54 protein-coding genes, 3 tRNA genes and 2 pseudogenes (1 of these 59 running past the window's edge) are annotated in these 55,646 nt (G+C 72.0%); 26 read left to right on the plus strand and 33 right to left on the minus strand.

Annotated features, from left to right (window positions below; genetic code table 11):
- Positions 1-110 precede the first annotated feature (110 nt).
- From gap to ACFV5H_RS01985, 7 genes are all read right to left on the minus strand, one after another.
- Complete coding sequence (gene gap / locus ACFV5H_RS01955; protein WP_385057841.1) at positions 111-1,109, minus strand: type I glyceraldehyde-3-phosphate dehydrogenase; 999 nt, start codon at positions 1,107-1,109, stop codon at positions 111-113.
- A gap of 113 nt (positions 1,110-1,222) precedes the next feature.
- A complete protein-coding gene (locus tag ACFV5H_RS01960) occupies positions 1,223-2,179 on the minus strand; it encodes a GlxA family transcriptional regulator (RefSeq protein WP_385057840.1) in 957 nt (318 codons plus the stop codon).
- A gap of 263 nt (positions 2,180-2,442) precedes the next feature.
- Positions 2,443-4,188 (minus strand): copper resistance protein CopC, encoded by a 1,746-nt coding sequence (locus ACFV5H_RS01965; protein ID WP_385192263.1) that lies wholly within the window; start codon positions 4,186-4,188, stop codon positions 2,443-2,445.
- Between the two features lie 148 nt (positions 4,189-4,336).
- The gene (locus ACFV5H_RS01970; protein ID WP_385057836.1) at positions 4,337-5,107 is read right to left on the minus strand and encodes an SDR family NAD(P)-dependent oxidoreductase; all 771 of its coding nucleotides are present in this window, start codon (positions 5,105-5,107) and stop codon (positions 4,337-4,339) included.
- On the minus strand, positions 5,104-5,577 hold the full coding sequence (locus ACFV5H_RS01975; RefSeq protein WP_385057834.1) for a cupin domain-containing protein: 474 nt from the start codon (positions 5,575-5,577) through the stop codon (positions 5,104-5,106). Before ACFV5H_RS01975 ends, ACFV5H_RS01970 begins: the two co-directional genes overlap by 4 nt.
- Positions 5,574-6,185, minus strand: a complete 612-nt coding sequence (locus ACFV5H_RS01980) for a GNAT family N-acetyltransferase (RefSeq protein ID WP_385192265.1) — start codon at positions 6,183-6,185, stop codon at positions 5,574-5,576. The genes ACFV5H_RS01975 and ACFV5H_RS01980 overlap by 4 nt, the downstream gene beginning before the upstream one ends.
- Complete coding sequence (locus ACFV5H_RS01985; protein ID WP_385192268.1) at positions 6,178-8,628, minus strand: penicillin acylase family protein; 2,451 nt, start codon at positions 8,626-8,628, stop codon at positions 6,178-6,180. Before ACFV5H_RS01985 ends, ACFV5H_RS01980 begins: the two co-directional genes overlap by 8 nt.
- Before the next feature lie 76 nt (positions 8,629-8,704).
- On the opposite strand from ACFV5H_RS01985, the gene ACFV5H_RS01990 reads away from it, so the two are divergent.
- The 3 genes from ACFV5H_RS01990 to ACFV5H_RS02000 all read left to right on the plus strand — a co-directional run bounded on the left by ACFV5H_RS01990 (position 8,705) and on the right by ACFV5H_RS02000 (position 10,905).
- Positions 8,705-9,427, plus strand: coding sequence for a siderophore-interacting protein (locus tag ACFV5H_RS01990; protein WP_385057848.1), 723 nt, complete (start codon positions 8,705-8,707; stop codon positions 9,425-9,427).
- A gap of 434 nt (positions 9,428-9,861) precedes the next feature.
- A complete protein-coding gene (locus ACFV5H_RS01995) occupies positions 9,862-10,158 on the plus strand; it encodes a type II toxin-antitoxin system VapB family antitoxin (protein WP_004943146.1) in 297 nt (98 codons plus the stop codon).
- 135 nt (positions 10,159-10,293) lie between these two features.
- Complete coding sequence (locus ACFV5H_RS02000) at positions 10,294-10,905, plus strand: LytR C-terminal domain-containing protein (RefSeq protein WP_385057847.1); 612 nt, start codon at positions 10,294-10,296, stop codon at positions 10,903-10,905.
- Positions 10,906-10,932: 27 nt separating this feature from the next.
- On the opposite strand, the gene upp is transcribed toward ACFV5H_RS02000, so the two are convergent.
- On the minus strand, positions 10,933-11,568 hold the full coding sequence (gene upp / locus ACFV5H_RS02005; RefSeq protein WP_030850262.1) for a uracil phosphoribosyltransferase: 636 nt from the start codon (positions 11,566-11,568) through the stop codon (positions 10,933-10,935).
- Between the two features lie 137 nt (positions 11,569-11,705).
- On the opposite strand from upp, the gene ACFV5H_RS02010 reads away from it, so the two are divergent.
- From ACFV5H_RS02010 to ACFV5H_RS02030, 5 genes are all read left to right on the plus strand, one after another.
- Complete coding sequence (locus ACFV5H_RS02010; RefSeq protein WP_385192270.1) at positions 11,706-11,909, plus strand: hypothetical protein; 204 nt, start codon at positions 11,706-11,708, stop codon at positions 11,907-11,909.
- A gap of 385 nt (positions 11,910-12,294) precedes the next feature.
- Positions 12,295-12,840: a hypothetical protein gene (locus ACFV5H_RS02015; RefSeq protein ID WP_385057845.1), complete on the plus strand. Its 546-nt coding sequence runs from the start codon at positions 12,295-12,297 to the stop codon at positions 12,838-12,840.
- Positions 12,841-12,905: 65 nt separating this feature from the next.
- Positions 12,906-13,337: a tRNA adenosine(34) deaminase TadA gene (gene tadA, locus ACFV5H_RS02020; protein ID WP_385057843.1), complete on the plus strand. Its 432-nt coding sequence runs from the start codon at positions 12,906-12,908 to the stop codon at positions 13,335-13,337.
- 45 nt (positions 13,338-13,382) lie between these two features.
- Positions 13,383-13,467: transfer RNA gene (locus tag ACFV5H_RS02025), tRNA-Ser, on the plus strand.
- Positions 13,468-13,623: 156 nt separating this feature from the next.
- A complete protein-coding gene (locus tag ACFV5H_RS02030; protein WP_385192273.1) occupies positions 13,624-14,418 on the plus strand; it encodes a hypothetical protein in 795 nt (264 codons plus the stop codon).
- A 61-nt stretch (positions 14,419-14,479) separates the two neighbouring features.
- On the opposite strand, the gene ACFV5H_RS02035 is transcribed toward ACFV5H_RS02030, so the two are convergent.
- From ACFV5H_RS02035 to ACFV5H_RS02100, 14 genes are all read right to left on the minus strand, one after another.
- Complete coding sequence (locus ACFV5H_RS02035) at positions 14,480-15,754, minus strand: tyrosine-type recombinase/integrase (protein WP_385192275.1); 1,275 nt, start codon at positions 15,752-15,754, stop codon at positions 14,480-14,482.
- A 78-nt stretch (positions 15,755-15,832) separates the two neighbouring features.
- Entirely contained in the window at positions 15,833-16,066 is a 234-nt protein-coding gene (locus tag ACFV5H_RS02040) for a helix-turn-helix domain-containing protein (protein WP_385192277.1), read from the minus strand.
- A gap of 169 nt (positions 16,067-16,235) precedes the next feature.
- Positions 16,236-17,384, minus strand: a complete 1,149-nt coding sequence (locus ACFV5H_RS02045; protein ID WP_385192279.1) for a DUF3631 domain-containing protein — start codon at positions 17,382-17,384, stop codon at positions 16,236-16,238.
- Complete coding sequence (locus tag ACFV5H_RS02050; RefSeq protein ID WP_385192281.1) at positions 17,381-17,812, minus strand: hypothetical protein; 432 nt, start codon at positions 17,810-17,812, stop codon at positions 17,381-17,383. Before ACFV5H_RS02050 ends, ACFV5H_RS02045 begins: the two co-directional genes overlap by 4 nt.
- Positions 17,809-18,711, minus strand: coding sequence for a bifunctional DNA primase/polymerase (locus tag ACFV5H_RS02055; protein ID WP_385192283.1), 903 nt, complete (start codon positions 18,709-18,711; stop codon positions 17,809-17,811). Before ACFV5H_RS02055 ends, ACFV5H_RS02050 begins: the two co-directional genes overlap by 4 nt.
- A gap of 90 nt (positions 18,712-18,801) precedes the next feature.
- Entirely contained in the window at positions 18,802-18,948 is a 147-nt protein-coding gene (locus tag ACFV5H_RS02060) for a hypothetical protein (RefSeq protein ID WP_385192286.1), read from the minus strand.
- A gap of 386 nt (positions 18,949-19,334) precedes the next feature.
- The gene (locus tag ACFV5H_RS02065) at positions 19,335-19,643 is read right to left on the minus strand and encodes a hypothetical protein (protein WP_385192288.1); all 309 of its coding nucleotides are present in this window, start codon (positions 19,641-19,643) and stop codon (positions 19,335-19,337) included.
- Between the two features lie 156 nt (positions 19,644-19,799).
- Positions 19,800-21,851 carry a plasmid transfer protein TraB gene (traB, locus tag ACFV5H_RS02070; RefSeq protein WP_385192290.1) on the minus strand — a complete coding sequence of 684 codons (2,052 nt, stop codon included), beginning with the start codon at positions 21,849-21,851 and terminating at the stop codon, positions 19,800-19,802.
- 11 nt (positions 21,852-21,862) lie between these two features.
- Positions 21,863-22,399 carry a plasmid transfer protein TraA gene (gene traA / locus ACFV5H_RS02075; protein WP_385192293.1) on the minus strand — a complete coding sequence of 179 codons (537 nt, stop codon included), beginning with the start codon at positions 22,397-22,399 and terminating at the stop codon, positions 21,863-21,865.
- Between the two features lie 19 nt (positions 22,400-22,418).
- On the minus strand, positions 22,419-22,919 hold the full coding sequence (locus ACFV5H_RS02080) for a hypothetical protein (protein WP_385192296.1): 501 nt from the start codon (positions 22,917-22,919) through the stop codon (positions 22,419-22,421).
- A gap of 29 nt (positions 22,920-22,948) precedes the next feature.
- Positions 22,949-23,287 carry an RRQRL motif-containing zinc-binding protein gene (locus tag ACFV5H_RS02085; RefSeq protein ID WP_385192299.1) on the minus strand — a complete coding sequence of 113 codons (339 nt, stop codon included), beginning with the start codon at positions 23,285-23,287 and terminating at the stop codon, positions 22,949-22,951.
- Complete coding sequence (locus ACFV5H_RS02090; RefSeq protein WP_385192301.1) at positions 23,287-24,312, minus strand: DUF2637 domain-containing protein; 1,026 nt, start codon at positions 24,310-24,312, stop codon at positions 23,287-23,289. The genes ACFV5H_RS02085 and ACFV5H_RS02090 overlap by 1 nt, the downstream gene beginning before the upstream one ends.
- The gene (locus ACFV5H_RS02095) at positions 24,309-24,596 is read right to left on the minus strand and encodes a DUF6303 family protein (RefSeq protein WP_385192304.1); all 288 of its coding nucleotides are present in this window, start codon (positions 24,594-24,596) and stop codon (positions 24,309-24,311) included. The genes ACFV5H_RS02090 and ACFV5H_RS02095 overlap by 4 nt, the downstream gene beginning before the upstream one ends.
- Positions 24,596-24,859, minus strand: coding sequence for a DUF6284 family protein (locus ACFV5H_RS02100; protein ID WP_385192307.1), 264 nt, complete (start codon positions 24,857-24,859; stop codon positions 24,596-24,598). Before ACFV5H_RS02100 ends, ACFV5H_RS02095 begins: the two co-directional genes overlap by 1 nt.
- A gap of 460 nt (positions 24,860-25,319) precedes the next feature.
- Between ACFV5H_RS02100 and ACFV5H_RS02105 the strand changes: the two genes are divergently transcribed.
- From ACFV5H_RS02105 to ACFV5H_RS02135, 7 genes are all read left to right on the plus strand, one after another.
- Positions 25,320-26,078, plus strand: a complete 759-nt coding sequence (locus ACFV5H_RS02105) for a GntR family transcriptional regulator (protein ID WP_385192310.1) — start codon at positions 25,320-25,322, stop codon at positions 26,076-26,078.
- Positions 26,075-26,767, plus strand: a complete 693-nt coding sequence (locus tag ACFV5H_RS02110) for an AAA family ATPase (RefSeq protein ID WP_385192313.1) — start codon at positions 26,075-26,077, stop codon at positions 26,765-26,767. Before ACFV5H_RS02105 ends, ACFV5H_RS02110 begins: the two co-directional genes overlap by 4 nt.
- Before the next feature lie 519 nt (positions 26,768-27,286).
- The gene (locus ACFV5H_RS02115) at positions 27,287-28,060 is read left to right on the plus strand and encodes a DUF3800 domain-containing protein (protein ID WP_385192315.1); all 774 of its coding nucleotides are present in this window, start codon (positions 27,287-27,289) and stop codon (positions 28,058-28,060) included.
- A gap of 567 nt (positions 28,061-28,627) precedes the next feature.
- The gene (locus ACFV5H_RS02120) at positions 28,628-28,804 is read left to right on the plus strand and encodes a hypothetical protein (protein WP_385192317.1); all 177 of its coding nucleotides are present in this window, start codon (positions 28,628-28,630) and stop codon (positions 28,802-28,804) included.
- Positions 28,804-29,097 (plus strand): Dabb family protein, encoded by a 294-nt coding sequence (locus tag ACFV5H_RS02125; protein ID WP_385058750.1) that lies wholly within the window; start codon positions 28,804-28,806, stop codon positions 29,095-29,097. The genes ACFV5H_RS02120 and ACFV5H_RS02125 overlap by 1 nt, the downstream gene beginning before the upstream one ends.
- 177 nt (positions 29,098-29,274) lie before the next feature.
- Positions 29,275-30,231: a SigB/SigF/SigG family RNA polymerase sigma factor gene (locus ACFV5H_RS02130; protein ID WP_385058757.1), complete on the plus strand. Its 957-nt coding sequence runs from the start codon at positions 29,275-29,277 to the stop codon at positions 30,229-30,231.
- A 247-nt stretch (positions 30,232-30,478) separates the two neighbouring features.
- Positions 30,479-31,381, plus strand: a complete 903-nt coding sequence (locus ACFV5H_RS02135; RefSeq protein WP_073933416.1) for an RNA polymerase sigma factor SigF — start codon at positions 30,479-30,481, stop codon at positions 31,379-31,381.
- 401 nt (positions 31,382-31,782) lie between these two features.
- Here the strand turns inward: ACFV5H_RS02135 and ACFV5H_RS02140 are convergent, their stop codons facing one another.
- Positions 31,783-31,980: a hypothetical protein gene (locus ACFV5H_RS02140; RefSeq protein ID WP_385058752.1), complete on the minus strand. Its 198-nt coding sequence runs from the start codon at positions 31,978-31,980 to the stop codon at positions 31,783-31,785.
- Between the two features lie 264 nt (positions 31,981-32,244).
- Between ACFV5H_RS02140 and ACFV5H_RS02145 the strand changes: the two genes are divergently transcribed.
- The 3 genes from ACFV5H_RS02145 to ACFV5H_RS02155 all read left to right on the plus strand — a co-directional run bounded on the left by ACFV5H_RS02145 (position 32,245) and on the right by ACFV5H_RS02155 (position 36,213).
- On the plus strand, positions 32,245-32,736 hold the full coding sequence (locus ACFV5H_RS02145) for a MarR family winged helix-turn-helix transcriptional regulator (RefSeq protein WP_385058754.1): 492 nt from the start codon (positions 32,245-32,247) through the stop codon (positions 32,734-32,736).
- Positions 32,737-32,749: 13 nt separating this feature from the next.
- A complete protein-coding gene (locus ACFV5H_RS02150) occupies positions 32,750-35,284 on the plus strand; it encodes an MFS transporter (RefSeq protein WP_385192319.1) in 2,535 nt (844 codons plus the stop codon).
- A gap of 107 nt (positions 35,285-35,391) precedes the next feature.
- The gene (locus ACFV5H_RS02155) at positions 35,392-36,213 is read left to right on the plus strand and encodes a YceI family protein (protein ID WP_385047107.1); all 822 of its coding nucleotides are present in this window, start codon (positions 35,392-35,394) and stop codon (positions 36,211-36,213) included.
- A gap of 27 nt (positions 36,214-36,240) precedes the next feature.
- Here ACFV5H_RS02155 and ACFV5H_RS02160 read toward each other — a convergent pair whose 3' ends face one another.
- Positions 36,241-36,966: an ANTAR domain-containing protein gene (locus ACFV5H_RS02160; protein WP_385047105.1), complete on the minus strand. Its 726-nt coding sequence runs from the start codon at positions 36,964-36,966 to the stop codon at positions 36,241-36,243.
- Positions 36,967-37,210: 244 nt separating this feature from the next.
- On the opposite strand from ACFV5H_RS02160, the gene ACFV5H_RS02165 reads away from it, so the two are divergent.
- Positions 37,211-37,567, plus strand: coding sequence for an STAS domain-containing protein (locus tag ACFV5H_RS02165; RefSeq protein ID WP_385047102.1), 357 nt, complete (start codon positions 37,211-37,213; stop codon positions 37,565-37,567).
- 9 nt (positions 37,568-37,576) lie between these two features.
- The gene (locus ACFV5H_RS02170; RefSeq protein WP_385047100.1) at positions 37,577-38,047 is read left to right on the plus strand and encodes a PPOX class F420-dependent oxidoreductase; all 471 of its coding nucleotides are present in this window, start codon (positions 37,577-37,579) and stop codon (positions 38,045-38,047) included.
- A 56-nt stretch (positions 38,048-38,103) separates the two neighbouring features.
- On the opposite strand, the gene ACFV5H_RS02175 is transcribed toward ACFV5H_RS02170, so the two are convergent.
- The 5 genes and pseudogenes from ACFV5H_RS02175 to ACFV5H_RS02195 all read right to left on the minus strand — a co-directional run.
- The gene (locus tag ACFV5H_RS02175) at positions 38,104-40,335 is read right to left on the minus strand and encodes an ArnT family glycosyltransferase (RefSeq protein WP_385192321.1); all 2,232 of its coding nucleotides are present in this window, start codon (positions 40,333-40,335) and stop codon (positions 38,104-38,106) included.
- Complete coding sequence (locus ACFV5H_RS02180; RefSeq protein ID WP_385192323.1) at positions 40,332-41,732, minus strand: glycosyltransferase; 1,401 nt, start codon at positions 41,730-41,732, stop codon at positions 40,332-40,334. Before ACFV5H_RS02180 ends, ACFV5H_RS02175 begins: the two co-directional genes overlap by 4 nt.
- Before the next feature lie 14 nt (positions 41,733-41,746).
- A complete protein-coding gene (locus ACFV5H_RS02185; protein ID WP_385192326.1) occupies positions 41,747-43,318 on the minus strand; it encodes a sensor histidine kinase in 1,572 nt (523 codons plus the stop codon).
- On the minus strand, positions 43,315-44,055 hold the full coding sequence (locus ACFV5H_RS02190) for a response regulator transcription factor (RefSeq protein ID WP_385192328.1): 741 nt from the start codon (positions 44,053-44,055) through the stop codon (positions 43,315-43,317). Before ACFV5H_RS02190 ends, ACFV5H_RS02185 begins: the two co-directional genes overlap by 4 nt.
- 102 nt (positions 44,056-44,157) lie before the next feature.
- A pseudogene (locus ACFV5H_RS02195) lies at positions 44,158-44,274 on the minus strand (amidohydrolase); the annotation flags it as partial.
- Between the two features lie 185 nt (positions 44,275-44,459).
- On the opposite strand from ACFV5H_RS02195, the gene ACFV5H_RS02200 reads away from it, so the two are divergent.
- Positions 44,460-46,088, plus strand: a complete 1,629-nt coding sequence (locus ACFV5H_RS02200) for an IS200/IS605 family accessory protein TnpB-related protein (RefSeq protein WP_385192331.1) — start codon at positions 44,460-44,462, stop codon at positions 46,086-46,088.
- A 5-nt stretch (positions 46,089-46,093) separates the two neighbouring features.
- Here ACFV5H_RS02200 and ACFV5H_RS02205 read toward each other — a convergent pair.
- Positions 46,094-46,300 (minus strand): annotated as a pseudogene (locus ACFV5H_RS02205) (amidohydrolase family protein); the annotation flags it as partial.
- A 336-nt stretch (positions 46,301-46,636) separates the two neighbouring features.
- Here ACFV5H_RS02205 and ACFV5H_RS02210 point away from each other — a divergent pair.
- Both ACFV5H_RS02210 and ACFV5H_RS02215 read left to right on the plus strand, forming a co-directional pair.
- Positions 46,637-47,068, plus strand: a complete 432-nt coding sequence (locus ACFV5H_RS02210; RefSeq protein ID WP_385047080.1) for a hypothetical protein — start codon at positions 46,637-46,639, stop codon at positions 47,066-47,068.
- Positions 47,069-47,133: 65 nt separating this feature from the next.
- Complete coding sequence (locus ACFV5H_RS02215; RefSeq protein WP_385192601.1) at positions 47,134-47,628, plus strand: potassium channel family protein; 495 nt, start codon at positions 47,134-47,136, stop codon at positions 47,626-47,628.
- A gap of 57 nt (positions 47,629-47,685) precedes the next feature.
- Here the strand turns inward: ACFV5H_RS02215 and ACFV5H_RS02220 are convergent.
- Together ACFV5H_RS02220 and ACFV5H_RS02225 are read right to left on the minus strand one after the other, a co-directional pair.
- A tRNA-Arg gene (locus tag ACFV5H_RS02220) sits at positions 47,686-47,758 on the minus strand.
- A gap of 191 nt (positions 47,759-47,949) precedes the next feature.
- Positions 47,950-48,040: transfer RNA gene (locus ACFV5H_RS02225), tRNA-Ser, on the minus strand.
- 182 nt (positions 48,041-48,222) lie between these two features.
- Here ACFV5H_RS02225 and ACFV5H_RS02230 point away from each other — a divergent pair.
- Together ACFV5H_RS02230 and ACFV5H_RS02235 are read left to right on the plus strand one after the other, a co-directional pair.
- Positions 48,223-48,708, plus strand: coding sequence for an SSI family serine proteinase inhibitor (locus ACFV5H_RS02230; protein WP_385192335.1), 486 nt, complete (start codon positions 48,223-48,225; stop codon positions 48,706-48,708).
- Positions 48,709-48,993: 285 nt separating this feature from the next.
- Entirely contained in the window at positions 48,994-53,832 is a 4,839-nt protein-coding gene (locus ACFV5H_RS02235; RefSeq protein ID WP_385192337.1) for a PAS domain-containing protein, read from the plus strand.
- A 12-nt stretch (positions 53,833-53,844) separates the two neighbouring features.
- Here ACFV5H_RS02235 and ACFV5H_RS02240 read toward each other — a convergent pair whose 3' ends face one another.
- Positions 53,845-54,423 carry a TetR family transcriptional regulator gene (locus ACFV5H_RS02240; protein ID WP_385047072.1) on the minus strand — a complete coding sequence of 193 codons (579 nt, stop codon included), beginning with the start codon at positions 54,421-54,423 and terminating at the stop codon, positions 53,845-53,847.
- A 130-nt stretch (positions 54,424-54,553) separates the two neighbouring features.
- On the opposite strand from ACFV5H_RS02240, the gene ACFV5H_RS02245 reads away from it, so the two are divergent.
- Positions 54,554-55,646, plus strand: the 5' portion of a protein-coding gene (locus ACFV5H_RS02245; protein ID WP_385047070.1) for an MFS transporter. Its footprint extends 140 nt past the window's final position; only the first 1,093 of its 1,233 coding nucleotides appear in the window; it begins with the start codon at positions 54,554-54,556; its stop codon lies off the right edge, out of view.

Below are 55,646 nucleotides of genomic sequence, written 5' to 3' on the forward strand. Positions count from 1 at the left end.
GTCTCCCCCGCCGAGCCCGGTTTCCTGCCCGGGTCCCCCCCGCTGAGGACACCCTGGCCACCTGGTGTTGGGCCCCCCCCCCACCCGGTGGGGCCCTTCGACGTCGGGTGTCAGCGGGCGGCGAGGAGCCCGAGCGTGTCGATCACGCGGTTCGAGAAGCCCCACTCGTTGTCGTACCAGGCGACCACCTTGACGTGACGGCCGTCGACGCGGGTGAGGGCCGAGTCGAAGATCGACGAGGCCGGGTTGCCCGTAATGTCGGACGACACGAGCGGGTCCTCCGAGTACTCGAGGACGCCGGCGAGCGGGCCTTCCGCCGCCGCGCGGTACGCCGCCAGCACCTCGTCGCGCGTCACGTCGCGGGCGACGGTCGTGTTGAGTTCGACGATCGAGCCCACCGGAACCGGCACCCGGATCGAGTCGCCCGACAGCTTGCCGTCGAGGTTCGGCAGCACCAGGCCGATCGCCTTGGCGGCGCCCGTCGTGGTCGGCACGATGTTGACGGCGGCGGCGCGGGCGCGGCGGGCGTCGCGGTGCGGGCCGTCCTGCAGGTTCTGCTCCTGCGTGTAGGCGTGCACCGTCGTCATGAAGCCGTGCTCGATGCCGGCGAGCTCGTCGAGCACCGCGGCCAGCGGCGCGAGCGCGTTGGTCGTGCACGAGGCGTTCGAGACGATCGTGTGCACGTCCGGGTCGTACGCGTCGGTGTTGACGCCGAACGCGAGCGTGACGTCGGCGCCGTCCGACGGCGCGCCGACGAGCACCTTCTTCGCACCGGCGTCGAGGTGGGCACGGGCGGCCTTGGCCGACGTGAAGCGGCCGGTCGCCTCCAGCACGATGTCCACGCCGAGCTCGGCCCAGGGCAGGCGCGCCGGTTCGCGCTCGGCGAGCACCTTGATGCGACGGCCGTCGACGACGAGGGTGTCCCCGTCGGCGGTCACCGGGCGGCCGAGCCGGCCGGCCGTCGTGTCGTAGGCGAGCAGCCGGGCGAGGGTGGCGGGCTCCGTGAGGTCGTTCACGGCGACGACGTCGAGGTCGCTGTCACGTTCGAGCAGTGCGCGCAGCACATTGCGTCCGATGCGGCCGAATCCGTTGATCGCGATGCGCGTCATGAGTGGTGTCCCTTCGGTCCCTGCGGGTTCGCCACCAGCGTCGCGTGCGGTGTCCGCCCGTGACAGCGGCGCGATCGCCATGGTTCAAAAGGATCGCGCCACGTGCCGGCGGGCTACTCGCCCCGGGCGAAGGTGCGCCTGTACTCGCTCGGCGTGGTGCCGAGGATGTGCTGGAAGTGCAGCCGCAGATTCGCGCCGGTGCCGAGCCCGACGTCGGCGGCGATCTGCTCCACGCTCCGCTGCGAACGCTCGAGCAGTTCACGGGCCACGTCGACGCGGGCGCGCATGACCCACTGCATCGGCGTGTATCCCGTGTCCTCGACGAAGCGCCGCGACAACGTACGCGGCGAGACCCCCGCGTGCCGCGCGAGCACCTCCAGGGTGAGGGGCTCGCCGAGCCGGTGCAGCGCCCACTCGCGGGTGGCGGCGAACCGCTCGCCGAGCGGCTCGGGCACGCTGCGCGGCACGTACTGCGCCTGACCGCCGCTGCGGTAGGGGGCCGCGACCAGGCGCCGGGCCGCGTGGTTCGACGCGGCCACTCCGAGGTCGCCGCGCAGGATGTGCAGGCACAGGTCGATGCCCGAGGCGGCGCCCGCCGACGTCAGCACGCTGCCCTCGTCGACGAACAGGACGTTCTCGTCGACCCGGACGAGCGGATGCTTCGCCGCGAGCGCCCGCGTGTAGTGCCAGTGCGTCGTGGCGCGTCTGCCGTCGAGCAGGCCCGTGGCGGCGAGCGCGAAGGCGCCCGTCGAGATGGCGGCGAGCCGCGTGCCCCGGTCGTGGGCCGCGACCAGCGCGTCGACGACGGCCCCCGGCGGGTCGTCGCGGTCCGGGAACCGGTAGCCGGGGATGAAGACGATGTCGGCCCACGCGAGTGCGTCGAGACCGTGGGCGACGGAGTACGAAAGGCCGTCGCCGCCGGTCACGAGCCCGGGCACCGCCCCGCACACACGCACCTCGTACGGCATGCTCGCGCGGGTCGTGAACACCTGCGCGGGAATGCCGACGTCGAGCGGCTTCGCCCCCACGAGCACGAGAACGGCGACACGATGCAGGCGGGAGGACGGCACGGGGACAGGGTACGGGGGGCGCGGGCCCGGACCTTTCTTCCTGACCGCCGGCGCGGACGGCACGGTCCGCGCCTCCGCGTCTTCGGTGATGAACGCGGAGAACTCACGCTTGCCGACCCGTCGGCGGATCGTCTCCGCCGTCCCCTCGGGGAGGGAGAGGCTGACCCTGGTGGCCGGCCCATCGGCCTGGCCGCGCCCTACGGCCAGGAATGAACCGGCACGTTCCGGTGCCGGAACGGCGGGCCCCGCACTCCTCGGTCGCTTCAGCGGGCGATCTCCACCTGCCGCACCTCGCTCACCTGGTCCACCTCGGAGACCCGGATCGTCAGTTTCATCGTCCAGGTGCCTTCGAGGGGGAGGGTGAGGTCGTTGGTGGCCCAGTAGCCGCCGCGGTCGGTCAGTTTCGCGTCGATGGGGCCGATGTCCTTCGCCGCGAGGGTGAAGGAGGCGCGGAGTTCCGGTACGAAGGTCAGAGCGCCCTGGGGGCCGAAGACCACCGCCTGGAGGCCGTTCTCGCCCACTCGGCCCGGGTCCATCGTGAGCTGCACCGTGCCCCGGCCGCCGGGGGTGCCCGCGTCGTAGGGGACCGTGAACGCCTCCGCGCCGGGGAGGCCGGCCACCTGCGGCTCGGGCGCCTTGGCCGCCTCCGCCTCCGCGCGGGCGGGGAGGGTGCCGGTCAGCACCGTGGTGACCAGCAGGACGACCACCGCCACGACGACCTCGGCCAGTACGGAGCGGCGCAGGGCGCGGCGGTGGCGGTCCTCCGCTTCGTCCGCCGGTGAGATCACCGGCCTCGGCTCCGGAGGGACTCCGGACGCGCCCACCAGTTCCGGTACGCGTTCCTCCACCGTCGCCGGTGTCGCCAGGAGGGCCGTCCAGCGGCGGGACAGGGCCGCCGCCGACAGCAGGAAGAGCGTCGCGGCGAGTTTGACGGTCAGGGTCCGGCCGTACGCCGTCTCCGTGAGGGCGGACCAGGAGCCGAGGCCGCGCCAGGACTGGTAGACGCCGGTGACGACGAGGACGGTCACCGAGGCGAAGGCCAGGCGGGAGAAGCGCGTGACCGTGGCGGTCGGCGGCGGGGTCTTCGCGCGGTGGAGGGTGAGGAGGAGGGCCGTCAGGCCGCCGAGCCAGCACGCCGTCGCCAGCAGGTGGAGCACGGACGACGTCATGGCGAGGGGGACCTGGATGCCGGCGGAGGCGTGTTCGGCCGCCGCCCAGGTCAGGGCCAGGGCGAGGGAGAGTGCCGTGCCGGCCGCGAGGCGGGTCCGGGGGGCGCGGTGCCTCAGGAGCGGTACGAGAAGCGCTGCCGCCGGCAGCAGGGCCAAGCGGGCCAGGAGGGCGGTTCCCGGGCGGCCGGTGAGGGTGTCGGTGAACGCCGGGAGGTCGAGGGCGGTCGCCGGTGAGGTGCCGTTCTCGTACGGGGCGCGCAGGACGAGCAGGGCGGTCGTGGCCGTCAGCAGGGTCCACCAGCCGGTGAGCAGCGGCAGCCGCAGCGGGGCGGGGTCCGGTGGCCGGCACAGTGCCGCGAACGCCGCCGTGCCGATGAGCAGCGCGGCGGCGATGTACGCGAGGTAGCGGCCGGTGTCGTAGAGGCTCTTGGTGACCGGGTGCTCGGCGTGGTCCTCCGGTGCCACCGGTGCGGTGGGCGAGGGTTTGCCGATGGAGAAGGTGAAGGCGCCGGAGACCGGGTGGCTGTCGGCGGAGACCACCCGCCAGGCCACCGTGTACGTGCCGTCGGCGAGGCCCCCGGGCAGGTCCGCGCGGGCGGTGTCGGAGGCGCCGTCCGCGTGCTGCGGCTCGCCCAGGTGGACCCGGCGGTTGTCGGGGCCGTAGACGCGGAAGGAGTCGTCGAGCAGGCCGACGGACTCCGTGAAGGTCAGGGTGAGCCGGCGGGGCGCGGACTCGACGACGCTTCCGTCCTCGGGGTCGCTGCCGCGGAGGGCGGCGTGGGCGCTCGCCGGGGCCGCGCCGCCGAGGACGAGCAGGACCAGCAGGGCGCCCAGCAGCACCAGCCCTCGAAGCCGCCGGGTTCCGCGGCCGTTCGGGGTTCCGTCTCGTCCGCCATCGCCCGCCGCCCCGCTCCGCCGTCGCTCCACGTCGTATCCGCCTCCCGGCCGTCCCGCTCCGGGTTACGTACGGATGGCGGGCCCGGTGCGCTCACCAGGTCGGCCGGGCCGTGGCTCCTCCGTCCACCACCAGGTCGTGGCCGGTCACCCAGGACGCGAGCCGGGAGGCGAGGAACACGCAGGCGTCGCCGATGTCCTCCGGGCGCCCGAGCCGGCCCACGGCGGACGCCCGCCGCCAGCGTCGTACGCCCTCCGGCCAGGCGTCGGCCAGGCCCTCCCGGTCGATCAGGCCGGGCGAGACCGTGTTGACGCGCACGCCCCACGGGCCGTACTCCTGGGCCGCCGCGCGGGCGTGCGCCACCACCGCCGCCTTGGAGGCGGTGTAGTGGGCGTGGCCGGGCGCCGGGACGCGGGCCTCGACGGAGGCGATGTGGGTGATGGTGCCGCCGGCATCACCGCGCATCAGCTCCGCCGCCGCCTGGGTGCAGGCGAAGACGGTGGTCAGGTTGGTGTCCACGACCCCGCGCCATTCGGCCGCCGTCATTCCGGCGAGTTCCCGGACCGGCTGGACGCCGGCGTTGTTGACGAGCGCGGTCAGCCGGCCGCCGAACCGGTCGGCCGCCTCGGCCACCACGCGGTGGCAGGCGTCCTCGTCGGTGAGGTCCGCCCGGAGGACGACGGCCTCGCCGCCCGACTCCCGGATGCGGTCGGCGGTCTCCCGCGCGGAGTCCACCGCCGTACGGCAGTGCAGCGCGACGGCCGCGCCCTCCTCGGCGAACCGCCGGGCGATGCCCCGGCCGATGCCGCCGCCCGCGCCGGTGATCAGGGCGGTCTGGCCGTGCAGCAGACCCCGTTCGCTCATGGACGGCAGAGTTCCATGATGAGCGCCGCCTGATCCGGGTAGCGCCCCGTCAGTTCCGCCGCGTCGCCGTGCTCGTAGCCCTCGTAGGTGAAGCCGGGCGCCATCGTGCAGCCGAACAGCGTCCAGGCACCCGCCACGCGTGCGCCCATCCAGGTGCCGGCCGGGACGGTGAGCTGGACGTGCTGGCCGTCGAGGACGTCCGGACCGAGCACCGGTGTGCGGGCGGTGCCGTCGGGGGCGAGGAGGAGCAGGTGGAGCGGGTCGCCGAGGTAGTGGTGCCAGATCTCGTCGGCGGGCAGGCGGTGCAGGGCGGAGAAGTCGCCCGGGGCGTCGGTGAGCAGGGCGATGACGGCGGTGCCCTCGGGGCGGCCGTCGGGGCGTGCGGGACCGGCCCAGGTCTGCCGGAACCGGCCGCCCTCGCGGGGGATCGGTTCCAGTCCGTAGTGGGCGACGAGGTCGTCGGGGGTCACCCGCCGAAGGCTACCTCCCGGGTGAGGAAGGCGAGTTGTGCCTTCTTCTCGGGCAGGTACACGTCCGGGAGGTCGATCTCCGGGAGTACGACCACGGGACCGGCGGTGAAACCCTGCCGGAGGAAGCGGGCGACGGCCTTCTCGTTGGCCACGTCCGGGTCGACCACTATGCGCTTCCGTCCGAGTCCGAGCAGGACGTACGCGGCCAGGGCGCCCACCAGGGCGGCGGTCCAGCCGCGGCGCGGACTCCCGGTTCCGGCGGCGGGGGCGAGCAGCAGGTGGATGCCGACGTCGCCGGGTTCGACGGGGTAGCAGTCGCCCACGCGGTCGGCCTCCGGTTCGTACGTCTGGAGCAGCGCGGCGGGTTCGCCGTCCTTGAGGACGAGGTACGCGTGGTGGGTGTCGAGGGTGTCCATGTGGGCGTAGACCTCGGCGACCTGCTGTGCGGTCAGGCCGTTCATGCCCCAGAAGACGGCGCGTTCCTCGCTCACCCAGCGGTGCAGGAGGGGCGCGTCGGCGGCCGGGTCGAGCGGCAGGACGCGTACGGTGCCGAAGCCGTCGACCGCCTGCTCGTGGACGGCGGCGCGGGAGGCGTACGGGTCAGACATCGGTCTCCTTCTTCAGCTGTGCCCAGTCGGTGAGGACCGGGGCCAGGTCTCCGGCGAGCCACAGGGGCTGCTGGTCGCGGTGGTGGGGTGAGCCGGGTACGCCGGACGCGCCCAGCGGCACCACCCAGCGGCTGTTCTCCCGGTCGGCCAGGTCCCAGACGTAGCGGGCGGCCGGTCCGCGCGCGGCGAGGTCGGTGAGGCCGGGCACGGGGGAGGTGCACAGCACGCAGTCGTGGTCGCCGGAGAGGCCGGGTTCGTCGTACGGCGTGGCCGGCGGCAGCGCCCGCCAGGGGGCCAGCCGGTGGGTGTCGCCCCAGGTGCCGGCGGGCGGCCGGGCGGCCACCTCCTCCAGCGCCGCGCGGACCACCGCCGGGCGGTCGACGCCGAACAGTTCCTCGGCGGAGAGGAGGTGTTCGAGGGCGTGGCCGACGCGGGGGACGAGGGCGAGCCAGGGGCGGAAGACCTCGGGGTACGGGGGTGGCGTGGCCGCCGTGGCGAAGGCGGGGTGCGCGGCGAGCCGTCGTACGACGGCGCCCCGCACGGCCGCGAAGAGCGCCGCGTCGGCACTGTCCGCGTCCATGCGCCGGTCCCATCGGAGGAGACGGTCGCGCAGGGTGGCGGCGGGGGTGGAGAGGGGGCCACTGGTGGCCGGGGCGCCGAGCGCGCCGGCGGGGGTGCCCGGGCCGGCGGACGAACCACTCGACACCGGGTCGCCGAGCGCGGCGACAGGGGTGCCCACGCCCGAGTCGTCACTCCCGGCCACAGGGCCGCCCGAGCCGTCGGCCGCGGCGGCGGGGTCGCTCGGCGCGGGGCCGTCGAGGGTGGCGAGGAGGTTCAGGAGGGGGGTGGCGGAGGCGAGGTGGGTGTCCATGTGGATGGCGGACATGTCGGCGGCGGACCAGCGGGTCTGCCGCGCGAGCAGTGCGGTGATGCGGTCGGCGCGGTGCGGCGGGGCGAACTCGACGCCCAGCGGGGTCGCCGGGCCGCGCTGGTTCGCCATGACCGCGACACCGTCGGTCAGTCCGGCGCGCGGCGGCTCGTGCCAGCCCCGCCACTCGTGGCCGGGTTCCCACGCGGGCACCAGGCGGGTCCCGTTCGCCTCGGAGCGGACCGGGACCCGGCCGGCCACCCGGTGCAGGGTGCCGCCCTCGGTGTCGGCGGCCATGACCACGTTGACCGGCTCGGCCCACAGGTCGACGGCCCGGTCCACGTCGGCGGCCCGGCGGGCCCGCAGCAGCGGCAGCAGGGCGCCGAAGCCGAGGTCGCCGGTGACGCGGGGCGGGTAGCGCAGGGCGACGGCGAGCGGGGGCTCGCCGGGCTCGGGCACGCCGTCGTCGAGGCCCTCGGGGCCGCCGATGACGACGGGGCCGCGGTCGGTCTCGATGACCTCGACCTCGACCGGCTCCTCGCCCGCCACCTCGACGGTCTCGGTGTGCCGGGCGGCACGGCGCCACGTCCCGTCCGGTCCGAGCGCCTCCACGCCGGCGCCGGTGCGCCGCAGCCGCTCGCGGTAGAGGTCCTGGTAGTCGGCCATGGCGTTGGTGATGGCCCAGGCGACCGTGCCGGTGTGGCCGAAGTGGGCGATGCCGGGGACGCCGGGCACGGCGAGGCCGACGACGTCGAACTCCGGGCAGGACAGGCGGATCTGCTGGTAGACGCCGGGGTCCTCGATGAAGCGGTGCGGGTCCCCGGCGATGACCGCGTGCCCGGTGGTCGTACGGCCCCCGGTGACCATCCAGCCGTTGCTTCCGGCGGTGCCGGGACCGTCGGAGGCGAACAGGCCGACGGCGTCCGCACCGAGGTGGGCGGTGATGTGCGCCCGCCAGAGCTTGGCGGGGAAACCGGCGAACAGGATGTGGGTGGAGAGCCAGACCGCGAGCGGTGTCCAGGGCTCCCAGCGACCGGGACGGAGGCCCGCGCGGGCGAACTCGGGGGCGACCCCGGACACCGGGCCCCAGCTGCCGGCCTGCCCGGCCGGGGCCCCGGCCGGGTGGTCCGCCGAGCCGGTCCCGCTCACGGCGGAGCCGCCGGCCGGCGCCTCGGCCCGGCTCCCGGAAGCGGCCGCCGGCAGACCGGGACCCTCACCTCCGGCCGGTGCGGACGCCGGGCCGGGGTCCGTCCCACCGGGGGACGCCAGGCCCTCGTTCACGCCGGACACGTACGCCCGTACCCACTCCGCCGTTTCCGGGTCCGTCCGCTGCAGTTCGGTCCAGCAGTGGCGGGCCGTGTCGGCCAGGCGTGCGCGGCGGGCGAAACGGTCCCAGGGGAGCGCCTCGGGGCCGAGGAACGAGGCCGAGGTGCCCTGCGCGCGGTGCCGTTCGACCTCGAGTTGCCAGGCCCGGTCGAGGGCGGTGACCCGGCCCTGGGCGTACGCGAGTTCGTTCGCGCTCCCCGCGCGCAGATGGGGGACGCCCCAGGGGTCCCGGAAGATCTCGCCACCCACTGTGCCCTCATTTCCCATTAGGTTAGGCTCCCCTAAGTAAACCGTGACGAAATCGTACGCGAAGGGTGAGGACGGGATGGGGCAGGGGCGGGGTTGGGAGGGCGCGGTCCTCAGACTGTTCCGCGCGAAGGACTTCACGTTCACCGTGACCGGCGCGGAGGACGTCACCGCCGACTACCGGCGGGTGCGCTTCACCGACGGCGGGATGCTGGCGGCGACCGGCGTCCACCCGACGATGTGGGTGCGGCTGTGGTTCGACAACGCGGGCAAGCCGCACCAGCGGGCGTACACCCTGGTCGACCCCGACCCGGTGGCCGGCACCTTCGGCCTGGAGTTCGCCCTGCACGAGGGGTGCGCCAGCGACTGGGCCAGGACGGCGAAGCCCGGCGACACCATCGAGGCGACCGTGCAGGGCACGGGGTTCGAGGAACCGGACCCCGGCCCCTCCCACATCGTCGCGATCGGCGACCCGGCCTCGCTGCCGGCCATCAACTCGCTGCTCGGCGCGCTGGGCGCGGCCCCGGCGACCGTCTGGTTCGAGGGCACCCTCGACGGGCTGCCCTTCCGGGCCGGACCCGACCGGATCGAGGTGCGTGAGGTGCCCCGTTCGGGGGCCGGGGCGGCGCTGCTCGAACGGGTCCGGGCCGACCTGCCCGAGCTGCTGCGGTCCACCCCCGACCCGTACGTGTGGATCGCCTGCGACACCGCGACCACCCGCGCGCTGTCGGCGTTCGTGCGCAAGGAACTGGGCGTGCCGAAGCAGCGGGTGCACGCACTGGGGTACTGGCGCGCGAGCTGAGCCGGGACGCGGCCGGCTCACCGCGGACGATCCGGCCGCGCACGGGACCGCGGCGTACACCGCTGAGGCGTTCGCCGCGCGCCGGCACCTCGTCGAGCACTGCGACGGTGACCCCGGGGCCGTCCGGCGGGACGCCGCCGACGGCGGGGAGCCGTGGGGACGACCGGAGGAACCCCCGGCTTCGGCAAGCGGCCCACAGCCCGGCGAGAGGCCGCGGCAACGGCCGCGAAGGATTCCGGGGAACGGGCCGAAGCCTCCCTCGGGGAGGGCGGAAGAACGGCCGGGGGTCCCGGAGATGGTGGCCGATGGCCCGGTCCCGTGATCGGTCGTATCAGATCACCATCCCGTTTCGCCCCGTATTCGGGTGCCTTTTCCGGCGTCGCACTGCGTCGCCATGGCTGCGCCCGGAACGCGTTGACCGGTAGGCTTTCCGTGTGATCTTCAAGCGCATCGGAAACGGCCGGCCGTACCCCGACCACGGCCGGGAGAGCACCCGGCAGTGGGCGGACGTCGCGCCGCGCCCGGTCCGCCTCGATCAGCTCGTGACGACCAAGCAGCAGCTCGACCTCGAGACCCTCCTCGCCGAGGACTCGACCTTCTACGGCGACCTCTTCGCGCACGTCGTGAAGTGGCAGGGCGATCTGTACCTGGAGGACGGGCTGCACCGCGCGGTGCGGGCCGCGCTCCAGCAGCGCCAGGTGCTGCACGCCCGCGTGCTCGAACTGGACTGACGCCCGACCGCCGTCCCCCGCGCGGCACGGTTTGACCCTTTCGGGTTGGACTGCGCACAGTCGGGTGATCATCTGGTATGCATTACCGCCCGAGCGCACTACGCTGCGCCCATGAGCATGCTCACTCCACCCGGCATGGGCGGCCAGTACCGGATCACGGGTGACAAGTACCCGCGGATGCGCCGGCCCCGGCGGCGCGGCAGGCTCGTCGTCCTGACCGTCGCCTCCGCAGCCGTGCTCGGCGTGGGCGGCTGGGGCACGCTCCAGCTCATCGACGTGTTCACCGGCGGCGGCGACTCCGCTTCCGCGAACGGCACCAAGGCGGCCTGCGCCGACACGGTGAGCCGTACGACCGCCCCGAAGGCGCTGCCCCGGCCCGGGACCATCACGGTCAACGTCCTCAACGCCACGACCCGCGGCGGACTCGCCCAGAAGACCGCCGACGAGCTGAAGAAGCGCGGCTTCAGGATCGGCGAGGTCGGCAACGCGGCCAAGGAGTACGACAAGAAGGTCAAGGGCACCGGCGTGCTCCTCGGGCCCGCCACCGCCCTCGACACCTCGCTGCCGGTGCTCGGCACCCAGCTCGCCGACGCCGAACGCCGTACCGACCCCGCCCGCAAGGGCACCGAGGTCGACCTGATCATCGGCGACGGCTTCAAGACCCTGACGGCGAAGGCGGACGCCGACCGGGCCCTGACCGTACTGGCCGAACCCGAGGCGACGCCCGCCTCGAAGAAGAACTGCTGAGCCGCGAGGCCCACCGAGCCGCGGGGTCTACTCCGCCGCCCCGTACATCCGGTCCCCCGCGTCGCCGAGACCCGGCACGATGTAGCCGTGCTCGTTGAGCCGCTCGTCGACCGACGCGGTCACCACCGTCACCGGGGTGCCGGCCAGCTCGCGCTCCATGATCTCGACGCCCTCGGGCGCGGCCAGCAGCACCACGGCGGTCACATCGTCCGCGCCGCGCCGGATCAGCTCCTGGATCGCCGCGACCAGCGTGCCGCCGGTGGCGAGCATCGGGTCCAGGACGTAGACCTGGCGCCCGGAGAGGTCCTCCGGCATCCGGGTGGCGTACGTCGACGCCTGCAGCGTCTCCTCGTTGCGGATCATGCCGAGGAAGCCCACCTCGGCGGTCGGCAGCAGCCGGACCATGCCGTCCAGCATGCCGAGACCGGCCCGCAGGATCGGCACCACCAGCGGGCGCGGGTGGGAGAGCTTGACACCCGTGGTCCGCTCGACCGGCGTCTGGATGTCGACCTGTTCGGTGCGCACGTCGCGCGTGGCCTCGTAGGCGAGCAGGGTGACCAGCTCGTCGGCGAGACGGCGGAAGGTCGCGGAGTCGGTGCGCTGGTCGCGCAGCGTGGTGAGCTTGTGGGCGACCAGGGGGTGGTCGACGACGTGGAGACGCATGGCGTCAACATTAACCGGGCCCGGTGGGCCCGGCGTCCCCGCACACGGCAAGCCCCCCGTGCGCCCGCCACTCGTTCGCTGGCGTCAAACCGCCCGGCCGGGGGAAGGTGGGAGGGACGGACTGGGGTGGTGAACCGATGCCTGAGCAGGACGACCGAGACGTTCCGTCACCACGCGGGACACACGATCCGGAGGAGACGGAGGCCGAGCGGCGGCGCCGCCGCGCCCGGTTCCTGCGCGAACTCGCCGAGGCCCAGGCACTGCGCGACCGGGTCCAGCCGCGCCGTGCCAAGGCCGCCCGGCTGCGCCACGCGATGCGCATGCGCACCTTCCGCTGGTAGGCGGCACCGGGTTCCACCGGTGGGCGGCACCGGAGAAGTCCCATCCGGCCGCGGGAGACCCCACCCGGCCGCGGAAAAATCCCACCCGGCCGCGGGAAGATCGCGCCACGCGCACACGTTTGCCGAAGTGCCCGTGCGGGGAAGGCGCGTGAGTCCGCGTACGATCCGCACGTGGCGGCAAGGAGTGCGCTGGTGGGTCCTTCGTGGGCGCACTCGGCGTACTGCGATCAAAATGCCGGACACAGGGAGCCGAAGACGTCCCCTGATGGCCTTGTTTCTGCCACGATTCCGAGTGGGTGGGGCTCGGAGAACCGTCCCCCCGCCCGCAACACCTCCGCCGGGGGGACCCCCAACCGGCACGCCTATGACCAGTGGGAGAGTCACGGTGTACTTCGCCGCACTGCTCGCGCGCACCGAAGACGGGTGGGAAGCGAGCGACACGGAGCTCGACGATGTGGAGACCCTGTCGGATCTGGCCGACCTGGCCCGGGAGGCCTCTCCCGACGAGGACACGGTGCTCGTGCTGATCGAGCAGGAGGACGGCTGGTTCGGTGTCGTCCGCGTGGACGGCGAGGAGGATCCCCGGGTCTACGTCTCCGACGCCGCCGCCGCCGCCCGCAGCAGCTACGGGGAGATCCTGCTCACCGACGAACTGCTCGGCCGGGAACCCGGCGACGACGGCACCGACCTGGACGCCCTCGACCTCGACGGCACGGAGGACGGTGAACCGGACGACGAGGACGACGGAGCGGACGCCGGCGCCGCGTCCGCCGGCGGCGCCGACGCCGTGCCGCACGGACCGGTCGGTGACGCGCAGGTCCTGGAGGACCTGGGCGTGAGCGAGAAGGAGTTGCGTTCGCTGACCGAGGACGCCGTCACCGAGATCGCCGACGCCCTGGGCGCCTCGGAGGTCCTGGAGACCGTCCGCTGACCGTGCCGGCCACCACCACCCCGTCCGGACCGCCGGACCCGGTACGCGACCCCTGGCGGGCGGCGATGCGGCTCGCCCTCGACGAGGCCTCACGGGCCGTCCGGGGCGGGGACGTCCCCGTCGGCGCCGTCGTGCTGGCCCCGGACGGCACCACCGTGCTGGCCGCCGCCCACAACGAGCGCGAGGCCGCCGGCGACCCCACGGCCCACGCGGAGGTCCTCGCCGTCCGGCGGGCCGCCGCGAGGCTCGGGGAGTGGCGGCTGGCCGGCTGCACCCTGGTGGTGACGCTGGAGCCGTGCACGATGTGCGCGGGCGCTCTCCAGCAGTCACGGGTGGACCGGGTGGTCTACGGCGCCCGGGACGAGAAGGCGGGCGCGGTCGGCTCGCTGTGGGACCTCGTCCGCGACCGGCGGCTCAACCACCGCCCCGAAGTCATCGAGGGCGTACTCGCCGAGGAGTGCTCCCGGCTGCTCACGGAGTTCTTCCGGAACCGCTGAATACCGATTTCAAACCACGCCCCACCTTGCTGTAAGGTCTCCCTCGGTAGCGTGTCCGAGCGGCCGAAGGAGCTCGCCTCGAAAGCGAGTGTGGCGCAAGTCACCGAGGGTTCAAATCCCTCCGCTACCGCAGATAGGCGAGGGGCCCGATCCAATGGATCGGGCCCCTCGTGCTGCTCCGTCTCAGTTTCCGTCTCACTTGGCCTGCGGAGTGGACAGTGGACATGGTCGTGGCCGCTCAGCATGCTGAGCGACTATGCCGACCGTTGGATACCGTAGATCGTCCGTGGTGCTGATCCTCCTCCTTGGCGGCCTGCTGGCAACGATCACCGGAGCGGTGCTGCTCTGGACGATCGAGGTACACGGCACGGCTGAGACGGTGATCCGATGGCTTGTGGCGCTGACGATGCCGATTTTTTTTGTCGGCATCCAGTCATTGCGACGCCAGGCAGAGGATCAACGCCGGTCGGAAACTGGCGCACGTGTACGCAGCGCCGAAGAAGCGTTGGAAAACGCCTTGCGTAGCTCCGCCCTCACGGCTGGCCCGCCTGATACGCACGTCATCGCCACTGAAGCACCTCCTCCGCCCCCGCCCAGGGAACCTCCGGACGACAGGCAGGCCCGCCTTACCCTTTCGGAGCTCTGGGCGGTAACGCACAGCCGCCTCGATCACTACCATGGCATCGCCCTTGACCAGGCGAAGCAGTCATTTCGCAATGCGCAGGTCGCAATGGGGCTCGGGTTCGCGCTACTCGTGACGTTCGTCGTACTGGCGTATAACGCCAACACGACGGCAGGTAGCATCGTCGCAGGCGGGCTTGGGGCAGTCTCTGCCGCTTTGGCCGGTTACGTCAGCCGGACGTTCATCCGGTCACAGGAGTCTGCGGCACGGCATCTGCACGCCTATTTCGCCCAGCCCTTGGAATTCTCACGCTACCTGGCAGCCGAGCGACTGATGGCTAACGCGGGGTTGAGTGATGAGAAACGGGCGGACGTATTGCGCCTGCTTGTTCAGACGATGATCGCCGGGCCTGTGGATCCGGCCAGTATCGCTCAGCAGCAGCCCGCCAGTACATCCTGAACCGACAGATACGCACCGTGACTCGGGAGTGGGGCGGCCACCGCTAGCCGCCCCACTCCTCTCAGCCGGTAGACGGGAGTGCCCCCGCGAGTCCGTCACCATCACCCGGACCGCCTTTAGTCGACTTCCAGATAATCCCGTCGACCTGTCGGGCGACGTCGCTGCGGACGGAGTCGACCATGTGCTGGTACCGCGCGGCCATGGCCGTGGTGGACCAGCCCATGAGTCCCATGACGGCCCGCTCGGAGATTCCGAGGATCAGGAGGACCGTGGCGGCGGTGTGCCGGGCGTCGTGCAACCGGCCGTCTCGGACCTTGGCATCGTCAAGCAGTTCCTTCCAGTCGTCGTAGTCCGTCCGGGGGGATGTGCCCCGTCCGGTCGGCGTAGCGAAGAGCCATCCTTCGTCCGCCCAGTCCGCGCCGGCCGCCGCGCGTTCGGCCTGTTGCTTGGCCTGGTGAGTGCGCAGCAGGTCTACGAGCTGTGAGGGGAGCCCCACCGCACGCCGTCCGGCGCGAGACTTCGTGTCGGCCGTCTCCGGGTTGGTTCGCTGACGCTGCGGGCAGTACCCGGCTTTCCTGCCGCAGGTGTCCCCGCACCCGTGGGCGTAGCGCGGCCGGCGGCGACTCCGCCGGACCATCAAGACGCCCCGGTCAAGGTCGACGTCCGACCACTTGAGGCCCAACACCTCCCCCTGGCGCAGTCCGAGGGCGAGCGCAACGGCCCACCGTGCGGAGTTCCGCCGGTCGTCGGCCGCCCGTAACAACCGCTGAACTTCTTCGACGGTGTAGGGCTCCACCTCCTCTTCACTGATGCGGGGCGCCTTGGCGAGTTGAACGGGGTTCCGGGCGAGGTGGCCGCGCCTTACCGCCTCGTTCAGCGCGGTGCGGAAGGTGCGGTGAATCTGGTGGATCGTCCCCGCCTTACGGCCGTCGGCGACCATGCGCCCGTAGAAGTTCTCGATGTACTCGGGCTTGAGCTTGTCGAGCCGGTGAGCACCGAGGGCGGGGATCAGGTGCTTCCGCACGGCGACGCCGTACCCGACCATCGTGTTCTCGTTGACGGCGAGCGGAGCGATGTTCTCCACCCAATGGGTCAGCCACGCCTTGACCGTCCACGGGCGGCCCGCCTTCCGAATGCTCTTGGCGTCGCGCTGCCGCTCCAGCTCGCGGACAGCCGCGGTCACCTCAGCTCGGGTCTTCCGTTCGACGTGACGGCGGTCCGGCTTGCCGTCGTCACGGATGCCGACGGTCACGCGGCCGTGCCACTTGCCGTCCTTGCCCAGGTAGATGGAGCTGCGGCCGTTGGGTTGCCGAGTGCGCTTCTTCTCTTCCGCCACAGGCGGACTCCTTCGGGTTAGGTGAGGAATCAGCCGGGACGCCACCTCATGGCGAGGTGGCGTCCCGGTGCGAGGTGATCAGGTAGCGCGCTGCTCAGCGCGGCGGCGGGCGAGGTAAGCGGCCGGAGCGTCGGCGGGGACGCGCCGGAGTCCGCCGATCGTCAGGGACTCCAGCTCCCCGGCGCGGATGAGGGCGAAGCAGGTGGTGCGACCGATGCGGAGGCAGCGGGCGGCCTCTTCGACGGTCAGGAGAACGGGGGCCGGGTCGCCGGCCTCAGCGAGCGGTGCGACGCCCACGGTGGCGATGCTCATGGAAAGGTCTCCTCCAGGACTGTCCGTCGGGGGTCCCTCTGAGGGGCGCTACTTCCGCTACCGCCGCTACCTCGCAGGTCAGGGGCCTGCTGGAGGTAGCGGGAAGGGGTAGCGGTAGCGGATAAGTAGCGGCAACCAGGGCCGGTTGCCGCTACCCCGTTTGTGCTGGTCAGGCGGCGTTTTCGGTGCTGGGTAGCGGAAGTAGCGGACTTTCCGGGGGTGGGGGACAGTAGCGCTGCCATGCGTCGTGCAGATCGGTGGCGTAGTAGCCCTTCAGCACGCTCCCGGCGGTCTTGATGTTGCGGGAGGCGATCGGCTCGTTGTCCGCCGTCATGTACTCCGCGAGCATCCGGGAGAGCCGGCGGTTGTCGAGCGGCTTGCCATTGAGGTCGGCCCACGGGGCGTCGTCGAGGGCGTTGAGCCGGTCCAGGATGGCCACGGTCGGAAGGCGGTCGATGCCGACCATGACGTGGTCGCGCAGGTCGGTCAGCAGCCGCACGCCCAAGCTGCCTTTGTCATTGGCCTTGGACGCGGTGACCAGGGTCACGCACGCTGCCCGTGCCCGGTCGGGCCAGTGGCCGCCGACGGCGTCGGCGACGGCGAGCAGGGGTTCCCACACATCGGCCGGCCGGTCGGTGACCCCGTCGGGCATGTCCGGCCACGCCCCCATGACCTGTCCGCGGGCCTGCTCCGCCCACGCGGCGAGCCGGTCCCGCAGCGCGTTCCCCTCGGCCTCATGGACGCGGGCCCGGAAGGGCTCCACCTTCTCGTTCCTCGCGCGTCGACGCATGCGGATGACGACGGACCGGCTCAGGATCGTGTCCGGCAGCGAGCCGAGACCGGCGACCGCGACCGCGCAGTACGACGGGAACGCCTGAACGGTCTGCTGTCCGCCGTCGCCGATGCACCGGTAGGTCACCCCGGTGCGACGGTGGCCGGCGTTGAGGAACCCGCGCAGCTCTTCGTTGTCCCCGGCCTTGGGTCCGAAGACGGTGTCGATCTCGTCGAACAGGATGGTCGGCTTGCCGGTGCCGGCGGAGACGGACCGGAACAGAGCGGCGGCGGAGGCGTTGACGGCCGTCATGGGCTGCGGGACCAGCGTCTCTACGATCTCCAGCGCCCTGGTCTTGCCCGACCCCGGTTCGGGGGACAGGAAGGCGATACGGGGGGTGGAGTCGAAGCAGTCGAGCAGGTGGGCGTGAGCGTCCCACAAGGTGACGGCGACGAACGCGGCCTCGGTGGGGAAGACGTTGAACCGTCGGTGGAAGGCTTCCACCTCGTCCAGCAGCGCGGCCCCGTCGATCGGTGTGGGGGTCATGCGGCGTTCCTCCGTTCGGTGCCCAGAGCGGGCGTGCCGGTGCAGAAGTGCTTGTGCGCGGCGTACTCGGTGACCAGCGCGGCCACGGCCTCCTGTCCGCGGGCGGTGTTGGTCTGTCCGCAGGGGCAGGCGTAGGCGGCGGTGGAGATGTCGCCGTGTCGGGTGGACCAGCGGGCCCCGTCGTAGTGGTGGCGGTAGGCCGGCGGGGCGTAGATGCGGATACCGGGCCGCTCCGGGGTCGGGTCGACGCTGGGGTGCGCTCCGTCGGCGGGGAACCGGTTCGAGCGGGGAAGAGCAGTGACGACGCCCTGACGGGCGGCGCCTTTCGGCTCGCCCACGACCGGCCGTGCGCTGCCCGGTTCGGCGGCGCGCGGGCCGGTGGTCGGGATCGGTTGGCCTTCCAAGCGGGGGCGGGGTGGGGTGGTCATGCCGCCTCCCGTGGCCGGGCGGTGCGCAGGCTGCTGTCCAGGGCGCTGCGGATGGTGGTGCGGCACTCGGCAGCGGTGAGCCCCACCGACTCCCCTGCCGCTTGGAAGGCGTCCTCGGCCACGTGCCGGGGGAGGTCGCCCCACGCGACGAACCGCCCCACCTTGAACGCGCTGCGGTTCAGCGTGGTGTTGCGCAACCCGTCCGGCGCGGCGGCCACGACGGCGCACTCGGCTTCCAGCGCGGCCACGGCCGCCCGGCTCCCGTCGACTGCCGGGAGCCTGAGCGGCCCTGCCGGGTGGGCGGGAGCTGGTTGCAGGACCGCTTGCAGCCACGCGGGCAGAGCGACGGCCGCAGAGCTGCACAGCGCTGCGTACTGTCCGGCGGGGAGGGTACTGCCGGCGGCGACGACGTAGCCGCCCCATGCGCGGGTGTCCACGGAGGTCGCGACGGTGCCGGCCGTGTTGGGTAGCCGGACGCCGTCCGGGGCGGTGAAGTACAGGTGCGTTCCGCCGCTCGCGGTCCGGGTCCGGTAGGTGTCGGGGACGGGGTGGCCGGCGCGCTCGCAGAGCGCTGTAAAGGTTGCCGCGCCGTCAGGCGCGTCCGAACTGCCCTTGTGCTCGGGCGTGTCCAGGTCGACCACGACCAGCCCCGACGGGCCGGTGGCGATGCCGACGTTGAACGGCGCCCGCGTCCACGCGGCCCGGATGCGGTCCGGGTCGGTGGTGGCGCGCTGCTCCCACTTCAGATGACCGGTCGCGCACGGCCCGGTCCGGGGGCAGGTCTTCTCGCCGTGGAGGGCGGGAACCTTGGTGCCGGGGCGGAGCGGGAAGACAGGCCAGCCGCGTTCCGCGGCGTTGAGTGCTGCGCGCAGCAGCGCTAAGCGGGTGTCTTGGGTCATGCTGGAGGCCTCCAGTTCCTTGACGGGTGACTGGTTGGGCAAGGGCGGCCCCGCGACTTTGGCGAGACGAGGGGGCCGCCCTTGGCGTAGCTAGTGGTGGTTGCCGGGGCAGGGGGTCTGGGGGCAGGCGCAGCCGTTGCAGTCGTTGCAGATGTCGTCCTGGCATTGGTCGCAGGACCAGTGGCCGGGGCATCCGTAGTCGGCGCAGTCGTCGCAGTACGGTTCGGTTTCGAGCACGGGTGACTTCTCCGTTCATCAGCTGTTATCTGGTGACGTGGTGGGAGTCTTGTGACTTGTGGGGCGTTCTGTCAGCACTGATTGCGGCCAGACCGCGGGTCGTGGTGCGCGACATCTGATGCGTTATCCGCCGTGACATCTGGTCCGATAACCGCTCCGATATCTGATGCGCTCGCCGTTCCAGCCACCGGACGTTTCCCTTGGTGAGGGGGCGTTTCGCAGCGTGGTCGGGGGGCCGACATCCCTTCTGCGGCCCCTGTGCCCTGCTCTGTGCGGTAGGAGTGAGGCGGTTGGGCATGGGGCGGCTTCAGGGACGGGGGCGAGGGCTTGTGGTTGCGCGTCGGCCGGGGCCCGCGCGCGTCGCCGCCGGGGCGGCGGCTGTGGGGCTAGTGCTTGCCGCGGGCGAGGCGCAGGGTGATGCCGCCGATGCCGAGGGGTCCGGCGGCGGCGCCGATGGCGGCGGCGGTGTGGGCGGCGAAGTCGAGGAGCGTGATGAGTGCGGCGACGAGTCCGAACATGCCGATGACGCCGGCGCCGGCGACAGCGATGGGGAAGAGGTAGTGCCGCAGCGGGCGGCCGGTGGTGTCGGTGTGGTGGACGACGATGACGACGGGGGCGCCGGTGGTGTCGGCGCGGCGGTAGGCGTCGGCGGGGATGTGCGGGGCGATGATCCCCGGCGGGTCGCGGTGGGTCATGCGGGCTCCCTCGGGTGAGCCGCGGGCCCGCACCGGCGTGTGGCGCGGGCCCGTGCGGGTGGGGTGTCAGGGGGTGTCACGGCCGGGTGTCAGGGGCGCGTGACAGCGCGTTTGCCTAGGGATTTGACTGTCAGGCAGCCGTGACGGTGTCAGGCGTCAGGCGGCGGCCCTGGTGGGGACGATGCGCCACCGGCCGGTGGTGTTCGTCGGCTCCAAGCGCCCCTCGATTGCGGCTTCCTTGAGCCGCGCGGAGACCCACGGGCGGGAGAGGTGGTGCCGCTCGCACCAGTCCATGAAGTCCTTCGGACCGACGATCATTCGGCCCTCTTCCTCGAACTCCTCCAGCGCGCGGGCGAACAGCTCCCGGGCTTCCTCGGGGGAGGGCTTGTGGCCGCTCTCCTGCCCGAAGATCGGGGCGTCGTCGCCCTCCTCGGCCCCGGGCAGGTCCGCCTCCGGGTCGATGCCGGCGTCCTCGGGGTCGACCAGCAGCCCGCCGGCGTGGTGCATGTCGTCCTCCTCGCGGACGGCCCGCAGCGCCGCCGACTGTTGTCCGTCGGCGGCCGTGCGGCCGGTGTAAGCGGTGCCGGCGACGCCCACGGCGGCGCCGGCGGTGATCGGGTCGGCGGTGGCGCCGTTGCGCTGAGCCCAGGTGGCCAGCAGCTCCATGACCGGCACGGCCCGGTGGGTGAAGCGGCGGGTGCGGCCCGGGGACGGGTAGCGGTCCTCGGGGATGCCGGGCGAGACGACGTAGCAGTAACCCGGGCGTCGGTTGCCCCACGCGCCCGGGTGGGCGCCCGCGGCCAGCACCTCATCCGGCAGACAGAACCCCTCGTCGCGCGGGTCGCAGCCGAGCGCGATCACGGACGGCAGGGAGGCCCGGGTGGAGGTGGACATCTGGTCGTACGAGGGTCGCTGTAGGGACACGACCAGCGAGATTCCCGCGGACCGGGCCTCTTGCGCGATGCCAGTGAACGCGTCATCGCCCAGCGCCCGCAGGGTGTTGGCGGCCTCCTCGAACCAGGTGACCAGGAACGGCATGCCAGAGCAGCCACACGCCGTGCCGTCGGCGCGGCAGGTGTGCTCCGGGCTGGTCTGCCGCTCCGCAGCCTGCGGGACCCATTGACGGTAGCCGTGGGCACCGAGCCAGCGAGTGCGGGCGGGGATGACCTCCTGGACGGCGGCCACCATGACCTCCGTCTGTGTGCCACCTTCCGCGGCCCAGTCCAGGCCGGGCCGCAGGGGCGCGAAGTCCTGAAACGCCTTGGGGTCGGAGAACCACACGATCACATCCCGGCGGGACAGGATCTCAGTGAGCAGGTTCAGGGCGGTGTCGCCCTTGCCGGAGCCGGTGCCGCCGGCGATGAGGGCGTGGGTGGAGTTGCGGCCCGCGTCCGGGTCGCCGGGCAGCCACATGACCAGCGGGGCACCGTCGTCGTAGCGGCCGATGACCAGCGGTTCGGCGATCGAACCCCCGAGGTTGGAGGGGCCGGCGTACTCCACCGTCTCGGCCAGCATGTCTTCCGGGACGATGACCAGGTCGCCGCGCCGGTTGGAGTCGGGGTCGGGGGTGTAGCGGACGGCGGAGGTCGGCAGGTCCAGGGCGGAGGCGATGTTGCCCAGCGCCTTGGCCATGTCGTCGTTGGTCTGCTCACCTGCGGCGAGGGCGACCGGTGCGGTGACTCGGTTCGGCTCCACCTTCGCCGCACCGATCTGCGCCCGCGCCAAACCGACCTTCTCCAGCAGGCCCTTGTCGGAGCTTTCGCGGGGGGCGTCGTTGTGGCGCAGGACCATTCGCACGTTCCACGACAGGGCCAGCGCCGGCCCGCCCATCAGATACAGGTCGTCGAGCGGTCCGGCGGTGGGGCCGGCCAGGCACGCGGCGGTCACCCACGCCGACCCGGCGGCCACGGTGATGGCGGAGTGCAGGCGCCGCTGGGAGCTGGTGGCTTTGCCGGCCCACCAGGTGACGCCGGTCAAAGCGACCGACGCGAGGGTGAGGCCGACGCCGGCCGCGGAACTGTCGGACCAGCGCCAGTTCCCCAGCGCCCCCGCGAGACCGGCGCCGCCGACGGCGAGCCACGGGGGCAGGTGCGGCTTGGCCCGGTTCAGCAGGTAACCGCGGACGGAACCGCCCGTTGCGGTGTTCGTGTCGGTGGGGAGGGCGAGCGGGTACGCCCGGCCGTCCTGGTCGGTCCACTTGCGTGCCATGGTCGTACCTCCTACTGCTGGGCCCAGTTCATGACCGGCTGCTGCGGCTTGCGGGCACGGTGGCGCACCCGGTTGATCTCCTCCTCGTACTCCTGCTGGAAGGCCGCGTAGCAGGCGGCGGCGTTCTTCGCCGCGTCCCGCAGCGCGTCCGCGGACCGCTGCATCTTGCGCGCCACCTTCGCCGCCCGAACCCGCGAGCCGAACGCCCGCCCCTCCGGGTCGGGCACCGCGGCGAGGACGCCCTTGAGGATTTCGGCGCCCATCGCCACCTCGATGGACAGGGTCACGGCGGCGGCCCGCAGGGTGTTGCAGTAGTTGCGCACCTGCGCCGGCGAGGTGAATTCCGGGGCCGGCAGCAGGGACTCGGCGTGCGAGCGGCCACCGCCCCCACGGGCGGCGCCGCCCTTGTTGTTGTTCACGGTCACGTTGACCGGCGGGACGAACGAGCCGCCCAGGGCGCCGACAAAACCGCCCGCGGCGGCGCTGGCGTTGGCGAACTTGTTGCCCTTGTTGGCGGCGCCGTTCGCGCCGCGTGTCGGGGTTGCCATCAGACCGGATCTCCTCGGTTCAGTGGGTGCGGCGGACGATGAGCCAGGCGGACTGAGCGGCGATCAGGGTGAGCAGCCACCACAGCTCCAGCGCGCCGGCCAGCGGCCCGAACCCTGCCGCGACGGCGAGCCAGGCCAGCGCGGACGACGTGAGCGCGGCCAGGCCGATGCGCCAGGCGAGGACGGAGCCGGTGGCGGGGCGGCGGCGCTGCATGATCAGCAGCCAGACCAGCGGGCCGGCGGTGGTCGGGGCGAGCAACAGGCCGGACCACCACGCGATGACGTGCAGCAACCCGGCCACGGCCAGTGCCAGGACGGCGAGAGCGGTCGGGGCGAGCGTGCGGCGTGAGCGCCACAGCCATCCCCCGATCACGGCGAGCGCTTCGCGGGTCAGGGACGGGCGTTCGGGGACCATGATGACGAACGGGTCGGCGGCGCGGCGGCCACGCTGGCGGGGGATACGGACGGTGTGGACGCCGGCGGTCGTCTTGGCGCCGCGGGCACGGGTACGACTGGACACAGCAGAGCTCCCAGGAAGTTTGAAGGGGTTCAGGCGGCGCGCTGTTCGTCGGGGAAGGCGCAGGTACCGCACATGCCGAGGGAGGGCGGGATGACATATCCGGCGTCCCGTCGGCAGGCGGGGCAGGTGCGGCGGGCGGCGTTGGCCTTGGCCAGTGCCGCCCACTTCGCCGGGGTCATCGGCCGCACCGGCTTGGCCTGCTCAATCGAGTAGAGGTAGGCGACCAGCGGGCCCCGCCGTCGGCGGGGCCGCTCCACTTGCGCGGCCACGTCCTGCCCGCCGGGCCGCAGCCCGAGGGCGCGCAGTTGCCGGCGGGTGGCCAGCCCGTCGGGGGCGAGCCGCCACCGGTAGACCGGGAGGGCGCCCATCACCGGCTCGCGATGGCCAGCTCAGCACCACCGGCGCCCGGGTCGCGGTGTTCGGCGTAGCGGGCGGAGACCCACCCCACCGACCAGCCGCACAGCTCCGCGGCGGCCCGCACCGGCAAACCGGCCTCGAACGCGGCCCGCACGGTCGCCCGCGCCCGCTCCTCGGGGAACTTCTCGGCGGCCGGGCCGGCGGCCAGCAGCGCGGCGCGTTCACGCTCGGCCCGCGCCTCACGCTCGGCCCGCGCCTCACGCTCGGCCCGTTCACGGCGCTCACGCTCCACGCGCTCCCGGCGCTCGTGCTCGCGCCGCTCGGCTTCCTCACGCTCGGCGCGTTCACGCTCCAGCCTCAGCCGTTCACGCTCGCGCTCACGGCGTTCACGCTCCGCCTGCTCGGCCCGCTCGCGGGCGGCCTGCTGCTCGCGTTCCTCGCGGCGGGCGCGTTCCTCCCGCTCGGTCTGCTCACGGGCCAGGCGCGCTTCGTGTTCACGCTGTTCACGCGCCAGCATCGCGGCGTGCTCGCGCTCCTCGCGCGCCAGTCGCTCCGCCCGCTCGCGTTCCTCCCGGGCGGCCTGGCGCCGTGCCTCCCGCTCCGCCTCCTGCCGCTCCTCCAGCGCGGTGACGGCGGCGGTGATGGCCCGCCGGTAGGCAAGCCCGGTCTCCGCCGTGACGATCAGCAGCAGCGGCGCGACCGCGTGCACGGCTACGCCCACCAGGTCACCTTTCAGGGCGGAGTCGGCGACGTTCAGGGCCAGGGTCATGCCGCCGGTCATCCAGCGCAGTACCACCGGCCAGCGTCCCCCGTGCCCGCCTAAGCGGGCCAGTACCGCATCCAGGCGGACCACGATGACCACGGCCGCGTCGACCACGAGGGGGAGGATCGGCGCCGTCCAGTCCCACTCATCCGGCGTGTGCTTGGCCGCGAGCGGGGTCACGGTCAGGATCGAGTACAGCATCGCGCCTGCCACGATCAGCCACGTGCCGACCGACAGCGCCCGCTCCGCTGAACGGATCTGAACGCCGTTCACGCGGCCACCCCCGCCCGTGAACGGACCCGGATCGCGGCGATCAGCACCACCGGCGACGACGGGTCGTCAGAGTTGTCGCGGTCCTCCGTCCACTGCCACTCAGCGCCCGGTACCGGCTTGAAGCCGAGCGCGCTGAGCGCGTTCGCGCGCTCGGTGAACGTCGGCACCGGCAGTGCGCGGTCAAAGCTGTACTTGGGCCACCGCTCGGCGGTGTTCAGCAGCACCACGTACAGGCGCCACCGGCCACGGTCCATGGACATCTGCGCGGTGAACTCCCGGGCCATCACGCCACCACCGGCGCGCCGGCGCCGTTCCGGTTGAGCAGCGCGACGCGGGCGGCGAGCGCGCGGCGGCGGGCCCGGCGGATGCGCCGGCTGTCCAGCTCGGTCGGCGTGCGGTCCAGCGTGGTGATGTGCGCGTCCAGCAGGTCGACGTCCGCCAGGATGACGGGCATCTCCCGCTCGATCGCGTCCAGCTCCGCGTTCGTCGGCTCCATGAAGTCGGCGAACGCGGTAACAGCGTCCTGAACAGTGACGATGTGGTCCATGGGTCGTGGTCTCCCTAGCAGGTGAAACGGCCCAAACAGCGCCCCCGGAGTTGCCGCTCCGGGGGCGCGCGCCGTTGAAGTCGGAACATCCGGCTCCCCTCAGCGCTGCTCGTACGAGACGAGCAGCGGAGGCAACCGGCCGCAACGCGGGAAGCGCTGCGATAGGTCGTGGTCGTACGGGTGTCTCCTTCGGGAACACGGGCTCCCGTTTCAGGCGTATGGAGACGTGACCTTTCGGTCTAAGCCGTCCCGAATGACAAGGGTCGGGTCCGCCCTCGGCCCGCTCTGTCCCGGGCCCCTTGACCTCGAATGAGTCCCGAATCAGGGCGCATTGAGGTCCGGCACCCGCTAGTCGACTGAACCGACCGGCGGGCACATCCCTAAGGTTCCCTAGGGTTCCCTGCGGTGTCAAGCAGTAAGCTAGGGAACCTCAGGGAAGTGACGACAGGGAGCGGACGACATGGCAGGCCAGGCTGACAATCGGGCGCCGTACGCGAAGATTGCCGCCCACTACACGGAGCTGATTACGTCTGGTCAGCTACAACCAGGCACCCTCTTGCCGAGCATCAAGAACCTCTCGGAAGAGTGGAAGGTGAGCACGGCGACAGCCGAGAAAGCCCTGCGCAAGTTGCGCAATGAAGGGCTTGTCCGCGGCATCCACGGCATTGGTACCGAAGTGCTGGACCGACCGGCTCCGATGTCGTCCGGGGCGCAGCGGCAGGACCGGGGACGCCGTACCGGGTCCAGCTGGGGGGCGGGTGAACGGTCCGACTCGCACCAGGCGGCCGTGGTGCCCGCACCCGATGAAGTGGCGCAAGCGCTGGACATTCAGCCCGGCTCCGACGTGGTGCGCCGTAGCCGTGTGTACCGGGACCGGCACGGCATCGTCGCCCACAGCACGTCGTGGATTCCCGCGCGGTACGGGAAGCTGATCCCTCAGCTTGAAGCAAGCGAGCGGCTGACGGGGGGAACCTCGCTCCAGCTCATCGCCCAGGCGACCGGTCACCCGATCAGTCACCGCATCGACACCGCATCGGCCCGCCTACTGACGCCGGAGTACGCGCGACTCCTGGAGTTGGACCCCGACAACCCGCCGGCGGACCCGGTGGTCGTGATGACGGCTAAATTCGTGGACAGCGAGGGCAACATCGTGGAGTACGGCGTGGACCTCGGCGGTCCGGGCCGGACATGGCGCACAGAATCGGAGGTGTCCCCGTGACGGTTGTGGATGACACGCTCGTGAACGTGCTCGAAGGCCGCCTGGATGCGCTGCTGACGGCCCGCCGGGCTGGCACAATCACGTCCGAAGCCGAAGCGGAGGTGGCCACCATCTCCCGAACCATGACGAGACCGATGCCCCCGCACCCGCCGTTCTGTGTCCTGATGGCCGGGCTTCCCGGCTCCGGCAAGACGACCCTTTCCCGCGCCCTGACTGCTCGCGGGTTCATACGACTGTGCCCGGACGAGGAGATGTTCCGCCGACACGGCGTCTACGGCGTGGACTTCCCGCGGGGCGTTTTCCCCACCCTTGAACGACCCGTCCTCGAAGACGTGGCGGTCGACCTCCGGGAGCAACTCAAGGCCGGGCATGACGTCGTCGTCGACCACGGCTTTTGGACCCCGGAGGACCGGGCCAGGTGGCGAACGATCGCCACCGATGTCGGCGCCACCCCTGTACTCGTCTACCTTGCAGCCACTCATGACGAGCTGTGGGCAAGGATCAGCAAGCGCAACGAGTTCCACGCGGACGATCCAAACTCGATCTACTTCTCCGAGAACGACCTCCAGCGATACCGCACCCGGTTCGTCCCACCCAAGGCAGATGAACCACATCTTGTGTACGACGGGGATGCTGCGAACGTAATCGCGGCCCTGAACGCCGCCCAGCTTCGACTCTCAGGCGACTGATACACAAGCCAGCCCGAGCGGTACCAGCCGACTGGGTGGCCCTCGATGTGATGCACGTCGGCGACTGCTGGGCCGCGAGGAGGAGCGATCGGTACCGGTCAGCCTCGTGCGCTCAGGTACTCGAGGCTGACCGGTAGCAGGCGCCGACCTGTCCACCCTGCCAGCCAGGTGCCGACCGGGGCATCGACGGTGCGCGATGGATCTCGATCTCGGTGAGCTGACGGACGTCACAAACTTCTTCTTCTGCACAGCTTGTCTACCGGAAAGCTGCAGGTAGAACGGTTGAGGGCCGAGAGTAGGCGCGCTTATTCACAACCTTCTGCACATACTTTTCCACAGAAATGGCCATGTTTTCAACAGACATGGGACTATTCATCCACAAGGGCTGTGGATAAGCACATTGGATGACGGACCTTCACGTGCCACGATCATCACGCGATGTACACGAGTCGCCGTCCTGCGTACGACGGCTGAGTGCAGAGCTGTCGAATCGATGCGTTGGGATGGAGGTACTTGGACGTGGCCACAGTGGCTACCAACTCAGGTCAGGCGCCCGCGGCGCGAAAGCTGCACGCCTTCATCGACGAGGCCGGCGTGCGGTCGCGGTCGAAGGCTTCCAGCGACCACTTCGTCATGACGGCAGTCGTCGTAGATGACCAGGACCTACCGTTGGCCGCTCAGTTCCTTGCCCAAATGCGGTTGGATCTTGGTCGGCGACCTAGCGATACGCTCCATTGGGTGGCCCTGAAGAAGCATGAACAGCGTGTGCACGCCGCCAAGTCTCTTGGGTCTCAAACGTGGGTGACGATCTCCAACGTTGTCGCGTGCAAGCGACACCTCACCAACCACATCACAGACAGCCAGTTCTACCTCTACACGTTCCGGTACTTGCTGGAGAGGCTGTCCTGGTTCGCGCGAGACTCGCATGCGACCCTCTCCTACACGCTGGCCCACATCACTCGTCCGCAAATGACGCTGGGCGAACTGCGTCAGTACGAGGCAGCTCTCCAGGTGATGTCGACCAGCATCGTGTGGGAAGCCCTCGACCCGAGGGGCGGACGCATTGAGCAGCCGAACAAGGTCGAGATGCTCCAGTGTGCAGACCTGGCTGCATCAGCTACTTTCCGTGCCTTCGAACCGGATCAGTTCGGAAACACCGAGCAGCGGTATCTCGGGGAGCTACGCCCCCGGCTCTACCGCCGCGGCTACGGCGCCATTACGTCCTACGGCATGAAGCTGCACCCATGGGAGAACAGCACAAAGGCCGCTTACCCGTGGGTAGCGGCCCTGTGAAGCACGTCGGCCGGCTGTTGAACCGCCTATAGCGGGTGCCGACGTTTCCGACCGGCAGACGACCGTCCGTGCACCCCCCACCCTAGCGCATCCATGGATGCACGCAAGCCCATAATGGGACAAAAGGGCAAGAGGTGCCGGAGTTTATTCGAACTTGTGTCCCATGTGGTTGGTGAGGTTGCTGGTCATTGATGGACCTCAATCGCGAACGCTGGCGTCAGCAGGTCACGGTCACGTCCAGCCCACCTTCTATCAACGGTGATCCGTACGTCAGCGAGGGTCGGGCCCTGTCTCGCTCCGTCTCAGTTTCCGTCTCGTTCACCCCCGTTCGGAGCGGTCCACAGCGGTTCACGCGACGAGGGTGAGTACAGGAATGAACGAAGCTGAACACCCCTGGATCAGGCTGCAAGCAGCCCAAACAGACCTCGAAAGCGAGTGTGGCGCAAGTCACCGAGGGTTCAAATCCCTCCGCTACCGCCGGTGAAGGGCCCCGTCGTCAGACGGGGCCCTTCGTGCGATCATGGGGCCGCTCGATGCTCGTGTGACACCAGTGACAGGGGGGCCGCGGTGGCGGTGAACGCGAAGAAGATCGCCGTCTACGTCGTCGTGGTCTTCGTGCTGTACCTGATCATCACGGACCCGGAGACCGCGGCCGACTACGTCCAGATAGGGTTCGAGGGCATCTCGGAGGCCGCGAAGGCCATCGGCGACTTCATGACCTGGCTGGCGAACGGAGGAAAGTGATGATCCGCCACCTGGTGCTCTTCCGGCTGAACGAGGGCGTCGAGCGCGACGACCCGAGGGTCGTGAAGGGCGTGGAGGCCTTCCGTTCGCTGGACGGCAAGATCCCGGAGATCCGCTTCTGGGAGTGCGCCTGGAACATCAGCGACCGCCCCATCGCCTACGACTTCGCCATCAACTCGGCGTTCGAGGACACGGAGGCGCTGCGCCGGTACGTGGAGCACCCGGAGCACCAGGCGGGTGTCGGGCTGTGGCGCGAGTTCGCCACGTGGGTGATCGCCGACTACGAATTCTGACACTCCGTCCCCCGGAGCCCCCCGCCATGACGGCGGGGGGTTTTGTTGTTCCGTACGCCCATTTTTGGCACTCAACACGGAATATGCGGTGCTTGCGCATACTGAGTCAGTCTTGTGATGCTATGACCGCTTTTGAGGGATGAGTTGACGGACGATGTGAGCGATGAAGAGGTGGCGTTGACCGTGCCGGCCAGTACTGCGCCGCCCCAGGACGAGGTGTCCCCCGACGCGGTCCAGGCCCCGGCCCCCGACCGGTCCTCCCTCACCCCGCCCTCCCCCGCCTCGACCTCTCCCGGCCCGGCCTCGACCGACCCGACCTCGACCGACCCGTCCGCGACCGCCGACGACCGGCCGGTGAGCCCCGCCAAGCGGCGCGGCGCCGACACCCGGGCCCTGACCCAGCTGCTCTTCGGCCAGCTCAAGGAGCTGGAGCCGGGCATGCCGGAGCACACCCGTGTGCGCGCCGCGCTCATCGAGGCCAACCTTCCCCTGGTGCGGTACGCCGCCGCCCGCTTCCGCTCCCGCAACGAGCCGATGGAGGACGTCGTCCAGGTCGGCACCATCGGGCTGATCAACGCCATCGACCGCTTCGACCCGGACCGGGGCGTGCAGTTCCCGACGTTCGCGATGCCGACGGTGGTCGGCGAGATCAAACGGTACTTCCGGGACAACGTCCGCACCGTCCACGTACCGCGCCGGCTGCACGAGCTGTGGGTGCAGGTCAACAGCGCGACCGAGGACCTGACGACCGCCTTCGGGCGTTCCCCGTCGACCGCCGAGATCGCCCAGCGGCTGCGCATCACCGAGGAGGAGGTGCTGTCCTGCATCGAGGCCGGACGGTCGTACCACGCCACCTCGCTGGAGGCCGCGCAGGAGGGCGACGGGATGCCGGGACTGCTGGACCGGCTGGGGTACGAGGATCCCGCCCTGGACGGCGTCGAGCACCGCGACCTCGTCCGGCACCTGCTCGTCCAGCTCCCCGAGCGGGAGCAGCGCATCCTGCTGCTGCGTTACTACAGCAATCTCACCCAGTCGCAGATCAGCGCCGAACTCGGCGTCTCGCAGATGCACGTGTCCCGGCTACTGGCACGTAGCTTCCAGCGGCTGCGGTCCGCAAACAGGATCGAGGCGTAACCGGAAAGAGCGAATCACCCCACAGCGCTTTTCTGTGCGCTTCTGGTCCGAAAGCCCGTCAGACCCCTTGTTTCCAGGGCTGATTCACATCTCAGATGTCGACATGTCACTACAGCGCGTTGCCGACATGTGACATTCTGCGGAAAGCGCGTTTGCCGGAGCCTCGGCGCCGGTATTCCAGGTGATGGCTGCGTTCCTCGATCGGGGAGCGTCCGCCGCGACCGTCCCGCGACCCAAAGGGGGTGGCATGTCCGCAGAACAGGGCAGCTCGAAGGTGCTCACGCTCGCGGAGAGCGAGACAGCTCCCCATGCTCTCGACGCACTCGGCCCCATCGACGAGGGCCCGGCCCTCCCGACCACGCCCGCTCCGGAACTCCCGGACACGGCGGCCCTCGACACCCGCACCCTGTCCCGCTCCCTGTTCCTGCGGCTCGCCGTACTGGACGAGGACAGCCCGGAGCGCGCCTACGTCCGGGACACCCTGATCGAGCTCAACCTGCCGCTGGTGCGGTACGCGGCGGCGCGGTTCCGCTCGCGCAACGAGCCGATGGAGGACATCGTCCAGGTCGGCACCATCGGGCTGATCAAGGCGATCGACCGCTTCGACTGCGAACGGGGCGTGGAGTTCCCGACGTTCGCGATGCCGACGGTGGTCGGCGAGATCAAGCGGTTCTTCCGCGACACGTCGTGGTCGGTGCGGGTGCCGCGCCGGCTGCAGGAGCTGCGCCTGGCGCTGACGAAGGCCGGCGACGAGCTCTCCCAGAAGCTGGACCGCTCCCCGACGGTCGCCGAACTCGCCGCCGTGCTGGGCGTGTCGGAGGAGGACGTCGTCGACGGGCTCGCGGTCGGCAACGCGTACACGGCGTCCTCGCTGGACTCCCCCGCCCCCGAGGACGACGGCGGCGAGGGCTCGCTCGCGGACCGCCTCGGCTACGAGGACACGGCGCTGGAGGGCGTGGAGTACCGCGAGTCGCTCAAGCCGCTGCTGGCCAAGCTGCCGCCCCGGGAGCGGCGGATCATCATGCTCCGCTTCTTCGCCAACATGACCCAGTCGCAGATCGGCGAGGAGGTCGGCATCTCCCAGATGCACGTCTCGCGCCTGCTCACCCGGACGCTGGCCCAGCTGCGGGAGGGCCTCATCTCGGACTGAGGCACAGCACGGGGCGCCGACGGGGCGCTCCGTACGTGGAATCGGATTCGTGGCCGCCGGGGCGCCCCGTACGGGCGCAACGGCGGCCGCCGCGTTCTCCGGTGACCCCGCACACGGTTCTCCGGCGCCCACGCCGGGCCGCCACCGTTACGCCTACGTGCCGGGAGCGGCCTCCGGCGCCCTTTTCCGCCCCTGGGTGGCTTCGCCCCCGGACCCCCGCTCGCGCCCACGCGGCACAGTCGCATGCCGGTACGGCCCCGTGCCCCTGGGAGTGGCGTCACTCACAGGGGCGCGGTGAACCGTGCGAGAAACCACGGCGCACCCGCGGCCGCCGACTCCCGGTGAGCCGCGGCATGGCGGCGCGAACCGCGGTCATGGCGGCGCGAACCGCGAGGCCGTCGTTACTTCAGTGCGAGCCAGGCCACCGCCGCGACGACCGCCACGGCGACAACGACGCCGACGATCAGGCCGATCCGCGGGCCACCGCCGGTGGTCGCGGCGGCCTGCCGGTTCTGGGGTTCCTCGTCGACGAACGCGCGGAACATCTGGGTGCTGCCGGCGGGGTCGTGGTTGCCCTGCGGGCCCTGGGTGTTAGCCATGCCCCGAGACCCTAGCGAATGCCCGGTGAGGCGCCCAAGTGGGGGCAGTGGCAAGGGGTGATGGGCAGCCCCGGCGAGGGGTGGCGGGTAGCGCCGGCAGGCGCTGACGGGCGGCGTCGGCGGTGCGGACACGCCCGGACCTGCGGGTTTACTTTCGCGATTACTTGCCTTTGCCAAGTTTTTGAGCCGGGAGACCCGTTTTTATTTGCCTTCAGCAACCATCGATTCCTATCGTTGCCCTAAGCAATCAAAACGGGAGGTGTCATGGCCGAGCAGGCGCAGTACGAGGAGCTGGTTCGACAGTTCAGCGCCTTCGGCGCCGTCAAGCGGGAAATGAACCGGATCATGCCGACCGGCTGCCCCAGCGGCTCCGCCGCCGTGCTGGCGCTGCTCGGCCGCCACGGCGACATGCGCATGAGCAGGCTCGCCGAGCTGCTGTCCGTGGACATGTCGGTCACCAGCCGTCACGTCGCCCACCTGGCCGAGCGCGGCTGGATCGAACGCTCCCCCGACCCCGCCGACAAACGGTCCCGCATCCTGCACCTCACCCCAGCCGGCCGGACCCAGCTCGACGAGCTGTTCCGGCGGTCCACCCAGCTCCTCGCGGAGCGCCTGGACGACTGGTCCGACGACGAGGTCAGCCGGCTCACCCAGCTGATGACCCGGCTCAGGGACAGCTTCGGCGACTGCCGAACGGTGCCCCGCCCGGCATCTCCCGCTCCCGAACAGACCACCCGTACACCCGCAAGCACGTAAGAGAAGGAAGTCCATGGCAACGACCACACCGAACGGTGTGCGGGCTCATGCCAAGCACGGGGGAGGCTCCTCCACAGACGCTCCGATGACCCATCGGCAGATCATGGAGGCGCTGTCCGGGCTGCTGCTCGGCATGTTCTGCGCCATCCTGTCGTCGACCATCGTCACCAACGCCCTGCCCGAGATCGTGGGCGACCTCGGCGGCGGCCAGAGCGCCTACACCTGGGTCGTCACCGCCTCGCTGCTGACGATGACCGCCTCCACCCCCCTGTGGGGCAAGCTCGCCGACCTCACCAGCAAGAAGACCCTGGTCCAGGCGGCCCTGGTCGTCTTCGTCCTCGGCTCCGTCGTGGCCGGTCTGGCGCAGAACCCGGGCATGCTGATCACCGCGCGTGCCATCCAGGGACTGGGCGCCGGCGGTCTGTCCGCCCTGGCGCAGATCATCATGGCCGCGATGATCTCCCCGCGCGAGCGCGGCCGTTACTCCGGCTACATCGGCGCCACCTTCGCCGTCGCGACCGTCGGCGGCCCGCTGCTCGGCGGCGTGATCACCGACACCAGCTGGCTCGGCTGGCGCTGGTGCCTCTACGTCGGCGTGCCCTTCGCGATCATCGCGCTGATCGTGCTGCAGAAGACGCTGAACCTGCCCGTGGTCAAGCGGAAGGTCAAGGTCGACTGGGCCGGCGCCTTCTTCGTCACCGCGGCCGTCTGCCTGCTGCTCGTCTGGGTCACCTTCGCCGACGACAAGTACTCCTGGATGTCCTGGCAGACCGGCGTCATGGTCGGCGGCGCGATCGTCCTGACGCTGATCTTCCTCTTCGTCGAGTCGAAGGCCGACGAGCCGATCATCCCGCTGCGCCTGTTCAGGAACCGCACCATCGCGCTGGCCTCGCTGGCCTCGCTGTTCGTCGGTATCGCGATGTTCGCGGGCACCGTCTACTTCAGCCAGTACTTCCAGCTGGCCCGGGACAAGTCCCCGACGATGTCGGGCGTCATGACCATCCCGATGATCGGCGGCCTGTTCATATCGTCGACGGTCTCCGGCATCATCATCACCAAGACCGGCAAGTGGAAGAGCTGGCTGCTGGTCGGCGGTGTGCTGCTGACGGCGGGCCTGGGCCTGCTGGGCACCATGCGCTACGACACCCCGTACTGGCACATCGGCGTCTTCATGGCGCTCATGGGCCTCGGCGTCGGCATGATGATGCAGAACCTGGTCCTGTGCACGCAGAACCAGGTGGCCCCGAGCGACCTGGGCGCGGCCTCCTCCGTCGTGACCTTCTTCCGGTCCCTCGGCGGCGCGGTGGGCGTGTCCGTGCTCGGCTCGGTCATGTCCAGCCGGATCAGCGACTACGCCCAGGACACCATCGGGCAGCTCAGCCCGCAGGAGCAGGCCGCCGCCGCCAAGACCTCCGGCAGCGGCACGATCCCCGACATGGACCTGCTGCCCCCGGGCATCCGCACCTGGCTGGAGAGCGCCTACGGGCACGGCATCGCCGACATCTTCCTGTACGTCGCGCCGATCGCCCTGCTCGCCTTCCTGGTGACGCTGTTCATCAAGGAGGTCCCGCTGCGGACCTCCGGCGCGCTGGCCCAGACCGCGGAGGCCTCGGACGGGACCGCCCCGGCGGAAGCCGCCCGCGTCGCCGCCGAGCCGGCTCCGGCCGGTGCGGTGACGGCCCCCTCGGCCCCCTCGGCCTCCTCGGCCGCCGGGACCGCCGCCACGCAGCGCCTCGCCGCCGTCGCCACGGCGGCCGGCCCCGGTGAGCCGGAGGCACCCGTCTCCGGTGGCATCCCGGTACGCGGTGTCGTGCGCGGCGCCGACAGCGCGCCCGTGCCGCAGGCCGCCGTCACGCTGATCTCGCTGGGCGGGCGTCAGCTCGGCCGGTCGGTGGCGCAGGCCGACGGCGCGTACGCGGTGGACGCGCCCGGCGCCGGGTCGTACGTCCTGATCGCCGCCGCCGACGGCCACCAGCCGCAGGCGTCCACGGTCGTCGTGAACGGCGAACCCCTCGCCTACGACATCCTGCTCAGCGGCACCAGCGGGCTGACCGGACTGGTCCGCACGGCGGACGGCGGGCTGCCGGTGAAGGACGCGATGGTGATCGTCACCGATGTGCGCGGCGATCTGCTGGCCACCGGGAGCACCGGTGAGCAGGGCGAGTTCTCGTTCGCCGAGCTGGTGCCGGGCGCGGTGACCGTGGCGGTGAACGCCGCCGGTTACCGGCCGCGCGCCCTGCCCGTCGAGGTGGGCGGCACCGGGGTCACCCGGGTCGAGGTCGACCTGGAGACCGGCGCCCAGGTGCGGGGCGTGGTCCGCGCCCCGCACGGGCCGCTGGCCGACGCCCGGGTCACCCTGGTCGACGCGGCCGGCAACGTGGCCGGCACGGCGACGACCGGTGCGGACGGCGCGTACGCCTTCGCCGATCTGGACGGCGGCGAGTACACCGTCATCGCCACGGGCTACCCGCCGGTGGCGACGGCGCTGACCGTCTCCGGCACCGGTGTCGACGACCACGACATCGAGCTCGCCCACCCGGGCGAGTAGCGAAACCCCGGCCCGTGGCGGGGGCGCGTCCTGTAGCGGAGACGCGCCCTCGCCACGGGCCGGTCTGTTCACGACCATTTTGTACGTATGTGCAGGGAGAAAACGGGATGTCACTGACCGCGAGGATCCGCACCCGGGACGGATGGGCCGTGTCGCACGCGGTCGTCACGGTGACCGACGGGACCGGTACGCAGGTGCTGCGCGCCGAGGCGGACCCCGAGGGCGCCGTGCGGGACACCACCGCGCTGGCGCCGGGGGCGTACACCGTGATCGTCACCGCGGTCGGGTACGCGCCCGCCGCCGCGAGCGCCATCGTCACCGCGAGCGGGCGGGCCGAGGTCGGGACGGTGACGCTGGCCCGGCAGGGCGGCACCGAGCTGCCGCCGCCGGGGCCGTGGACCGTGGACCCGGCGCATTCGAGCGTGGCGGCCGTCGCCCAGCACCTGGGCATCTCCAGCGTGCGGGGCCGGTTCACCGAGTTCGCGGCCCTGGTGGAGGTCGCGCCGGACGACATCGCCAAGTCCCGCGTGGAGGCGGTGATCCGGGCGGCCTCCATCGACACCGGCAACGGGATGCGCGACACCCATCTGCGGTCCGCGGACTTCCTGGACGTCGAGCGGTACCCCGAGATCACCTACCGGTCCACCGGTCTGACCGGGGCGGGTTCCGACCGCTGGACGGTCCACGGCGAGCTGGCCATGCGGGGCGTCGTCCGGCCCGTCGACCTCGACCTGGCCTACCTCGGCACCGGGGCGGACCCCTGGGGCGGCACCCGGGCGGCCTTCCGTGCCACGGCCGAACTGCGGCGCGAGGACTTCGCGATGAACTACAACCAGGTCGTCCAGGCCGGCATCGCGGCCATCGGCACGACCCTCCGGGTGGAGCTGGACGTCCAGGCCGTGCAGGGGGAGTCGCTTCCGGCCGCGTGAGACCCCGTCAGGACCGGTCGGACCCTGTCAGGGGGTGTGGTCGGGGTCGACGATGCGGCGGGCGAGGTCGCGCAGTTTGATGTTCTCCCGCTGCGAGGCGCGGACCAGGCTGTCGAAGGCGCCGGCCGCGTCGATGTCCAGGCGTTCCATGAGGATGCCGGTGGCCTGGCCGATCAGGTCCCGGGTGCGCATGGCCTCGGTGAGCTGCTCGCGCACGGTGGCGGAGTCGAGGGCTATGCCGACGTGCGCGGTGAACAGCCGGCCGACCCGCAGCGCGGTCTCGTCGAAGGCGCGCGGCTTGCGGGCGTAGGCGGTGAGCACGGTCAGCCGGCGGCGGTCGGCCCGCAGCCGCAGCGACAGCGCGGACCGCAGGCCGAGCCCGGACAGCACCTCGTCGCCCTCGCCGTTCTCGCTGTCCTCGACCTCGGCCACGGGGGCGGTCCACAGGCGGTGCCAGTACGGCCGCTGCCCGTCCCCGGGGTCGTCGCCCTCCTCGGCGGCGCGTACGACGTCGTCGGTCCAGGCGAGCGTGGAGCGCCGGTTGTCCCGCTCGACGACGGAGATGCCCGCGTGGTCGGCACCGGGCACGAGGTCCACCGCGAGACGGACGGCGGTGTCCAGGGTGCTGTCCGGGGTGGACGTCTCGTGCAGTTGCCGTGCCGCGGCCGTGAGCGCTTCCGCCAGCTCCAACCCAGCCGGGAAACGGGGCAAATCAGAAAACCGGGACGCAGCCACCACGAACCTCTTCGGCATGCACGGCATTACGGCCGTGCGCAGGAGAGCTCCGCAGCACATTCCTGACTGCGAGCACAGGACGCACAGAACTCTATCTGTTCGGTTGCGATGAGGTGACGCCCGGACCTGCGGTATCGGCTTCCGGTCCGATCACCACCCCGGCCCACTGCCACCGGCGCCCTCCTGCGTGATGGAATGACGGACGGGTCAGGAAGTGGCCTTGCCGGAATCCCGGACGACACATGTCTGCCAGGTGAGCACCGTGACCTTCCTGCCGAACCCCTCCGACCCGCGTGACGTGTCCGAGCACACGCTGTTCCGCTTCCCCCCGGAGACCGACTTCTCCGACGCCGGGGAACTCCTCGACGCCATCATGGCCGAGTGCCGCCCCCGCGACGGCCGGCGGGCCCGTGTCCTGGTCCTCGACCTCACCGCGACCGGCTTCATGGACTCCCAGGGCGTCCGCCTCATCGACGACGTACGCCGGCTGCTGCACCCCGGCACCCTCGTGTACGTGGTGGCCCGCCCGGACAGCGCGGCCGCCCGCGTGCTCGAACTGACGGGCCTGCGCCGCGACGTCCCCGTGTACGACAACCTCCCGGAGGCCATGGCGGCCTAGTCTGACGCCATGGCACCCAACATCGCGACGAACACCCGTGTCTCCCTCGACGAGCTGCTGGACTTCGTACGGCCCCGGCACCGGGCGGTCCTGCTGACCCGGCGGGCCGACGGCGCGCCCCAGGGCTCGCCGCTGACCTGCGGGGTCGACGACTCGGGCCGGATCGTGGTCTCCACGTACCCCGAGCGCGCCAAGACCCGTAACGCCAAGCGGGACAGCCGGGTGAGCCTGATCGTCCTCAGCGACGAGTGGAACGGGCCGTGGGTCCAGATCGACGGCACCGCCGAGGTGGTGGACCCGCCCGAGTCCGTGGAGCCGCTGGTGGAGTACTACCGGAACATCGCCGGCGAGCACCCGGACTGGGACGAGTACCGCGCCGCCATGGTCAAGCAGGGCAAGTCGATCATCCGGATCACCCCGGAGCGCTGGGGCCCGGTGGCGACCGGGGGTTTCCCGGCGCGGCTGGCCGAGGGGGAGTGAGCAGGTGAGGGCGGTGACATGGGATGTCACCGCCCTCGTCCCTCATCGGGGGACCGTCAGCTGTCGGTCGTCTTCTGCGTGAGGTCGTAGAAGGTGGCCGAGCCGGCCGTCACCTCCTTGAAGTTCTCCTGCACCCAGGTGGAGATCTGCGAGGAGCTTCCGGAGTCGCCGCCCATTCCGCCCCCCATGCCGCCGCCGGCGACGAAGTAGTGGATCTTTCCGTCCGCCACGTACTTCTTGAACCGGTCGAGCGTCGGGGACGGGTCGGTGCCGTTGAAGCCGCCGATCGCCATCACGGGTTCGCCGGTGGAGAGCTGGTAGCTCGCGGCGTTCTGGGCACCGATGGCCGCGGCGACCCAGGTGTAGTCGCCGGCGTCGGCCTCCAGCAGTTCCTTCGCCTCGGAGTCGACGTCCGCGCCGCCGAGCAGGCCGCCCATGCCGCCACCGCCCATGCGGCCCTCGGCGCCGTTGCCGGTGCCGTCCTGCGGGGCGCCCTGGCCGTTCTGGCCACCCTGGCCGTTCTGGCCGTTCTGGCCGTTCTGGCCCATGGGTCCGCCGCCGGGGAAGCCGCCGGTGCCGTTGCCGCCCGCGCCGGGCGGGGTCTGGCCCTGGCCCTGACCGCCCTGCTGCCCCTGGCCGCCCTGCTGGCCCTGCCCGCCGGGACCGCCCCCGCCGGGGAATCCGCCGCCCCCGCCACCGCCCCCGCCGGGACCGCCGCCCATGCTCGCCCCGGCCGGACCGGCGGTGACGATCGAACCGGTGTGTCCCTCCTGAACGGTGCTCAGCGTGTACGCCGTCGGGCCGGCCAGCGCGGCCACCAGGCCCAGCCCCGCAGTCGCGAGCGCCACCTGCCGCCCCACCTTGCCCGCGAAGACCAGCCCGAGGGCCGCGACCAGCCCGCCGACCAGGACCAGCCACTTCAGCCACGGCAGATAGTCGGGCGTGCGGTTGAGCAGTACGTACCCCCAGGCCGCCGTGGCCGTGACGGCGGCCGCCAGGGCCGGCGACGCCCACAGTGCCCGCCGCTTCTCCCACAGGGCCGCCGCGCCCATGCCGACCACGGCCGCGAGGTACGGAGCGAGGGCCACCGTGTAGTACTGGTGGAAGATGCCGGCCATGTAGCTGAAGACCACCGTCGTCATCAGCAGCGAGCCGCCCCACACCAGGAACGAGGCGCGGGCGAGGTCGGTCCGTGCGGCCTTCCGGGTGAGGACCAGGCCGGCGACGAGCAGGATCAGCGCGGCGGGCAGCAGCCAGGAGATCTGGCCGCCGATCTCGGAGTTGAACATCCGGTCCCAGCCGGTCTCGCCCCACTGCCCGCCGCCGCCCGTACCGCCACCACCCCCGCCGCCGCCGACGCTGCCGGTCTCCTCGCCGTTGAGCCGGCCGAGACCGTTGTAGCCGAAGGTCAGCTCCAGGAAGCTGTTGTTCTGCGAGCCGCCGACGTACGGCCGCGACGACGCCGGCCACAGCTCGACGACCGCCACCCACCAGCCGCCGGAGACGACCAGCGCGACGGTCGCCAGGGCCAGTTGTCCCAGCCGCTTCTTCAGCCGCACGGGCGCGCAGACGCCGTAGACCAGCGCGAGGGCCGGGAGGATCAGGAAGGCCTGGAGGGTCTTGGCGAGGAACGCGAAGCCGATCGCGGCCCCGGCCCACACCAGCCACTTCGTACGGCCGTCCTCCAGGGCGCGGACGACGAGGTAGCAGGCGACGGACATCAGCAGCGCCAGCAGCGCGTCCGGGTTGTTGAACCGGAACATCAGCGCCGCGACCGGGGTGAGCGCGAGGACCGCGCCCGCGATCAGACCGGCCGCCGGGCCGAAGCGGCGGCGTACGGCCGCGTAGACGACGGCGACCGTGCCGACGCCCATGAGCACCTCGGGCACGAGGATCGCCCAGGAGTTCAGGCCGAAGATCCGCACCGAGAGCTCCATCGGCCACAGCGAGGCCGGGGGCTTGTCCACGGTGATGGCGTTCGCCGCGTCCAGCGAGCCGAAGAAGAACGCCTTCCAGGACTCGCTGCCCGCCTGGACGGCCGCCGAGTAGAAGGAGTTGGCGTACCCGGAGGCGCTCAGGTCGTAGAGGTAGAGCAGCCCGGTCACCAGCAGCAGACCGAGGAAGGCGGGGCGCACCCAGCGGGGGTCCTCGGGCCGGCCGCGCCACGCTCTGCGGGCGAGGGGCCCGCGGGGTTCGTCCGGTCCGGGGGCGGTGTGGCGGCCCCCCTCCGGAGGTCCCCAGGTGGCGGGGTCCGCCGGGGGACTCGTCTGGTCGTACTGCGTGGTCATCGGAAGTCCCTCGGGTCGAGGTCGGAAGGGCTGGAAGGGCGGTACGGACGGGTGGGGAGCGGCGAGCGGACCGGCTGGAGCGGCAGGGTCGCGTCCTGCCAGGCGGGAGCGGCGGGGGCGTCCTGCCAGGAGGGCTCGGCGGGGGTCTCGTGGGACCGGCCGCGGTCCGGGAACACCCACGCCCGGAAGAGCAGGAACCGCAGCACGGTCGCCGCGAGGTTGGCCGCGACGAGGACCGCCAGCTCGGTGGAGTGGGCGGGGTCGCTGGTCGCGGTGTTGAGCGCGGCGAGCGAGCCGCTGGTCAGGACGAGACCGATGCCGAAGACGACGAGGCCCTGCGCCTGGTGCCGTACGGCCCCGCCGCGCCCCCGCACCCCGAAGGTGAGCCGCCGGTTGGCGGCGGTGTTGGCGACCGCCGAGACCAGCAGGGCCAGCCCGTTGGCGGTCTGGGAGCCGGTGAAGGTCCGGAAGCCGCTGTAGAGCAGCAGGTAGAAGAGGGTGGACAGGGCGCCGACGACACAGAAGCCGACCAGTTGGCGGGCCAGTCCCTGCGGTACGTCCTGGATGGTGCGGTCGCGCGGGTCGTCGCCGAAGGGGCGGGCGAGCCGGTCCAGCGGCAGCGAGCCGGTGGCGAGTGCCTTTCCGACCCGCCAGACGCCCTTGAGGTCGTCGGTCGCCGTCTTCACGATGTGCACGGTGGAGTCGGGGTCGTCGACCCAGTCGACCGGTACCTCGTGGATGCGCAGCCCCGCACGCTCGGAGAGGACCAGCAGCTCGGTGTCGAAGAACCAGCCGCTGTCCTCCACCAGCGGCAGCAGCACCTGGGCCACGTCACGGCGGATCGCCTTGAACCCGCACTGCGCGTCGGAGAAGCGGGCCTGGAGCGAGCCGCGCAGGATCAGGTTGTACGAGCGGCTGATGAACTCCCGCTTGGCGCCCCGCACGACGCGGGAGCTGCGGCTCAGCCGGGAGCCGATGGCGAGGTCGGAGTGGCCGGAGATCAGCGGGGCGACCAGCGGCAGCAGCGCGTTGAGGTCGGTGGACAGGTCCACGTCCATGTAGGCGAGGACGGGGGCGTCCGAGGCGGACCAGACGGTCCGCAGCGCCCGGCCGCGTCCCTTCTGCTCCAGGCGCACCGACCGCACCTCCGGGAGCCGCTCCGCCAGCCGGCCGGCCACGTGCGGGGTGCTGTCCGTGGAGGCGTTGTCGGCGATCGTGATGCGGAAGGCGTAGGGGAAGGTGCGGGTCAGGTGCTCGTGCAGTCTGCGGACGCACGGCTTGAGGTCCTTCTCCTCGTTGTAGACGGGGATCACTACGTCCAGGACCGGCGTACCCGCTCCGGCGGCCGGGAGGTGCTCCCGCGCCGGCAGGGTGCCGGGAGAAGAATCGGTTCGCATGGAACCGACTCTGCTCAGACGCCCTGTCGTGCCCATGTGGTGACGCTGTGCCGTGGCTGTGAGTACGGCTCGGGCACCAACTGCGGTTCGACTGCGGGAAGATGGAGCGTGAACGCGGTGTGTCCGGGCACGCTGTCGACGGTCACGGCACCACCGTGCGCGGTCGCCACGGCCTGCACGATGGCCAGGCCCAGACCGGTCGAACCGGTGGCACGGGTGCGCGCCGAGTCACCGCGCGCGAACCGTTCGAAGATGCGCGGGAGCAGCGCGGGCGGGATGCCCGGCCCGTTGTCGACCACGTCGACGCAGAGCCAGGGCCCGTTGCGGCGCACCCGGGCGGTGACGGTGGTGCCCGGCGGGGTGTGGTTGCGGGCGTTGCCGAGCAGGTTGACGAGCACCTGCTGGAGCCGGGCGGCGTCCGCGCACACCGGCGCGGGCTCGTCGGGCAGTTCGAGCCGCCACACATGCTCCTGCCCGGCGGCCCGGGCGTCGCTGATGGTGTCCACGACGAGCGGTACGAGGTCGGTCTCCTCGAACTGCAGCGGCCGGCCCGCGTCCAGACGGGCGAGCAGCAGCAGGTCCTCGACGAGCAGGGTCATCCGGCTCGCCTCGGACTCGATCCGCCCGAGCGCGTGCCGGGTGTCGGGGCCGACCTGCTCCCGGCCGCGCCGGGTGAGTTCGGCGTACCCCCGGATGGAGGCCAGTGGCGTACGCAGCTCATGGCTGGCGTCCGCGACGAACTGCCGTACCCGGGTCTCGCTCTCCTGGCGGGCGTGCAGCGCTCCGTGGACGTGGTCGAGCATCCGGTTCAGCGCGGCACCGACCCGGCCGACCTCGCTGTGCGGATCGCACTCGGACTCGGGGACGCGCTCTTCGAGGTTCACCTCTCCGGTGTGGAGGGGCAGTTCGGAGACGCGGGTGGCGGTGGCGGCGACCTTGCGGAGGGGACGGGTGGCGACACTGACGATGACGGCTCCGGCGAGGGAGGCGGCGATCAGGCCGGCGGCGGTGACGCTGATCTCGACGAGGATCAGGGTGTTGATGGTGTTGTCGACGTCCGCGGTGGGGAGGGCGGTGTAGAACGCGCCGTTGCGGCCGCTCTCGTAGGTGACCCGGTACTTGCCCAGCCCCGGGATGTCCACGGTGTGCGGCTTCTGGTCCTGCGGGACGGCGGCGAGGGCCGCCAACTGGGACGCGGAGAGATCGGCGGCCTCGGGCGTGGTGAAGCCGTTCTCCGCCTTGGACTCGCTGACGATCCCCTCGGTCACCGTGCCGTCCTCGACGACCGCGCCGACGGTGCCGAAGCCCTGCGGCCCCTTGACGACGAAGTCGAGGGGGTCCTCCTGGTTCAGCAGGTCGGGGCGCGGCCGCTCGCCCACCGGCCCGCCGGCCGCGCGCATGGCCACCTCACGCAGCTGCCCGTCGAGCTGCTCGTAAAGATGTGACCGCAGCGCCAGCGTGGTCACGGAACCGATCACCGCGCACACCACCGCGATCAGCACCACGGACGCGACGACGAGCCGCGTCCGCAGGGTGCGCGGGGTGCGCGCCCGCCGCTGCGGACGCGGCCGCCGTCGGCCGCTCATGCGACCGCGGGCTTGATCATGTAGCCGGCGCCGCGCCGGGTGTGGATCATCGGCTCCCGGCCCGCGTCGATCTTCCTGCGCAGGTACGAGATGTACAGCTCGACGACGTTCGCCTGCCCGCCGAAGTCGTACGACCAGACCCGGTCGAGGATCTGGGCCTTGCTGAGCACGCGCCGCGGATTGCGCATGAGGAAGCGCAGCAGCTCGAACTCGGTGGCGGTGAGGTGGATGCTGTCGCCGCCGCGGGTGACCTCGTGGCTGTCCTCGTCGAGGGTGAGGTCGCCGACGACGAGCATCGACTCGGAACGGCGGTCGGCCGCGCCGGAGCGGCGGATCAGTCCGCGCAGCCGGGCGACGACCTCCTCCAGGCTGAACGGCTTGGTGACGTAGTCGTCGCCGCCGGCGGTCAGTCCGGCGATACGGTCTTCGACGGCGTCCTTGGCGGTGAGGAACAGTACGGGCACGTCCGGCAGCTCGCGGCGCAGCCGGCCGAGGATGGCCAGGCCGTCCATGTCCGGCAGCATCATGTCCAGGACCACGGCGTCGGGCCGGAACTCGCGTGCGGTGCGGAGGGCCCCCTGGCCGTCCCCCGCGCTGCGGATCTGCCAGCCTTCGTACCGCAGGGCCATGGACAGCAACTCGGTGATCGACTGCTCGTCGTCCACCACAAGCACGCGGACGGGGCTCCCGTCCGGCCTCAGCAGTTCGGTGCGCCCCTGGGGCGAGATCGTGGTCATACCGCACACGATGTCCGGGGCCTCTGAGAACACCCTTTCGGGAACCTGTGTTTTACCTGAGAAACTCACAGGCCGTTCTCAGCCGGGGCGGGGCGGCCCCGCTCAGCCGGGCAGGCCGAAGAGCCGGGCCGCGTTGTCGTGGCACACCGCCCGCAGCCAGGCGTCCCCGAGGTCCAGCCGCTCCAGGGCGTGGAGCTGGTGGAGGTAGGGGTCGGGAACTGCTGGAGTTCGACTGAGCACGAGTGCGTTCTGGCGCGGGTGGGTGAGTGCTGTGGCGGCAGGGGAGTGCGAGGTGGCACCCCAGGGATGGGATGAGAGTTCGCCTGTCGAATGGGTGACCTTTACGGGGGATGCTCGTTGGGTGTGGTGATCGGTTTTCGGGGCTGGGCTGCGGGGGTGGTGTGGTGGGTGGTCTGCGGACGCTTGCGGCGCCGTTCGTCGTTCCCGGCCCATCGGGGGTAGCGATCCGTACCCGGCTGGGGCAGCTCACCGTCGGCGATGCGGAGGTGCTGCGGCGGGTGGGCGCGCATCTGGGCACGCTGGCCGGCCGTGACCTGAAGGCGCGCTGCCACGACGGTCTGGAACATGACGCCGGGGCGTGGGCGGTGCGCAAGCGGGAGTTGACATCCCACTCGTCGGCCCGCTGGGCGGGGGCGATCACCAAGGCCACGCACGACCAGTGGGCGCTGGCCCGCCGCTGTGCTCTGGCCCGCATCCGGTCACTGGAGGCGGGGATCCGCATGATCGCCCACCGGCTGTCACTGCCGGTCGGGTCCAAGGGCACAGAGCGGGCGCCGGGCGGTTACCGCAGCAGGCGGGAGTGGCATGCCAAGGCCCGCCGTCTGCACGTCCTGGAGGACCGGTTGGAGCGGGAGCGCGCCGACTGGGAGGCCGGGAGAGTGCATGTGGTGCGAGGCGGCAAGCGCCTGGCCCGTGCTCGGCACCAGCTGTCCGCCGCCCGGCTCAGCGAACCCCAGTGGCGTCAGCGCTGGGAAGCACAGCGCTGGTTCCTGCAGGCGGACGGGGAGAGCGGGAAGCAGTTCGGCAACGAGACCCTCCGCATCAGCCCGGACGGTGAGGTGAGTATCCGGCTGCCCAACCCACTAAAAGAACTGGCCAACGCCCCGCACGGCCGGTATGTCCTCACCGGCCGGATCACCTTCGCGCACCGCGGACAGGAGTGGGCCGACCGGGTCGAAGCGAACCGGGCCGTCGCATACCGCATCGACTACGACGTGGCCCGTGCACGCTGGTATCTGACGGCCTCCTGGCAGGTCCCGGTGTCCCGAACGATCCCGATGGCGGCGGCACTGCCCGACGGTGTGATCGGTGTGGACATGAACGCCGACCACTTGGCCGCCTGGCGCCTTGATGTCCACGGCAACCCCGTCGGCAGCCCGCGCCGGTTCTTCTACGACCTGACCGGCACCGCCACTCACCGCGACGCCCAAGTCCGCCACGCCCTGACCCGGCTGCTGCACTGGGCCAGGGCCTGCGGTGTCAAGGCGATCGCTGTCGAGGACCTTGACTTCACCGCGGAGAAGACCCGCGAGAAACACGGCCGCAAGAAGCAATTCCGGCACCTGGTCTCCGGCATGCCCACCGGCCGGCTCCGTGCCCGCCTGACCTCCATGGCCGACGCCACCGGCATCATCATCATCGCCGTCGACCCCGCCTACACCTCGAAATGGGGCGCGCAGCACTGGCAGAAACCCCTGACCAGCAAAACCCGCACGACCACCCGTCACGATGCAGCGAGCATCGCGATCGGACGACGCGCCCAGGGGCATCCCCTCCGGCGTCGGACGGCACCGCCCCGTGCACACCAGAGCGATGCGCACGGGCATCGGACCGCCCAGGCCGGACCGGATACTCCCGAGCGTGAGGGACCCCGCCGCCGCATTCCCGGACCACGGACACGATCCGTGCCGCCGGACGCGGAGCGAACGCGGGCGACCAGGACACCCAGAACCGTTCGGGATGTCCGCAGTGTCCAGGCATGGGTCCAAGACTCACTCCTGCTCACTGACTAGGAACGGTACGGGATGTTGGGGAAGTCCGAGCCGAACAGGATCCGGTCGCCGAGGGCCGCCAGCCGGGACAGGGCCCGCCCGGGCAACGGTGCCAGGTGCTCGCAGAAGTCGGTGAACGCCATCGTGGTGTCCAGCCGCACCTGGCCGTAACGCTCGGCGAGGTCCAGGAAGTCCTCGTACTCGGGCATCCCGAGGTGCGCCACCGCGCGCCGCGGGTACGACAACCGGCCCGGCCGCCCTCGCCACGATCCGCCCCCGGCCGGCCAGCCGGCAGTCCAGGCACTGCGCGTGCCCCTGCCGGACGCCCTGGCCCGCACACCCGAGATCCACGACCCCTGCCGCGCCCGCGTCAACGAGCTCTCCGCCGACTACACCCCGAAGGAGACCGCCGTGCTCCACGACTGGTTCCGCCGCGCGGACACGGTCGCGGCCGACTGCCTGGAGGAGCACCGCCGCACCGACCGGGACGCCGAGGTGCCGAGCGGGAACCGGAGTGCAAACCTGGTGGAGGGGCCGCACCGCTCGGGGACAGCCGAAAGGTCGAACACATGGCGAGCAATGTCAGCGGCACGCGCCACCACCAGGCCGGGTGGGAGGCCAGGAGCCCTTGGGCGACGAGTTGGACGGCGGCAGCGGCGGTCCTGATGACGTTCGGCGGCATCATGGCGATCTTCCAGGGCATCGCCGCCATCGCCCAGGACGACGTCTTCGTCGCCACCCAGAACTTCACCTACGAGTTCAGCCTGACCGGCTGGGGCTGGATCCACCTGATCCTCGGCGCCCTGGTGACCGTCGCCGGTCTCGCCCTGTTCACCGGGGCCACCTGGGCCCGCGCGGTGGGCATCGCGCTGGCCGGGCTCAGCATGGTCGCCAACTTCGTGTGGCTGCCCCACGCACCGGTCTGGTCGATCGCCCTCCTCATCATCGACGGCTTCATCATCTGGGCCCTGTGCGCACCGCGCCGCGAGTCCCGGGCGTAGAGCGCACGTCCGCGGGCTGGAGGACCTTCTGGCCCGGCCTGGTCGGGGTGGCGGGTGTGGTGGCGATGGTCATCGCCTACTTCCTCCTGCCCCTGAACGGTCTGGGCCCGCACCGGTCGGCCCTGAGCTGGACCCTCTTCGTCCTCGCCCTGGTGCTCGTGGCCGTCCTGCTGCTGAGACAGGTGGTCCACGTCCTGCTCGGACACCCGAACGTACGTCCGGGACTGGTCATCCCCCTGCTGATGACCCTGTCCATCCTGGTCTTCGCGACCACCTACCTGGCCCTGGCCCAGAACCCCGGCGAGCTCGTCGGCCTCGACACCCGCCTCGACGCCCTGTACTTCACCCTGGTCACCCTCGCCACCGTCGGCTACGGCGACATCACCCCGCACGGCCAGGCGGCCCGCCTGGTGGCCATCCTGCAGATCCTCTACACCTTCGTCTTCCTCACGGCGGCGGCCACCGCCCTGACCCACTACCTGCGCACCGCACTCCTGCGCCAGCGGGGCCCGCACCGCCATGACACCCCCGCGGCCGGCGCGGACGCCGACACCGAATGACTCGACGCCCCCGGAAACGCCAGAGGCCCCGGATCTCTCCGGGGCCTCTGCTCTGTGTGCACTCGGCAGGATTCGAACCTGCAACCTTCTGATCCGTAGTCAGATGCTCTATCCGTTAAGCTACGAGTGCTTGTCTCTTCAGTTTTCTCGCCGCTCCCCGGTCCTTTCGGCCCGCTCGCGGCGACAGGAAGAACATTACATGACTGCCGCCGCCATGTGAAATCCGTTTGGCCCACCCCTTGCGACCTGCGCAAACGCGGGATCGACGGGGGCGACAACGACGAAGCCCCGGCCGCAGGGGCCGGGGCTTCGTGATCGGTGCGGAGGCGGAGGGATTTGAACCCTCGATGGGCTTTAAGACCCAAACCGCATTAGCAGTGCGGCGCCATAGACCGGACTAGGCGACGCCTCCATGCACAGAACCCTCCGCGCGTGAGCGCGAGTGGAATCGGTGCGTGCCGATGATGACACACCCGCGTGGGCTGTCACCAATCGCCACCCACGGTACTAGGCGGGGAGCCCGCAGGGCAAAGCACTTCCGGCTGTCGCGTCGGTGTGGCGCAACGTCCCGCGCGGTGGCGCGTTGATCAGGTCATGTCGCAGCTCATCTCACAGGTCGTGTCGCAGATCCGGCGTGCGGACACCGCGCGCCCCGTGCTGCGGCGGCTCGTCGCCGTCGCGGCCCTCACCTCGCTGTCCACCGCGCCCCCGGCGGCGTACGCGCAGGACGCTCCTCCGCGCGGTGACCGCCTCACCGTCACCGTGCGCGACGCGGGCGGCGGGGTGGACGGGACGTACGAGGTGCGGTGCCGGCCCGGCGGCGGCAGCCACCCCGACCCCGCCGGGGCCTGTACGGCCGTCGAGCGGAACACGCGGTGGGGGCGGGACGCCTTCGCCCCGGCACCGCGGGACGCCGTCTGCACCATGCAGTACGGCGGGCCCGCCACCGCCCGCGTCACCGGCACCTGGGTCGGCCGCCCCGTCGACGCGACCTACGACCGTACGAACGGATGCGAGATCGCCCGCTGGGACCGGCTGGTGCCGCTGCCGCCCGAAGCGGGCGCCGGGGGACGCGGGTGAGGGAGATCTCCGGGAGCGGCGGGAGTGGCGGGGGCGCGTGGTGGCGAGTCGGGGCACAGGGGACGTAAAGGTCCCGCGAAGGTTCGTGGCGCGTCGGCGCAGGCAGTCACGGGTTCCGGGCGTACCGGGCGTCACATCGCCGTCACTTTCCCGTGCGATGTCCGTCCCATCCGGCGTCGCGAGCGCAATCCCAGCCCTTAGACTCCCTCGCGTGACACGCTGCGGGCAGGTTGGCAAGATGGCCCGAGCGGTCGGCACGTCGCGGTAACAGGGAGGAAGCGTCTCGTGAGCAGCAGGCCATCCCGGGGCACTGCTCGCCTCGCAGCCATACTGGACGCGCTTCCGGACGCCCTGGTGCTGGTCAACGCCAACGGGACGATCGTCAACGCCAACGCCATCGCCCTGGAGGCCTTCGAGACCCCGGGCACGGCGCTGGTGGGGCGGGGGCTGCTGGATCTGCTGCCGGAGTTCGACTCCAAGCTCATCCCCGGGTCCATGCGGCGGCCCGACCACATCGATCCCCGGGCCCGCACCAAGCCGACACGGATGGTCGCCCGGCGGACCGACGGGACCGAGTTCCCGGTCGAGGTCACCAGTGCGAATCTGGAGACCGGCCAGCAGGCGTACGACAATTACGGCTACACCGGCGACGAGCTGCTGATGCTCGTCGTCCGCGACCTCTCCGGCACCGTCGACACCGAGGCCGAGCTGGCGCGTTCGCAACGGCAGACCGAGATGATCCTGCGCGCCGCCTCCGAGGGCGTCGTCGGCACCGACACCGACGGGCGGATCGTCCTCGTCAACCCGGCCGCCGCCCAGATACTGGGCTACCGGGCCGGCGAACTCGGCGGGCGCGAACTGCACACGCTCGTGCTGCACTCGCGCGCCGACGGCGCCCCCTTCCCGTACGACGAGTCCCCCCTCGCCGACACCCTGCGCTCCGGGCGCAAGCACCGGGTGCGCGGTCAGGTGCTGTACGCCAAGAACGGCGACAAGCTGCCGGTCGACCTGACGACCGCGCCGGTGCGCGACGGCGACCAGCTCGTCGGCGCCGTCATGACGTTCCTCGACCGCCGCCCCTACGACGCGCTCGCCGAGGAGAAGGAGCAGGCCGAGCGGGAGCACGCCGAGGAGCTGGAGCGGCTCGCCGAGGAGCACGGCTCCGAGCTCACCGCCCTGCGCCAGGGCCACGTCACCGAGCTGGAGGAGCTGCGCGAGCAGCACGCGGAGGAACTCGCCGCGAACGAGGAGCGGTACGCCGCGCTCGGCGAGCGGGAGAAGGACCGCTACGAGGCCCTCGCCGCGCGTCACGACCAGCTGCTCACCCTGCTCGGGCGGTCCCTGCGGGGCCCGCTGGACGAGCTGCGCCGGGAACTGTCCGCGCTGGCCTCCGACGACGCCGGGCAGTTGTGGCCCGAGGCCAACCAGGTGCTCCACCACCTGTCGGCCGGCTACGCCCGGATCACCACCCTCATCGACAACGTCCTCGGCTACCAGCGGCTCGACGCGGGCGGCGAACAGGTGGCCCGTACGAAGGTGATGCTCGACGCCGTCGTCGCCGCCGGGGTCGACGGGGCCGTGGAGCTCATCGGCCCCGGGCGGGTGCAGTTCGCGGTGCACGCGCCGCCCATCGAGGCCGAGGTCGACCCGCGGCTGCTCGCGACCGCCCTCGCGCATCTCGTCGCGGACGTCGCGGGTGTCGACGCGACCGGCAACACGCCGGTGTCGGCGGGCGGCTACCTGGACAACACGGTCGTGGTCGCGGCGGCGCAGCGCGGTGAGGTCGTACGCATCGAGGTGCGCGGGCCGTACGGCGGCGGCGACCCGGTGCACGAGCCGATCGTGCGCGGGATCGTCCGGGCGCACGGCGGTGTGCTGCAGACGCACGAGGTGCCCGGGATGAGCGGCAGCGCGTTCGTCCTCGAGGTGCCGATCGGAGGCGGGGCGGGGTCCGTGCCGACCGCCGAGGTGGCGGTGCCGGCCGAGGAGACCGTTCCCGCCGAGCCGGCCCCCGATGGCGGCGGGCGGCGCCGGGCGCGGCGCGCGTCCGTGGACGCCTTCCTGGAGAGCGAGGTGCCGGGCGCGGACGACGGCTCCGGTACGGACTCCGCTCCCACCGGCCGGCGCAGGCGCCGGGCGGCCGCCGCCGTCGACGACGAGCCCGCGCAGGCGTCCGGCGGTACCGGGCGGCGGCGCGGCCGGCCGGCCGAGAACGCGCCGGCCGCGGTGGGTGCCGAGGTCGAGCTCGCCGGGGTGTCCGAGGGGGCCGTCGTCACGGCCGCCGAGCATGCGGCGGGGGCCGCCGCGTCGAACACGGGGCTGGGCGGGACCGTACCGCCGCAGGGGATGCCGGGGCCGTCCGGGCAGCGTGCCCGGCACGAGTCCGGCGAACAGCACGCGCTGCCGCCGGCGCTGCCCGCGCCGTCCGACGCGCCCCAGGCCGAGGTCGCGCTGCATGTTCCGGCTCAGGCTTCGGGGCAGGAGCAGTCACAGCCGACGGGACGGCGCCGGCGTGCGCTGGCCGCCGCCACCGAGCGGGCGGCGGCGCAGGAGGCCGCGCCCCGTACGGTGTTCGCACTGCCACCGGCCGAGGCGGACCAGGAACAGCACACCGGTCGGCCGGCCCAGGCCGAGGCGGTCGGGCAGGCCGACGCGGCCGGACGAGCCGGGGCGGTCGGACAGACCGGGGTCGACAACGGCCGCCATGACGCCGTTCCGCACGACCAGGCCGACGATCACACCCCGCCGCAGCCGCATCCCACCAGCGCGCCGACGGGCCGCCGGCGACGGGCCGTCGCCCAGCCGGCGGAACCCGACGGCACACCCGCCGAGGCTCCCGCTCCGGCCGCGCAGACAGCGACCGCCCAGGCTCCAGTGGCTTCGGCGCAGTGGGGGGCGGCGCCCGGCGCGCCGCAGGGCGCTCCGGTTCCGCCGCAGGGTGCTCCCGTGCCCGCGCAGGGGGTGGCTGTTCCGGTCCAGGGGGGCGCGGTCCCGCCGCAGGGCACTCCCGCGGCGCCGCAGAGTGCTCCCGTCTCCGCGCAGGGGGCGAGTGTTCCCCCGCAGGGGGCTCCCGTTCCGGCACACGGCGCCGCGGTCCCGCCACAAGGGGCCCCCGGCGCGGCCGTCCCCCCGCAGGGTGCTCCCGTTCCGGCACAAGGAGCTCCGGTTCCGCCGCAGGGTGCTCCCGTTCCGGCACAAGGAGCTCCGGTTCCGCCGCAGGGCGCCGCGGTCCCCGCACAGGGGGCTCCGGTCCCGGCACACGGCGCCGCAGTCCCGCCGCAAGGAGCCACACCCTCAGCACATGGGGCCCCCGTACCCGCACCGGGCGCGGCCGTCCCCCCGCAGGGCGCTCCCGTTGCGGCACATGGAGCTCCGGTTCCGCCGCAGGGCGCGGCCGTCCCCCCGCAGGGCGCTCCCGTTGCGGCACATGGAGCTCCGGTTCCGCCGCAGGGCGCGGCCGTCCCCCCGCAGGGCGCTCCGGTCCCGGCACACGGCGCCGCGGTCCCGCCACAAGGCGCTCCCGTACCCGCACAGGGCGCTCCGGTCCCGGCACACGGCGCCGCAGTCCCGCCACAAGGCGCTCCCGTACCCGCACAGGGCGCGGCCGTCCCCCCGCAGGGCGCTCCCGTTCCGGCACAAGGTGCGGCCCTTCCTCCACAGGGGAGCCCCGCCCCGGCACACGGCGCCGTCGCCCCGCCGCAAGGCGCCACACCCCCGGCACACGGCGCCCCCGTACCCGCACCGGGACAGGCGGCGCAGCCGCTTCCCGCCGAGGCCGTGCCCGGGTCGGGTGCTGCGGCCGAAGGTGGTCCCGTCCCGCAGCAGTGGCCCGCCGCCGGTGACACCTCCGGTGCCGGTGTGGCCGTACCGGCGGCCGCGGGTCCGTCGCAGCCGACTCCCGCCGCCGGCACCCCGTTGCCGCCCGAGGGCACGCCGGTGCAGCGGGCCGCTCAGCCGTTGCCCGCGGAGGCCTCGGCGCCGGTCGATCCGAACTCCACGCAGGGGCGGGCGATCAGCGTGCGGACGCTGGGGCAGGGTGTGCCGTTCAACCGGCAGGCCGCCCAGGTGCAGCAGCCGCTGCCGTCGGCCACGCCTCCCCCGCACCAGCCGGGTGGCTCCGGCCGCCGCCGCAAGCTCGGTACGCGCCCCGACACGGCCGCGGGCAGCGAGCAGAACGCGCGCCCGCACCCGTCGGCCGAGCCCGTACCCGCCCACGCGCACGCGCACGCGCCGGCGCACTCCCGGCTCGCGCCGACGACCGAGGGCACCGGACGGTCGTACGCCATAGGGGCGCCCGACGCGGACGCCGCCGAGGGGCCCGAGCCGCTGGACGGTCCGGGCGGAGCCGTGGAGGTGGCGGACCCGCCGCGTCCGCAGCCGATGGACGACGAGCTGCCGCCGGAGCCGCTGGACAACCCGCGCCGGCTGCTGGTGTGGCCCGCGCCGGACGTCACCACGCAGCAGGCGCTGAGCGACCGCGGCTACCGGCCGGTGATCGTGCACTCGCGCGAGGAGGTCGACGCGCAGATCGCGGCGTTCCCCGCCGCGCTGTTCGTGGACCCGCTGACCGGGCCGATCACCCGTACGGCCCTGCAGTCGCTGCGGCAGGCCGCGGTGGCCGCCGAGGTGCCGGTGCTGGTCACTGCCGGACTCGGACAGGCCTCGCGCGATGCCGCGTACGGCGCCGATCCCGCCGTACTGCTGAAGGCGCTCGCGCCGCGCGACAGCGAACAGCACCCCCCGCGCGTGCTGCTGATCGAGGAGCACGCGGAGATCGCGCTGGCGCTGACCGGGACGCTGGAGCGGCGCGGGATGCAGGTCGCGCGGGCCGCGAGTGACGCCGACGCGGTGGCGCTGGCGGGGCAGTTCCGGCCGAACCTGGTGGTGATGGACCTGATGCGGGTGCACCCGCGCCAGGCCGGGCCCGCCGGGATCATCGACTGGCTGCGGGCGAACGGGCAGCTCAACCGCACCCCGCTGGTCGTCTACACGGCCGCCGTCGACCAGGCGGACCTGCCGCGGCTGGCCTCCGGCGAGACGGTGCTGTTCCTGGCGGAGCGGTCCACCAGCGAAGAGGTGCAGGAGAGGATCGTCGACCTGCTGTCGCGGATCGGGACCAACTGACCCGCACCGCCGTCAGCGGGCGACCAGGCGGCGCGCCGCCTCCTTCACCGAGGCGCGCAGCCGGGCGCGGTCGTCCGCCTCCTCGCCGACCAGGATGCGGCGCATCTGCGGGACGACGGCCGTCCAGTTGGCCAGCGCGGTCAGCAGGAACAGCAGGTCGCCGGCCGGGATGGCGTCGGTGACGACGCCCCGGTCCTGGCCGTCCTGGAGCAGGGCGACCTTGCGGACGTAGTGCTCCTGGCGTTCGCCCTCGTGGGGCAGCTCGTCGGTGCCGTACTCCAGGCCTTCCCAGAAGAGCAGGCGCAGCAGTTCGGGGTGGGCGGCGTGGTAGTCCATCAGCCGGTCGACCCAGCTCTCGATGTCGTCCGGGTCGACGGGGACGGACTCGGCGAGGTCCAGCATCTTCCGCTCCAGGACGATCGCGAACAGTTCCGCCTTGTTGCCGAAGTAGGCGTAGATGAGCTGCTTGTTGGCCTTCGCCTCGGCCGCGATGCGGTCGATGCGGGCACCGGCGATGCCGTGGCGGGCGAACTCGGTGACCGCCGCCTCGAAGATCCGGGCCTTGGTGGCCTCGGGGTCCCTGACTGCCATGGGGACAGGGTAGCGCCACTTGTAACCAACTGTTTGGTTGACAGGGAATCCGACGGGAACGCAGACTGTTCCCTCCATCAGCCAACCAACTAGTTAGTTGTTAGAGCAGGCTCGAAGGGGTACTCCGCTCATGTCCTCAGCGCCCAGCGCCACCACCGGCCGACAGGACCGCAGGTCACCGGCCACCGCTCCCGATCAGAATCCGGGCCCGGGTCCGTCCCGCGGCTCCGGTGCGTTCCTCACGCTCATCGCCGTCTGCACCGCGGTCACGGCCGCCAACATCTACCTCGCCGCGCCGCTGCTCTCCCTCATCGCCCGCGACTTCGGCTCCACGCCGTCCGCCGTGGCCTGGATCGCCTCGGTCGCCCAGCTCGGCTACGCCGTCGGTCTGCTCTTCTTCGCCCCGCTCGGTGACACCGCCGACCGGCGCCGGCTGGTCACCGTCCTCACCCTGGTCACCACCGCCGCCCTGGTCGCCAGTGCCGTCGCCCCGGGCACGGGCGCACTGGCCGTCGCCGTGTTCGTCGCCTCGGCCGGGACCGTCGTACCGCAGCTCCTCGTCCCGCTGGTCGCCGAACGCGCCCCCGCCGCCCGCCGCGCCCGCCATGTCGCGGCCGTGATCGCCGGCCTGTTCACCGGCATCGTCGCGGCCCGGGTCCTCGGCGGTCTCGCCGGGGAGGCCTTCGGCTGGCGGTGGGTGTTCGCGGGCGCGGCCGTCCTCACGCTCGCCCTGGGCATCGCCACCGCCCTCGTCCTGCCCTCCGGGCGGCGCCGCCGCGACGGCTCGCTGTTCAGCGGCCTCGCCGCACTGCCCGGACTGCTGCGCCGCTCGCCCGACCTGTGGCGCGCGTCGGCGCGCCAGGCGGGGATGTTCGGCGCGTGGAGCGCCCTGTGGACCTCGCTCGCCCTGCTGCTGACGGGCCCGGCCTACGGTCTGTCCACCGCCACCGCCGGACTCTTCGGCCTCTTCGGGCTCGCGGCGAGCGCGGTGGCGCCGCTGGCGGGCGGGCTGGTCGACCGCTTCGGCGCCGCCAGGGTCGTACGGGGGGCGTATCTGCTCGCGGCCGTCTCCGTGCCGCTGTTCTGGCTGGGCGGGCAGGTCGTCTGGGCCCTCTTCGTCGCCGCGACCGCGATCCACGCGGCCCTGGTCGCCTCCCACGTCGCCAACCAGACCCTCGCCCTGACCACCACCTCCAGCCCGGCCGTCGCCAACACGGCCTATG

The sequence above is a fragment of the Streptomyces sp. NPDC059787 genome (assembly GCF_042732315.1).
Lineage (GTDB): Bacteria > Actinomycetota > Actinomycetes > Streptomycetales > Streptomycetaceae > Streptomyces > Streptomyces atrovirens.

Coding starts and splice junctions, on each gene's coding strand:
- gap (WP_385057841.1), bottom strand. CDS start 1,109: ATGACGCGCATCGCGATCAACGGATTCGGCCGCATCGGACGCAATGTG.
- ACFV5H_RS01970 (WP_385057836.1), bottom strand. CDS start 5,107: ATGAGCGAACGGGGTCTGCTGCACGGCCAGACCGCCCTGATCACCGGC.
- ACFV5H_RS01980 (WP_385192265.1), bottom strand. CDS start 6,185: ATGTCTGACCCGTACGCCTCCCGCGCCGCCGTCCACGAGCAGGCGGTC.
- ACFV5H_RS01990 (WP_385057848.1), top strand. CDS start 8,705: ATGGGGCAGGGGCGGGGTTGGGAGGGCGCGGTCCTCAGACTGTTCCGC.
- ACFV5H_RS02000 (WP_385057847.1), top strand. CDS start 10,294: ATGGGCGGCCAGTACCGGATCACGGGTGACAAGTACCCGCGGATGCGC.
- upp (WP_030850262.1), bottom strand. CDS start 11,568: ATGCGTCTCCACGTCGTCGACCACCCCCTGGTCGCCCACAAGCTCACC.
- ACFV5H_RS02010 (WP_385192270.1), top strand. CDS start 11,706: ATGCCTGAGCAGGACGACCGAGACGTTCCGTCACCACGCGGGACACAC.
- tadA (WP_385057843.1), top strand. CDS start 12,906: ATGCGGCTCGCCCTCGACGAGGCCTCACGGGCCGTCCGGGGCGGGGAC.
- ACFV5H_RS02040 (WP_385192277.1), bottom strand. CDS start 16,066: ATGAGCATCGCCACCGTGGGCGTCGCACCGCTCGCTGAGGCCGGCGAC.
- ACFV5H_RS02045 (WP_385192279.1), bottom strand. CDS start 17,384: ATGACCCCCACACCGATCGACGGGGCCGCGCTGCTGGACGAGGTGGAA.
- ACFV5H_RS02050 (WP_385192281.1), bottom strand. CDS start 17,812: ATGACCACCCCACCCCGCCCCCGCTTGGAAGGCCAACCGATCCCGACC.
- ACFV5H_RS02055 (WP_385192283.1), bottom strand. CDS start 18,711: ATGACCCAAGACACCCGCTTAGCGCTGCTGCGCGCAGCACTCAACGCC.
- ACFV5H_RS02065 (WP_385192288.1), bottom strand. CDS start 19,643: ATGACCCACCGCGACCCGCCGGGGATCATCGCCCCGCACATCCCCGCC.
- traB (WP_385192290.1), bottom strand. CDS start 21,851: ATGGCACGCAAGTGGACCGACCAGGACGGCCGGGCGTACCCGCTCGCC.
- traA (WP_385192293.1), bottom strand. CDS start 22,399: ATGGCAACCCCGACACGCGGCGCGAACGGCGCCGCCAACAAGGGCAAC.
- ACFV5H_RS02085 (WP_385192299.1), bottom strand. CDS start 23,287: ATGGGCGCCCTCCCGGTCTACCGGTGGCGGCTCGCCCCCGACGGGCTG.
- ACFV5H_RS02095 (WP_385192304.1), bottom strand. CDS start 24,596: ATGGCCCGGGAGTTCACCGCGCAGATGTCCATGGACCGTGGCCGGTGG.
- ACFV5H_RS02100 (WP_385192307.1), bottom strand. CDS start 24,859: ATGGACCACATCGTCACTGTTCAGGACGCTGTTACCGCGTTCGCCGAC.
- ACFV5H_RS02105 (WP_385192310.1), top strand. CDS start 25,320: ATGGCAGGCCAGGCTGACAATCGGGCGCCGTACGCGAAGATTGCCGCC.
- ACFV5H_RS02125 (WP_385058750.1), top strand. CDS start 28,804: ATGATCCGCCACCTGGTGCTCTTCCGGCTGAACGAGGGCGTCGAGCGC.
- ACFV5H_RS02135 (WP_073933416.1), top strand. CDS start 30,479: ATGTCCGCAGAACAGGGCAGCTCGAAGGTGCTCACGCTCGCGGAGAGC.
- ACFV5H_RS02140 (WP_385058752.1), bottom strand. CDS start 31,980: ATGGCTAACACCCAGGGCCCGCAGGGCAACCACGACCCCGCCGGCAGC.
- ACFV5H_RS02145 (WP_385058754.1), top strand. CDS start 32,245: ATGGCCGAGCAGGCGCAGTACGAGGAGCTGGTTCGACAGTTCAGCGCC.
- ACFV5H_RS02150 (WP_385192319.1), top strand. CDS start 32,750: ATGGCAACGACCACACCGAACGGTGTGCGGGCTCATGCCAAGCACGGG.
- ACFV5H_RS02155 (WP_385047107.1), top strand. CDS start 35,392: ATGTCACTGACCGCGAGGATCCGCACCCGGGACGGATGGGCCGTGTCG.
- ACFV5H_RS02160 (WP_385047105.1), bottom strand. CDS start 36,966: ATGCCGAAGAGGTTCGTGGTGGCTGCGTCCCGGTTTTCTGATTTGCCC.
- ACFV5H_RS02170 (WP_385047100.1), top strand. CDS start 37,577: ATGGCACCCAACATCGCGACGAACACCCGTGTCTCCCTCGACGAGCTG.
- ACFV5H_RS02175 (WP_385192321.1), bottom strand. CDS start 40,335: ATGACCACGCAGTACGACCAGACGAGTCCCCCGGCGGACCCCGCCACC.
- ACFV5H_RS02180 (WP_385192323.1), bottom strand. CDS start 41,732: ATGCGAACCGATTCTTCTCCCGGCACCCTGCCGGCGCGGGAGCACCTC.
- ACFV5H_RS02185 (WP_385192326.1), bottom strand. CDS start 43,318: ATGAGCGGCCGACGGCGGCCGCGTCCGCAGCGGCGGGCGCGCACCCCG.
- ACFV5H_RS02190 (WP_385192328.1), bottom strand. CDS start 44,055: ATGACCACGATCTCGCCCCAGGGGCGCACCGAACTGCTGAGGCCGGAC.
- ACFV5H_RS02210 (WP_385047080.1), top strand. CDS start 46,637: ATGGCGAGCAATGTCAGCGGCACGCGCCACCACCAGGCCGGGTGGGAG.
- ACFV5H_RS02215 (WP_385192601.1), top strand. CDS start 47,134: ATGGTCATCGCCTACTTCCTCCTGCCCCTGAACGGTCTGGGCCCGCAC.
- ACFV5H_RS02230 (WP_385192335.1), top strand. CDS start 48,223: ATGTCGCAGCTCATCTCACAGGTCGTGTCGCAGATCCGGCGTGCGGAC.
- ACFV5H_RS02240 (WP_385047072.1), bottom strand. CDS start 54,423: ATGGCAGTCAGGGACCCCGAGGCCACCAAGGCCCGGATCTTCGAGGCG.